Origin of the sequence: Enterobacter sp. NFIX59 (genome assembly GCF_900113755.1) — a bacterium.
Classification (GTDB): Bacteria; Pseudomonadota; Gammaproteobacteria; order Enterobacterales; family Enterobacteriaceae; genus Enterobacter; species Enterobacter pseudoroggenkampii.
Window position 1 is genome coordinate 173,015 of sequence record NZ_FOQN01000006.1, and the last position, 57,671, is coordinate 230,685.

General features: G+C 56.2%; 50 protein-coding genes (2 of these 50 running past the window's edge). 21 read left to right on the forward strand and 29 right to left on the reverse strand.

What is annotated here, in order from left to right:
* From mtlR to BM007_RS19165, 3 genes are all read right to left on the reverse strand, one after another.
* Window positions 1-198: the beginning of a mannitol operon repressor MtlR gene (gene mtlR / locus BM007_RS19155; protein ID WP_047347596.1), read on the reverse strand. It extends 393 nt beyond the left edge of the window; 198 of the gene's 591 nt are visible here — the first part of the coding sequence; it begins with the start codon at window positions 196-198; the stop codon falls past the left edge of the window.
* A complete protein-coding gene (gene mtlD, locus BM007_RS19160) occupies window positions 195-1,358 on the reverse strand; it encodes a mannitol-1-phosphate 5-dehydrogenase (protein ID WP_080690903.1) in 1,164 nt (387 codons plus the stop codon). The genes mtlR and mtlD overlap by 4 nt, the downstream gene beginning before the upstream one ends.
* An 86-nt stretch (window positions 1,359-1,444) precedes the next feature.
* Complete coding sequence (locus BM007_RS19165) at window positions 1,445-3,352, reverse strand: PTS mannitol transporter subunit IICBA (protein WP_032650759.1); 1,908 nt, start codon at window positions 3,350-3,352, stop codon at window positions 1,445-1,447.
* Window positions 3,353-4,009: 657 nt separating this feature from the next.
* On the opposite strand from BM007_RS19165, the gene BM007_RS19175 reads away from it, so the two are divergent.
* The 6 genes from BM007_RS19175 to aldB all read left to right on the forward strand — a co-directional run bounded on the left by BM007_RS19175 (window position 4,010) and on the right by aldB (window position 11,162).
* Window positions 4,010-4,366, forward strand: a complete 357-nt coding sequence (locus tag BM007_RS19175; RefSeq protein ID WP_024906600.1) for a DUF3302 domain-containing protein — start codon at window positions 4,010-4,012, stop codon at window positions 4,364-4,366.
* 2 nt (window positions 4,367-4,368) lie between these two features.
* Window positions 4,369-5,505: an HlyD family secretion protein gene (locus tag BM007_RS19180; protein ID WP_048992837.1), complete on the forward strand. Its 1,137-nt coding sequence runs from the start codon at window positions 4,369-4,371 to the stop codon at window positions 5,503-5,505.
* Window positions 5,506-5,595: 90 nt separating this feature from the next.
* Window positions 5,596-6,204: a glutathione S-transferase gene (locus BM007_RS19185; protein ID WP_024906598.1), complete on the forward strand. Its 609-nt coding sequence runs from the start codon at window positions 5,596-5,598 to the stop codon at window positions 6,202-6,204.
* A gap of 103 nt (window positions 6,205-6,307) precedes the next feature.
* Entirely contained in the window at window positions 6,308-7,693 is a 1,386-nt protein-coding gene (gene selA, locus BM007_RS19190; protein WP_090420396.1) for an L-seryl-tRNA(Sec) selenium transferase, read from the forward strand.
* Window positions 7,690-9,537: a selenocysteine-specific translation elongation factor gene (gene selB, locus BM007_RS19195; protein ID WP_090420399.1), complete on the forward strand. Its 1,848-nt coding sequence runs from the start codon at window positions 7,690-7,692 to the stop codon at window positions 9,535-9,537. The genes selA and selB overlap by 4 nt, the downstream gene beginning before the upstream one ends.
* Before the next feature lie 86 nt (window positions 9,538-9,623).
* Complete coding sequence (aldB, locus tag BM007_RS19200; RefSeq protein ID WP_024906595.1) at window positions 9,624-11,162, forward strand: aldehyde dehydrogenase AldB; 1,539 nt, start codon at window positions 9,624-9,626, stop codon at window positions 11,160-11,162.
* Here aldB and BM007_RS19205 read toward each other — a convergent pair.
* Window positions 11,159-12,124: a LysR family transcriptional regulator gene (locus BM007_RS19205; RefSeq protein WP_071994444.1), complete on the reverse strand. Its 966-nt coding sequence runs from the start codon at window positions 12,122-12,124 to the stop codon at window positions 11,159-11,161. The two genes, aldB and BM007_RS19205, sit on opposite strands and share 4 nt — an antisense overlap.
* A gap of 117 nt (window positions 12,125-12,241) precedes the next feature.
* On the opposite strand from BM007_RS19205, the gene BM007_RS19210 reads away from it, so the two are divergent.
* Window positions 12,242-12,982 (forward strand): MipA/OmpV family protein, encoded by a 741-nt coding sequence (locus BM007_RS19210; protein WP_024906593.1) that lies wholly within the window; start codon window positions 12,242-12,244, stop codon window positions 12,980-12,982.
* Window positions 12,983-13,051: 69 nt separating this feature from the next.
* On the opposite strand, the gene BM007_RS19215 is transcribed toward BM007_RS19210, so the two are convergent.
* The gene (locus BM007_RS19215; protein WP_090420402.1) at window positions 13,052-15,001 is read right to left on the reverse strand and encodes a glycoside hydrolase family 127 protein; all 1,950 of its coding nucleotides are present in this window, start codon (window positions 14,999-15,001) and stop codon (window positions 13,052-13,054) included.
* Window positions 15,002-15,011: 10 nt separating this feature from the next.
* Complete coding sequence (locus BM007_RS19220; protein ID WP_090420405.1) at window positions 15,012-16,412, reverse strand: MFS transporter; 1,401 nt, start codon at window positions 16,410-16,412, stop codon at window positions 15,012-15,014.
* 225 nt (window positions 16,413-16,637) lie between these two features.
* Here BM007_RS19220 and BM007_RS19225 point away from each other — a divergent pair, with 225 nt between their 5' ends.
* Window positions 16,638-17,447 carry an AraC family transcriptional regulator gene (locus BM007_RS19225; RefSeq protein ID WP_090420408.1) on the forward strand — a complete coding sequence of 270 codons (810 nt, stop codon included), beginning with the start codon at window positions 16,638-16,640 and terminating at the stop codon, window positions 17,445-17,447.
* Here BM007_RS19225 and araD read toward each other — a convergent pair whose 3' ends face one another.
* The 8 genes from araD to yiaK all read right to left on the reverse strand — a co-directional run bounded on the left by araD (window position 17,448) and on the right by yiaK (window position 25,044).
* Window positions 17,448-18,143: an L-ribulose-5-phosphate 4-epimerase gene (gene araD / locus BM007_RS19230; RefSeq protein WP_090420411.1), complete on the reverse strand. Its 696-nt coding sequence runs from the start codon at window positions 18,141-18,143 to the stop codon at window positions 17,448-17,450.
* Window positions 18,137-18,997 carry an L-ribulose-5-phosphate 3-epimerase gene (locus tag BM007_RS19235; RefSeq protein WP_090420414.1) on the reverse strand — a complete coding sequence of 287 codons (861 nt, stop codon included), beginning with the start codon at window positions 18,995-18,997 and terminating at the stop codon, window positions 18,137-18,139. Before BM007_RS19235 ends, araD begins: the two co-directional genes overlap by 7 nt.
* Before the next feature lie 2 nt (window positions 18,998-18,999).
* A complete protein-coding gene (gene ulaD, locus BM007_RS19240; RefSeq protein ID WP_090420417.1) occupies window positions 19,000-19,653 on the reverse strand; it encodes a 3-keto-L-gulonate-6-phosphate decarboxylase UlaD in 654 nt (217 codons plus the stop codon).
* A complete protein-coding gene (locus BM007_RS19245) occupies window positions 19,650-21,155 on the reverse strand; it encodes an FGGY-family carbohydrate kinase (RefSeq protein WP_090420476.1) in 1,506 nt (501 codons plus the stop codon). The genes ulaD and BM007_RS19245 overlap by 4 nt, the downstream gene beginning before the upstream one ends.
* A 95-nt stretch (window positions 21,156-21,250) precedes the next feature.
* Window positions 21,251-22,570 carry an MFS transporter gene (locus BM007_RS19250; RefSeq protein WP_090420420.1) on the reverse strand — a complete coding sequence of 440 codons (1,320 nt, stop codon included), beginning with the start codon at window positions 22,568-22,570 and terminating at the stop codon, window positions 21,251-21,253.
* A 44-nt stretch (window positions 22,571-22,614) separates the two neighbouring features.
* Window positions 22,615-23,541, reverse strand: coding sequence for a DUF4862 family protein (locus tag BM007_RS19255; protein ID WP_090420423.1), 927 nt, complete (start codon window positions 23,539-23,541; stop codon window positions 22,615-22,617).
* Window positions 23,542-23,567: 26 nt separating this feature from the next.
* Entirely contained in the window at window positions 23,568-24,035 is a 468-nt protein-coding gene (locus tag BM007_RS19260) for a YhcH/YjgK/YiaL family protein (protein ID WP_090420426.1), read from the reverse strand.
* Window positions 24,036-24,045: 10 nt separating this feature from the next.
* On the reverse strand, window positions 24,046-25,044 hold the full coding sequence (gene yiaK, locus BM007_RS19265) for a 3-dehydro-L-gulonate 2-dehydrogenase (RefSeq protein WP_090420430.1): 999 nt from the start codon (window positions 25,042-25,044) through the stop codon (window positions 24,046-24,048).
* Between the two features lie 224 nt (window positions 25,045-25,268).
* Between yiaK and yiaJ the strand changes: the two genes are divergently transcribed.
* Both yiaJ and BM007_RS19275 read left to right on the forward strand, forming a co-directional pair.
* Window positions 25,269-26,087, forward strand: coding sequence for an IclR family transcriptional regulator YiaJ (gene yiaJ / locus BM007_RS19270; RefSeq protein ID WP_021242452.1), 819 nt, complete (start codon window positions 25,269-25,271; stop codon window positions 26,085-26,087).
* 3 nt (window positions 26,088-26,090) lie between these two features.
* Complete coding sequence (locus tag BM007_RS19275) at window positions 26,091-26,546, forward strand: 4Fe-4S dicluster domain-containing protein (RefSeq protein ID WP_090420433.1); 456 nt, start codon at window positions 26,091-26,093, stop codon at window positions 26,544-26,546.
* Here BM007_RS19275 and BM007_RS19280 read toward each other — a convergent pair.
* The 4 genes from BM007_RS19280 to BM007_RS19300 all read right to left on the reverse strand — a co-directional run bounded on the left by BM007_RS19280 (window position 26,530) and on the right by BM007_RS19300 (window position 33,281).
* Window positions 26,530-28,248, reverse strand: a complete 1,719-nt coding sequence (locus BM007_RS19280) for a ShlB/FhaC/HecB family hemolysin secretion/activation protein (protein ID WP_090420436.1) — start codon at window positions 28,246-28,248, stop codon at window positions 26,530-26,532. The genes BM007_RS19275 and BM007_RS19280 overlap by 17 nt on opposite strands.
* A 108-nt stretch (window positions 28,249-28,356) precedes the next feature.
* Entirely contained in the window at window positions 28,357-29,493 is a 1,137-nt protein-coding gene (locus BM007_RS23460) for a collagen-like triple helix repeat-containing protein (protein WP_254780657.1), read from the reverse strand.
* A 304-nt stretch (window positions 29,494-29,797) separates the two neighbouring features.
* Window positions 29,798-31,054 carry a valine--pyruvate transaminase gene (avtA, locus tag BM007_RS19295; RefSeq protein WP_048992863.1) on the reverse strand — a complete coding sequence of 419 codons (1,257 nt, stop codon included), beginning with the start codon at window positions 31,052-31,054 and terminating at the stop codon, window positions 29,798-29,800.
* Between the two features lie 196 nt (window positions 31,055-31,250).
* A complete protein-coding gene (locus BM007_RS19300; protein ID WP_090420439.1) occupies window positions 31,251-33,281 on the reverse strand; it encodes an alpha-amylase in 2,031 nt (676 codons plus the stop codon).
* Window positions 33,282-33,595: 314 nt separating this feature from the next.
* Here BM007_RS19300 and BM007_RS19310 point away from each other — a divergent pair, with 314 nt between their 5' ends.
* The gene (locus BM007_RS19310) at window positions 33,596-34,420 is read left to right on the forward strand and encodes a protein bax (RefSeq protein ID WP_032645431.1); all 825 of its coding nucleotides are present in this window, start codon (window positions 33,596-33,598) and stop codon (window positions 34,418-34,420) included.
* 39 nt (window positions 34,421-34,459) lie between these two features.
* Here the strand turns inward: BM007_RS19310 and xylR are convergent, their stop codons facing one another.
* The 4 genes from xylR to xylF all read right to left on the reverse strand — a co-directional run bounded on the left by xylR (window position 34,460) and on the right by xylF (window position 39,437).
* Window positions 34,460-35,638, reverse strand: coding sequence for a D-xylose utilization transcriptional activator XylR (gene xylR / locus BM007_RS19315; RefSeq protein WP_021242460.1), 1,179 nt, complete (start codon window positions 35,636-35,638; stop codon window positions 34,460-34,462).
* Between the two features lie 33 nt (window positions 35,639-35,671).
* Window positions 35,672-36,853, reverse strand: a complete 1,182-nt coding sequence (gene xylH / locus BM007_RS19320; RefSeq protein WP_090420442.1) for a xylose ABC transporter permease XylH — start codon at window positions 36,851-36,853, stop codon at window positions 35,672-35,674.
* Window positions 36,831-38,372, reverse strand: coding sequence for a xylose ABC transporter ATP-binding protein (locus BM007_RS19325; RefSeq protein WP_090420445.1), 1,542 nt, complete (start codon window positions 38,370-38,372; stop codon window positions 36,831-36,833). The genes xylH and BM007_RS19325 overlap by 23 nt, the downstream gene beginning before the upstream one ends.
* Window positions 38,373-38,444: 72 nt before the next feature.
* The gene (gene xylF, locus BM007_RS19330) at window positions 38,445-39,437 is read right to left on the reverse strand and encodes a D-xylose ABC transporter substrate-binding protein (protein WP_032661828.1); all 993 of its coding nucleotides are present in this window, start codon (window positions 39,435-39,437) and stop codon (window positions 38,445-38,447) included.
* A gap of 371 nt (window positions 39,438-39,808) precedes the next feature.
* Here xylF and xylA point away from each other — a divergent pair, with 371 nt between their 5' ends.
* The 4 genes from xylA (at window position 39,809) to BM007_RS19355 (ending at window position 44,210) form a co-directional block, all read left to right on the forward strand.
* Window positions 39,809-41,131, forward strand: coding sequence for a xylose isomerase (xylA, locus tag BM007_RS19340; protein ID WP_090420479.1), 1,323 nt, complete (start codon window positions 39,809-39,811; stop codon window positions 41,129-41,131).
* A 61-nt stretch (window positions 41,132-41,192) separates the two neighbouring features.
* The gene (gene xylB / locus BM007_RS19345; RefSeq protein WP_090420448.1) at window positions 41,193-42,647 is read left to right on the forward strand and encodes a xylulokinase; all 1,455 of its coding nucleotides are present in this window, start codon (window positions 41,193-41,195) and stop codon (window positions 42,645-42,647) included.
* A 103-nt stretch (window positions 42,648-42,750) separates the two neighbouring features.
* Window positions 42,751-43,290 carry an isochorismatase family protein gene (locus tag BM007_RS19350; protein WP_061716183.1) on the forward strand — a complete coding sequence of 180 codons (540 nt, stop codon included), beginning with the start codon at window positions 42,751-42,753 and terminating at the stop codon, window positions 43,288-43,290.
* Window positions 43,290-44,210 (forward strand): GlxA family transcriptional regulator, encoded by a 921-nt coding sequence (locus BM007_RS19355; protein ID WP_024909069.1) that lies wholly within the window; start codon window positions 43,290-43,292, stop codon window positions 44,208-44,210. The genes BM007_RS19350 and BM007_RS19355 overlap by 1 nt, the downstream gene beginning before the upstream one ends.
* Here BM007_RS19355 and BM007_RS19360 read toward each other — a convergent pair.
* Window positions 44,203-45,198 (reverse strand): acyltransferase, encoded by a 996-nt coding sequence (locus BM007_RS19360; RefSeq protein WP_024909070.1) that lies wholly within the window; start codon window positions 45,196-45,198, stop codon window positions 44,203-44,205. The genes BM007_RS19355 and BM007_RS19360 overlap by 8 nt on opposite strands.
* Window positions 45,199-45,381: 183 nt before the next feature.
* Between BM007_RS19360 and BM007_RS19365 the strand changes: the two genes are divergently transcribed.
* From BM007_RS19365 to BM007_RS19380, 4 genes are all read left to right on the forward strand, one after another.
* Entirely contained in the window at window positions 45,382-45,687 is a 306-nt protein-coding gene (locus tag BM007_RS19365; protein ID WP_024909071.1) for a YsaB family lipoprotein, read from the forward strand.
* A gap of 160 nt (window positions 45,688-45,847) precedes the next feature.
* Window positions 45,848-46,759, forward strand: coding sequence for a glycine--tRNA ligase subunit alpha (gene glyQ, locus BM007_RS19370; RefSeq protein WP_003860141.1), 912 nt, complete (start codon window positions 45,848-45,850; stop codon window positions 46,757-46,759).
* Window positions 46,760-46,768: 9 nt separating this feature from the next.
* On the forward strand, window positions 46,769-48,838 hold the full coding sequence (gene glyS / locus BM007_RS19375) for a glycine--tRNA ligase subunit beta (RefSeq protein WP_090420452.1): 2,070 nt from the start codon (window positions 46,769-46,771) through the stop codon (window positions 48,836-48,838).
* A gap of 229 nt (window positions 48,839-49,067) precedes the next feature.
* On the forward strand, window positions 49,068-50,687 hold the full coding sequence (locus tag BM007_RS19380; protein WP_090420455.1) for an ABC-F family ATP-binding cassette domain-containing protein: 1,620 nt from the start codon (window positions 49,068-49,070) through the stop codon (window positions 50,685-50,687).
* 39 nt (window positions 50,688-50,726) lie between these two features.
* On the opposite strand, the gene BM007_RS19385 is transcribed toward BM007_RS19380, so the two are convergent.
* A complete protein-coding gene (locus tag BM007_RS19385) occupies window positions 50,727-51,014 on the reverse strand; it encodes an HTH-type transcriptional regulator (RefSeq protein ID WP_008502755.1) in 288 nt (95 codons plus the stop codon).
* Window positions 51,015-51,345: 331 nt separating this feature from the next.
* Between BM007_RS19385 and BM007_RS19390 the strand changes: the two genes are divergently transcribed.
* On the forward strand, window positions 51,346-52,056 hold the full coding sequence (locus tag BM007_RS19390) for a DUF3053 domain-containing protein (RefSeq protein ID WP_024909075.1): 711 nt from the start codon (window positions 51,346-51,348) through the stop codon (window positions 52,054-52,056).
* A 245-nt stretch (window positions 52,057-52,301) separates the two neighbouring features.
* Window positions 52,302-52,514, forward strand: coding sequence for a transcription antiterminator/RNA stability regulator CspE (gene cspA, locus BM007_RS19395; RefSeq protein WP_003860775.1), 213 nt, complete (start codon window positions 52,302-52,304; stop codon window positions 52,512-52,514).
* Between the two features lie 58 nt (window positions 52,515-52,572).
* Here cspA and ghrB read toward each other — a convergent pair whose 3' ends face one another.
* The 5 genes from ghrB to BM007_RS19420 form a co-directional block, all read right to left on the reverse strand.
* Entirely contained in the window at window positions 52,573-53,547 is a 975-nt protein-coding gene (ghrB, locus tag BM007_RS19400; protein ID WP_090420459.1) for a glyoxylate/hydroxypyruvate reductase GhrB, read from the reverse strand.
* Between the two features lie 26 nt (window positions 53,548-53,573).
* A complete protein-coding gene (locus tag BM007_RS19405) occupies window positions 53,574-54,854 on the reverse strand; it encodes an MFS transporter (RefSeq protein ID WP_061716177.1) in 1,281 nt (426 codons plus the stop codon).
* A gap of 129 nt (window positions 54,855-54,983) precedes the next feature.
* Window positions 54,984-55,922 carry a sugar kinase gene (locus BM007_RS19410; protein ID WP_024909078.1) on the reverse strand — a complete coding sequence of 313 codons (939 nt, stop codon included), beginning with the start codon at window positions 55,920-55,922 and terminating at the stop codon, window positions 54,984-54,986.
* 3 nt (window positions 55,923-55,925) lie between these two features.
* On the reverse strand, window positions 55,926-56,675 hold the full coding sequence (locus BM007_RS19415) for a sugar phosphate isomerase/epimerase family protein (protein ID WP_061716175.1): 750 nt from the start codon (window positions 56,673-56,675) through the stop codon (window positions 55,926-55,928).
* Window positions 56,676-56,778: 103 nt separating this feature from the next.
* Window positions 56,779-57,671: the 3' portion of a LacI family DNA-binding transcriptional regulator gene (locus tag BM007_RS19420; protein WP_008502761.1), read on the reverse strand. 124 nt of this gene lie beyond the right edge of the window; the window shows 893 of its 1,017 coding nt (coding positions 125-1,017); its start codon lies beyond the right edge, outside the window — the gene reads right to left on this strand; the stop codon is at window positions 56,779-56,781.

Below are 57,671 nucleotides of genomic sequence, written 5' to 3' on the forward strand. Positions count from 1 at the left end.
AAACACCTGAAGCACCAGGATATTCACCGCCTCGGTTAACAGCTCGACGGCGGCAATCAGGAAACTTCGTACGGTTTTGCCAGCATTCAGACGCTCAAGCACACGATTTTCAAAGGCCTGGGTTTGTTCCATTATTGCCTGCATATCTGACAATCTGTTATCTGGGCGCAGGCTAACCTGCGCCGCATTCTGCATCATTTGGTTGCGTTGTATGCGTTAACCGCCTCCACAACCACGTCGCTGTTGGCGTCCAGACCGGAAATCTGCGCCAGCGCAGCCTGTGCGCCTTTGGTATCAATCAGCTGAGCCAGTTCCTGTGCCTGCGGGTCCTGCTCGCTGCGGTAGTGCATTGCGGCGGCAATCCCTTTCACCAGGTTGGCGTGCGGCAGGCCGTATTCCAGCGTGCCCAGCAGCGGCTTAATCAGACGATCGCCCGCGCTCAGTTTGCGCAGAGGCTGACGGCCCACGCGCTCAACGTCATCTTTCAGATACGGGTTTTCAAAGCGACCGAGGATTTTCTGGATGTATGCTGCATGTTTCTCAGCATCAAAACCGTAGCGTTTGATCAGCACCGCGCCGCTCTCTTCCATTGCCCCTTTTACCACCGCGCGGATCTTCTCATCGAGGATCGCGTCACGAATGGTCTGATGACCGGCCAATTTTCCGAGGTACGCGGTTATAGCATGCCCGGTGTTCAGCGTGAAGAGTTTGCGTTCGACAAATGCCATCAGGTTATCGGTTAATTCCATTCCCGGAATGGTCGGCAGGGCGCCTTTAAACTGGGTTTTATCAACGATCCACTCGCTGAAGGTTTCCACGGTCACTTCCAGCGGATCGTGGGTGGCGGATTCGGACGGCGGAACGATGCGATCCACAGCGGAATCCACAAAGCCGACGTGCGCTTCAACCCAGGCTTTATCTTCGTCTGCTACAGCGTTAAGAACGTGGCCTTTCAGCTGCGTGGTGCCGCGCACCATGTTTTCACAGGCGATGATGTTCAGCGGGGTGTCGATGCCCTGCGCTTTACGTTTTGCCAGGCCTTTCGCGACCGCAGGAGCGATGCGCTCAAGGACGACCGGACCTACGGCAGTGGTGACCAGATCGACGCTGGCGATAAGGTCGATAACGTCTTCACCGATGCTGCTGACCGCGTTGACGCCCGATACCGTCTCGACCTGCTCGTTTTCACCGACCACATGGACCTGATAGCTATGACGCGCATTCAGGGCATCCAGGACGACCTGATTCACATCGGCGAATGTCAGCGTAATGCCCGCGTCTGCCAGCAGTTTACCGATAAAACCACGACCGATATTACCTGCGCCAAAATGTAATGCTTTCATAGTGTTAACCTTCATCAATGTTTTTACCCGAGAGGGCTGGGGTGAGGAACGTTTTTCCCCTCACCCTAGCCCTCTCCCCGGGGGGAGAGGGAGGAGTACCGTTATTTGTTAAGCAGAGCCAGAACTTCGTCAACGCTTTCAGTCTGTGCCAGACGCTCGATGACGGACTCATCATCCAGCGCGTTGGTCAGGCTGGTAATCACCTGAATGTGCTCGTTGTTGCGAGCGGCGATACCAATCACCAGACGGGCGATGTCGTCTTCTTCTTCACCGAAGCGCACGCCCTGCGGATACTGACAGAATACGACGCCGGTTTTCAGGACGCGATCTTTCGCTTCAACCGTACCGTGCGGCACCGCGATGGATTCGCCCAGGTAGGTTGGCGTCAGTTTTTCGCGTTCCAGCATCGCGTCAACATATTCAGGCTGAACGTAGCCGCCTTTCACCAGCTGCTCACCGGCAAAACGAATCGCGTCTTCTTTGGTTGCCGCGGTACGACCGAGGAAGATGTTTTCCGCACCCAGCTTAAACAGATGGGCATTGCTCTCGTCAAAGCTGTCCTGCAGGCTGGAGCGCACTTTCACTTCGTTATCTTCGTGACGCTGCGCGGCAACCAGACGTTCGGTCAGGCTGGTGTACAGGCCGCTGTCGAGGAAGTTGGTCAGCGAGATGTGCTGTGCCTGTGGCACCTGGCGCATGGCGCGTTCGGTCAGGTCGCGGTGCGTGATGACCAGGTCAACATCCGGCGGCAGGCTGTTAATAGCGCTGTTGGTCACGGAGATGTTGGTCAGGCCCGCATCCTGCACTTTCTTACGCAGCACGCCTGCACCCATTGCGCTGGAACCCATACCGGCATCACAAGCAACGATGATTTTACGCACGTGGCTCAGGTCGTTAGAGACATCACCTGCTGCCAGTGGCGTCGCGCCTTTGGATTCGGCTTTCATGTCGTGCATACGGCGGGTTGCCGCTTCAATGTCATCATCTTCTTTCACTTTGCTGGTTTTCAGCAGGATTGAAGAGACCACGAAGGAGACGGCCATTGCCGCAAAGATCGCCGCGATGTTTGCGAAGTAAGCCCCTTTTGGCGTCATCGCCAGTACCGCCAGGATAGACCCCGGAGAGGCCGGAGAAACCAGACCGCCGCCCAGCACGCTCAGGGTGAACACACCGGTCATACCGCCGAGGATAACGGCCAAGATCAGACGTGGGTTCATCAGCACGTACGGGAAGTAAATTTCGTGGATACCGCCCAGGAAGTGGATGATCGCCGCACCGCCAGCAGACTGTTTTGCGCTGCCGCGGCCAAAGAAGATGTACGCCAGCAGAACGCCCATACCTGGGCCTGGGTTGGCTTCAATCAGGAAGAAGATAGACTTGCCGAGATCGTGAGACTGCTGAATACCCAGCGGCGAGAAGATGCCGTGGTTGATGGCGTTGTTCAGGAACAGGATTTTCGCCGGTTCAACAAAGATAGACGCCAGCGGCAGCATGTCGTGCGCAACCATGAAGTTAACGCCTGCCGCCAGAATTTTAGACAGCACTTCAACCGCAGGGCCAATGCCGAGGAACGCCAGAATGGCGAGGATCATCCCGATGATGCCCGCAGAGAAGTTGTTCACCAGCATTTCGAAGCCGGATTTGATCTTACCATCAACCCAGACGTCGAATTTCTTAATCGCCCAGCCGCCCAGAGGACCGGCAATCATCGCCCCGAGGAACATCGGCATATCCGCACCGACGATAACACCCATGGTGGTGATAGCACCCACGACGCCACCACGGTCACCGCCCACCAGACGACCCCCGGTGAAACCGATGAGCAGCGGCAGGAGATAGGTAATCATTGGGCCAACAAGTTTCGCCAGCGTTTCGTTAGGCAACCACCCTGTCGGAATGAACAATGCGGTGATGATACCCCACGCGATAAACGCGCCGATATTTGGCATCACCATGTTGCTGAGGAAACGACCAAAGCTTTGAACTTTGATCTTGAAATCGGATGACATAAAACACCCCTTCTTCTGTTTACGCTTAGGCTTGCGGCCCGAGGTTTATTGTTAATGAGGCGGCAGAGGTAGCCGGACCCTGTTCTGATGCTGTGAAATCTGGCACTGAATCGTTCAACTGTCCAGACAGCGAAAATTTGTGTGACGCATGTCACGTAAATGTAGGGGGTGTGGACATCAATGAGGTGATCTTAATCACAAAACAGGTGTGCAAAAAAAATACGATGGCGAGAAATACGGCAAAAACCACCCATTTTCGTGATGTTTGTCACATTTTGATTTTATGTGTTTGTTTCTGGATTGTGACTGATTTCACAAAATATTTTTATGCGGATTTCTCCGGCTGTGATCGGCGGCAAACTCTGATTCGCGATTCAGCGCCAGGATGATATTGCACGACACGATAAGCTAAAAAACCACTTTTCATGTGTGGTATGGCGAAAAGTTAAAAGGTGGATTACGCTCATATTGTAAGGTTAAGTCTATTATTATTCAGGATATATTTTGACACGCTTATAAACTTGCATGGAGATATTATTAAAATACATACTTCCCGGCCCTGGGAATAATGAACACAACCCCGTGTTTATAAAAATTAATTAGGTTGCGTACCGTTTTATTAATTTAATGAGTTGACGTTGTTTAAGTGAGGAGAATATGTTTCTCAACTATTTTGCGCTGGGCGTATTGATTTTTGTATTTCTGGTTCTGTTTTACGGAATCATCGCCATTCATGACATCCCTTACAATATGGCCAAAAAGCGTAACCATCCGCATGCCGATGCAATTCACACGGCAGGGTGGATTAGCCTGTTTACGCTCCATGCCATCTGGCCGTTCCTGTGGATTTGGGCCACCCTGTACCGCGAAGATCGTGGCTGGGGTATGCAAAACCACATTACAAAGCCTGATGAGGTCCCGGGCATGGATGCGCTCGCCAAACGCGTGGCGGAACTCGAACAAAAGCTGGCCGCGGTAAAGCCTGCTGCTGATAAGAACACGCTGGAGCGCTAATCATGGATCTGTTGATTATTTTGACCTACGTGGCATTTGCCTGGGCCATCTTTAAAATATTCCGAATTCCGGTCAACCAGTGGACGCTTGCCACCGCAACATTAGGCGGCGTATTTATTGTTGCCGGACTTATTCTGTTAATGAACTATAACCACCCGTATACCTTTACGGCGCAAAAAGCGGTTATTTCTATTCCAATCACGCCGCAGGTGACCGGTGTGGTCAGCGAAGTGACCGATAAAAATAATCAGCTCATTAAAAAAGGCGAAGTGTTATTTAAACTGGATCCTGGCCGCTACCAGGCACGCGTCGACAGACTTCAGGCCGACCTGGTAACCGCGACGCACAATATCGATAATCTGAAAGCGCAGCTGGCGGAAGCCGTTGCCAATACCACGCGCGTCTCCGCTGAACGCGATCGCCTCTATAAAGATTATCAGCGCTACCTGAAAGGCAGCCAGGCGAAGGTGAATCCGTTCTCTGAAAGCGATATCGACAACGCGCGGCAGAACTATCTGGCGCAGGATGCGCTGGTGAAAGGCTCCGTGGCTGAACAGGTGCAGATCCAAAGCCAGTTAGACAGCATGGTGAACGGTGAACAGTCGCAGATTGCCTCCTTACGCGCCCAGCTTGCCGAAGCCAAATACAATCTGGATCAGACCGTGGTGCGTGCACCAAGCAATGGTTACATCACCCAGGTGCTGATCCGTCCGGGAACCTATGCCGCCGCGCTGCCTCTGCGCCCGGTGATGGTCTTTATTCCTGAACAGAAGCGTCAGATTGTGGCCCAGTTCCGTCAGAACTCGCTGCTGCGTCTGAAGCCGGGTGATGAAGCGGAAGTGGTGTTTAACGCGCTGCCGGGCCAGGTGTTCTCCGGGAAGCTCACCAGTATTCTGCCGGTGGTGCCGGGGGGGACCTATCAGGCGCAGGGCGCGCTGCAGTCGCTGACGGTCACTCCGGGTAGTGATGGTGTGCAGGCCATCATTGAGCTGAACCCTAACGCGGAGGTCGATGCGCTGCCAGACGGTATTTTTGCCCAGGTGGCGGTCTATTCGGACCACTTCGCCCACGTCTCGGTCATGCGTAAAGTGCTGCTCCGTATGACCAGCTGGATGCACTACCTCTACCTCGATCACTAATCCTTCCAGGGCAGGAATGCGACACGCAGACCTGCCCTTTTTTCATCGCTTGATCCATACTGACTTTTTTCCGGCATCAAGGATCAGGCAATGAAACTCATCGGTAGCTACACCAGTCCCTTCGTGCGAAAAATCTCGATTCTCCTGCTGGAGAAGGGGATTGAATTTGAATTCGTGAATGAACAGCCCTACAACGCGGAAAACGGCGTTGCGCAGTACAACCCGCTGGGAAAAGTGCCAGCGCTGGTGACGGACGAGGGCGAATACTGGTTCGATTCCCCGATAATTGCCGAGTATATCGAGCTGCTGGGCGTTGCCCCGGCCATGCTGCCGGCTGACCCAAAAGCGGCGCTGGCAGTGAAGCAAATCGAAGCCCTGGCCGATGGCATTATGGATGCGGCGTTAACCTCCGTACGTGAACAGGCCAGACCCGCCGCCCAGCAGTCGGAAACGGAACTGTTACGCCAGCGGGAAAAAATCAGCCGCAGCCTGGACAGGTGCGAGCAGCTTATCCGGGAGGGTAAGATTCACCCCGACAGCCTGAACCTGGGGACCATCGCCATCGCCTGCGCCATCGGTTATCTCAACTTCCGCCGCGTCTCCCCGGGCTGGTGCGTCGACCGTCCGCTGCTGGTGAAACTGGCAGACACGCTGTTTAGCCGCGAGAGCTTTGCCCGTACAGAACCGCCAAAGGCTTGACGCGGGTTATAACACTTCGGCGTCGGAGGCGGTACAATCCCTCCACATGTTAACTCCCTCTCCCGTCGGGAGGGGGGAAGATATTTACTCGCCAGGCGCTTTCATGACTACTCATCATTCGCTGTACAGCCAGATCCCCGCTATCGACCGTCTCCTTCGCGAGCCCCGCATTCATGCTGTTGTTGAGCGCTTCGGCCATACCGCGACGGTGGAGATGTTACGCCTGCTTCAGGACGAAGCCCGATGCGCTATTCAGTCAGAAAACGTCTTGCCCGACTGGTGCACGGCGTGGGAGCAGGAAGTTGAACGCCGGCTGGATGAGAAAGCGCAAAGCGCGTTACGCCCGGTGATTAACCTGACCGGTACCGTACTGCATACCAACCTGGGCCGCGCGCAGCAGGCAGAAGAGGCTGTCGAGGCGGTTGTACAGGCCATGCGAGCGCCCGTGACGCTGGAGTACGATCTGGACGGCGCCGGACGCGGGCACCGCGACCGGGCGCTGGCGGAGCTGCTGTGCCAGCTGACCGGCGCGGAAGATGCCTGCATTGTGAATAACAACGCCGCCGCGGTGCTGCTGATGCTGGCGGCCACCGCCAGCGGCAAAGAGGTGGTGGTTTCCCGCGGCGAGCTGGTGGAGATTGGCGGAGCGTTTCGTATCCCGGACGTGATGCGCCAGGCAGGCTGCACGCTACATGAAGTGGGCACCACCAATCGCACCCATGCGAAAGATTATCGCGCGGCGGTGAATGAAAATACCGCCCTGCTGATGAAGGTCCACACCAGTAATTACCATATTGAAGGCTTCACCAAAACGGTTGACGAGGCGGAGCTGGCGGAAATCGGGCGTGAGCTGGATATCCCGGTAATTGCCGATCTTGGCAGCGGCTCGCTGGTGGATCTGAGTCTTTACGGGCTGCCGAAAGAGCCGATGCCGCAGGAGATGATTGCGGCGGGCGTTAGCCTGGTCAGCTTTTCTGGTGACAAGCTGCTTGGCGGGCCGCAGGCCGGGATTATCGTCGGCAAGCGCGAGCTGATTGCGCAGCTGCAGCAGCATCCGCTCAAGCGCGCCCTGCGCGCCGATAAAATGACGCTTGCCGCGCTGGAGGCGACGCTGCGGCTCTATCTCCATCCGGAAAAACTGGCCGACCGCCTGCCCACGCTGCGCCTGTTAAGCCGCGATGCCGCCTCGATTCGCGCCCAGGCCGAACTGCTGCTGCCGCGCATTGCCCCGCACTACCCCGATTTTGACGTTCGCATTGAGCCCTGCCAGTCGCAGATTGGCAGCGGTTCGCTGCCGGTGGACAGGCTGCCGAGTGAAGCACTCACGTTCACCCCGCGTGACGGGCGCGGCAGCCATCTTGACGCCCTGTCGTCGCGCTGGCGTGGCCTGCCTGCGCCGGTTATCGGGCGGATTTACGACGGCCGAATGTGGCTGGATCTGCGCTGCCTTGAAGATGAAGAGCGATTTCTGGAGATGTTGTTGAAATGATTATTGCCACCGCCGGTCATGTCGACCACGGAAAAACCACGTTGCTGCAGGCGATTACTGGCATTAACGCCGACCGCCTGCCGGAAGAGAAAAAGCGCGGCATGACCATCGATCTTGGTTATGCCTACTGGCCCCAGCCTGATGGCCGCGTGCTGGGCTTTATAGATGTTCCGGGGCATGAAAAGTTTCTGTCCAACATGCTGGCGGGAGTGGGAGGCATCGATCATGCCCTGCTGGTGGTGGCCTGCGATGATGGCGTCATGGCGCAAACCCGTGAGCACCTGGCGATCCTGCAACTGACCGGCAACCCGCAGCTGACCGTGGCGCTGACCAAAGCCGATCGCGTGGATGACGCACGCGTCCGCGAGGTGCGCGAAACGGTCCAGGCGACCTTACGGGAGTATGGTTTTGCCGACGCGTCGCTTTTTGTCACCGTGGCGACAGAAGGGCGGGGTATCGAGGAACTTCGCCACCATTTGCAGCAGCTTTCGTCGCGCGATCATGCCAGCCATCACCGCTTCCGTCTGGCGATTGATCGGGCGTTTACCGTCAAAGGCGCGGGTCTGGTGGTTACCGGTACGGCGCTGAGTGGTGAAGTCAGCGTGGGAGATTCGCTCTGGCTGACGGGCGTGAACAAACCGATGCGCGTGCGCGGGCTGCACGCGCAAAACCAGCCCGCTGAACGTGCCCATGCCGGACAGCGTATCGCGCTGAACATTGCCGGGGATGCAGAAAAAGAGCAGCTTAACCGCGGCGACTGGCTGCTGGCCGATGCCCCACCGGAACCGTCTGAACGCGTCATTGTTTCCCTGCAGACACACATGCCGCTGACCCAATGGCAGCCGCTGCATATTCACCACGCGGCCAGCCATATCACCGGGCGCGTGTCGCTGCTGGAAAACGATCTTGCCGAGCTGGTATTCGATTCACCGCTCTGGCTTGCAGACAACGATCGTCTGGTACTGCGTGATATTTCCGCGCGGGAAACGCTGGCCGGGGCGCGGGTCGTCGCGCTGAATCCACCTCGACGCGGCAAGCGTAAACCTGAATATCTGCAGTGGCTGGCCGCGCTGGCGCAGGCCAGCGATGATAACGCCGCGCTGCGGGTGCATCTCGATCGCGGAGCGGTAAGTCTGCGTGATTTTGCATGGGCACGCCAGCTGAGCGAGGAAGGCCTAATCCAGCTGACCCGGCAGCCGGGCTTTATTCAGGCTGGAAACAGTCTGCTTAATGCCCCGGTTGCGGCACACTGGCAGCGTAAGATACTGAATACGCTGGCGACGTACCATGAACAGCATCAGGACGAGCCAGGCCCGGGCCGTGAGCGTCTGCGACGCATGGCGTTGCCGATGGAAGACGACGCGCTGGTGCTGCTGCTGATTGAAAACATGCGCGAAAGCGGGGTGATTAAAAGCCACCACGGCTGGCTGCATCTGCCGGATCACAAGGCCGGGTTCACCGCAGAGCAAGAGGCGATATGGCAAAAAGTCGCCACGCTGTTTGGCGATGAGCCGTGGTGGGTTCGCGATCTGGCTCGCGAAACCAACACCGATGAACAGGTGATGCGTCAGGTATTGCGCCATGCGGCGCAGCAGGGGCTGATAGTCGCGATCGTAAAAGATCGTTATTACCGTAACGATCGTATTGTGGCGTTTGCCAATCTGATCCGCGAGCTGGATCAGGAGCGGGGCTCCACCTGCGCGGCCGATTTCCGCGACCGGCTGAACGTGGGCCGCAAGCTGGCGATTCAGATCCTGGAGTATTTCAACCGCATCGGCTTTACCCGCCGTCGCGGTAACGATCATTTATTGCGAGATTCGTTGTTATTTCCTGAAACTCCGTGACCTCCGTCGTAAACACCGTTACCGGCTGGCGAGAAAATCGCCAGCCGGAACTACCCTTGTTGTACACCAACAGCAAGGAGACGGTCATGACAAACAATCCTCCCTCATCGCGTATCCAGCCCGGCGAGTATGGTTTTCCCCTCAAGCTGAAGCCCCGTTATGACAACTTTATTGGCGGCGACTGGGTCGCTCCCGTCGACGGCGAATACTATTCCAACCTGACCCCGGTTACCGGCCAGCCGCTGTGCGAGATTGCCAGCTCCGGTAAGCGTGATATCGACCTGGCGCTGGATGCGGCGCACAAAGCGAAAGAGAAATGGGCTCATACCTCCGTTCAGGACCGCGCGGCTATTTTGTTCAAAATCGCCGACCGGATGGAGCAAAATCTTGAGCTGCTGGCGACGGCGGAAACCTGGGATAACGGCAAGCCTATCCGGGAAACGATGGCGGCTGACGTGCCGCTGGCCATCGACCACTTCCGCTATTTTGCCTCCTGTATTCGCGCTCAGGAGGGTGGAATAAGCGAGGTAGACAGCGACACCGTGGCGTATCACTTCCACGAGCCGCTGGGCGTCGTCGGGCAAATTATTCCGTGGAACTTCCCGCTGCTGATGGCGAGCTGGAAAATGGCGCCCGCGCTGGCGGCCGGGAACTGTATTGTACTGAAACCGGCGCGTCTGACGCCGCTCTCGGTGCTGCTGCTGATGGAAATTGTTGGCGATCTTCTGCCGCCGGGCGTGATTAACGTGGTCAACGGTGCTGGCGGTGAGATAGGGGAATATCTGGCGACCTCGAAACGGATCGCTAAAGTGGCGTTTACCGGGTCGACGGAAGTGGGCCAGCAGATCATGCAGTATGCTACGCAAAACATCATTCCGGTGACCCTGGAGCTGGGCGGGAAATCCCCGAACATCTTCTTCGCGGACGTGATGGAGGAAGAGGATGCCTTCTTCGATAAAGCCCTGGAAGGGTTTGCGCTGTTTGCGTTTAACCAGGGCGAAGTCTGCACCTGCCCAAGTCGCGCGCTGGTGCAGGAGTCCATCTATGAGCGCTTTATGGAGCGGGCCATTCGCCGCGTGGAGTCTATCCGCAGCGGTAATCCGCTCGATAACGTCACGCAGATGGGCGCGCAGGTTTCACACGGACAGCTGGAGACTATCCTCAACTACATCGACATCGGCAAGAAAGAAGGGGCGGATATTCTGACCGGCGGACGCCGTAAAGTGCTGGGAGGAGATCTGCAGGAAGGGTATTACCTTGAGCCAACGATCTTGTTCGGTCAGAACAACATGCGCGTCTTCCAGGAGGAAATTTTCGGACCGGTGCTGGCCGTGACCACCTTTAAAACGATGGAGGAGGCGCTGGAGATTGCCAACGACACGCCATATGGCCTGGGGGCAGGCGTCTGGAGTCGCAACGGTAATCTGGCCTATAAAATGGGCCGCGGCATTCAGGCCGGGCGCGTCTGGACCAACTGCTACCACGCCTATCCGGCGCACGCGGCCTTTGGCGGTTATAAGCAGTCGGGCATCGGGCGTGAAACCCACAAGATGATGCTGGAGCATTACCAGCAGACGAAATGTTTGCTGGTCAGCTACTCCGATAAACCGCTGGGGCTGTTCTAATCGCCCAGCTCAGGCCGTCCATGGGCGGCCTGAGCAATTTGCTGGCGCAGGCAGTTCAGAACGCCGTCCAGGACGTATTGCACACGCCAGGGCTGGTATTCACGTTTGCGGAAGATGGCCGTCAGATCGAGCCACCACTCCTCCTGATGCGGGAAGCAGGGGACCAGCATCCCCCGCGTTAATTCTTTCTTCAGACTCTCTTTGGGTGCAAAAACAATCCCAAGATTATTTCTTGCCAGCTCCAGGGCCGTCTGCGTATTGTCGCAAATATAATTACCGGTCACCCGGTAGTCGTGCACGTTATCACTGCCATGCACGCGGAAACGCCAGATGTTCGCATCATCGACCAGCATGGAATCAATAAGAATGCAGGAGTGATTAATTAAATCTTCAGGTCCCGTTAAGGGATGTTTATTTAAATACTCTACGGTTGCGAATGCCGTAACGGAATATTTTGTCAACACGCTGGCGACCAGGCTTTCGTCTTTCGGTTGCGCATAGGTAATTAAAATATCGCAGTCATCAGGAAAGGAAACGCCTTCTGAAAATTCATTCCGGTCCAGATTGTAGGTTTTCAGGGAGATGCGAATGTCACCGATGTCTTCTATCTGATGGATCACGTGGCGCGCGAGATAGGTCACGATACCTGTGGGGGCATAGATTGTGACCTTTCCGCGCTTTTCATGCTTATAATCAGCAATGAAATTAACGAGTTGACTGTTCTTATCCAGCGTGGCATTAACGTAAGGGAGTAACGCTTCACCAAACTGGGTCAGGGCCAGCTGGCGCGTGGTGCGCTCAAACACCTTCAGTCCAACCCGAGTTTCAAAATCAGACAGATATTTACTGACGTTGGCCTGCGCCATGCCCAGCAGGGCCGCGGCATCACCAATGCTGTGGGTGGCTGCGATGACGGATATAATTTTTAATTCGCGTGGCTTTAGCTGTAATTTATTCATCATGCGCACCCATCTATATGATTTTATATATAATATTATATAAACCGCAGCGTTGCATTGGCAAATTTGTAACCATTATTATGCGCCTCGCTTGTTTGGCATTTTAATGGATTACATGTAATGACTATTAAATACAATTTACTCATCGCTGCCACGTTATTTGCAACATCCTCAGCAATGGCCGGTGACTTTTCACTTGGAGCGGGGGCTGTATTTAATGAGTCTCCTTACAAAGGCTATAACGAAAATACTACCGCAGTACCGTTAATTAGCTATGAAGGCGATCGTTTCTATGTTCGTCAGACCACTGGCGGATGGATCCTGTGGAAAGATGCAAAAAATGAATTCAGTCTGACCGCGTCGTGGATGCCGCTGCATTTCGATCCTGATGACAACGACGACCATCAGATGAAGCAGCTGGATGAGCGTAAAGCTTCTGCCTTCCTCGGTGGCGCGTACTACCGCCATGAGAGCTGGGGTTCGCTAAAAGTGGCGGTCTCTGGTGATGCCATGGATGAAAGCGGTGGCGTGATCGGCGAGGTATCTTACTTCCGTCCAATCAGGATGGAGCGCCTGACCCTGACGCCTTCTGTTGGTGTGTTCTACAGCGACGAAAGCTATAACGACTACTACTATGGCGTATCCGGCAGCGAGTCTCGCCGCTCAGGACTGGATCAATACACCGCTGGTGATAGCTGGACGCCATACGTTGGGCTGGCGGCTAAATATCAGTTAACCCAGAAGCTGTACCTTAACGCCAGCGCGGTCTACACCGTGTTGCCTGACGACGTGAAGAACAGCCCGATGATCGACCGCGACGACAGCTTCGCGCTGATGACCGGCCTGACCTGGCGTTTCTGATGCGGTAAAGCCTGTTTACTCCCTCTCCCTTGGGAGAGGGATGGGGTGAGGGCAACAGGCCGCAGAATTTCAACCTTCATCCACCCAGATCCGCATTTCTCCTTCTCCCCGGTTAGCCCAGCTAAACCAGGGAATAAAGGTCAGCGTGCGGGGCTGACGTTGTACCGGCGAGCGATCGTACTGCCACAGCGCATCCGTGTCCTCCACGTGACACCCAATCCCCTCTGCCTGTATTAGCATCTTGTGCGCGAAAATTCCTTTCCCTTCAAAGACCCTGAACTCGCTGTTTTCAGGCAGAGAAAGGTGATGCAGATTGGCGCCGTTATCGGCCTCTTCCAGGCAGTAGACTAGCGGGCCGCGCTGCAGGGCGACTTTCCCCGCCTGCTGGCGGACCTGTGGGTTGCCATACACACGGCGAACCGGCATAGGTAACTTTAGCGTAATGACGTCACCCTCCTGCCAGCTGCGGGTGAGATAAAGGTATCCACGGGAGATCTCGCCCGTTACCGCTTCTCCATTTAATAAAACGTCAAGCGCGGCACACCAGTCTGGCAGCCTCAGGGCTAGCGTATGCGTGACGGGAACAGGCGAGGTAATGTCGATTTTTACCTGTTCATGCCACGGATAGTTACCGCTAATTCGCAGCGCCAGGGTTTCGTCGCCAACCGGTATGGCGACATCGTTGCCCACGTAAAGGTTAATAAAAAGCGCATCCTGGCGGACGGTATAAATGTAGTGCCCCAGCGACGTCAGCACGCGGGCGATATTCGGCGGGCAGCAGGCGCAGCCAAACCAGCGCTGGCGGACGGGCTTCACGTGATCGTAGATATGGTTGAACGCCAGGGTTTTCGGATGGACTTCCAGCGGGTTCACATAGAAGAAATGCTTACCATCCAGCGCCATTCCGCCCAGTACCGTGTTGTATAGCGCCCGCTCCATCACGTCGGCGTAGTGGCCGTCGGCCTCCATCTCCAGCATCCGGCGGGCAAACATCATCAGGCCGATGGAGGCGCAGCTTTCGGCATAGACCGTATCGTTGGGCAGATCGTAATCGCTGCTGAACGCCTCGCCGCTGCTTTGTGAGCCGATTCCACCGGTAATGTACAGCTGGCGCTGCGCCATATTTTTCCACAGCCGCAGGCAGTCCCGCCGTTTATCCTCGTCATGGCTCAGGCGTGCCAGATGCGCCATGCCCGCCATCAGATAGACAAAACGCACCGCATGGCCGACGGCCGTTTGTTGTTCCGAAAGCGGCTGATGAGCCTGGCTGTAGGCTTTGTCTTTGACCATCCACGCCGGGCCATAGGTGTTCCAGTATGATGTTCTGCCGCGCTTCTCGTATTCGATATCGTAGAAGTGAGGCTGAACGCCGCGTTGCTCGATGAAATATTTCACCAGAGTGAGATAGCGGGGCTCCTGCGTGATGTCGTAAAGCCGCATCAGCGCCAGCTCGATTTCCGGATGGCCCGGATAACCGTGTAGCTGGTTCTCGACGGGGCCAAACACGCTGTCGATATGGTCTGCCAGCCTGCACACCACCTCCAGCAGACGGCGTTTTCCGGTGCCCTGAAAATACGCTACGCCCGCTTCTATCATATGTCCGGCACAGTACAGCTCGTGACACTCGGCCAGATTCGTCCAGCGTTCGCCCGGCGCCTTTACCGTGAAGTACGTATTGAGATAACCGTCTTCACACTGCGCCGCCGCGACCAGCTCAATCACCTCGTCGGCGGTTTTCTCCAGTTCAACATCAGGCTTCTGGCACAGCGACCACGCCACGGCTTCCAGCCATTTCGCCACGTCGCTGTCCTGAAATACCATGCCGTAGAATTCACCCTGCTCCAGACCCGCCGCAATGCGGAAGTTGGTGATGGCGTGGCTGGGTTCGGCTTCCGTCACGCGGTCGTTTAGCGCATCCCACTGGTAGGGGATCACCACCTCACGTACCAGACGTTGATACTGCCCGAGAAACGGGTCGTTAATTTTCAGTTTATGCAGATCGGCTTCCATTATGGACATCGTGTTCTCCTCAGGAGGGTACGTGACGCTGGCGCAGGTTGGTAGCAATGCGCGACATCATAGGGTTGTTGAGTCTGCACCAGCGGATAGAGACGGCCAGCAGCAGATGGAAAAGGGCGGGGAGCAGCGTCTCCATGGCGGTGATGCCCTGCAGCGAAGCAGGCGTCTGGTTGCCCGCACCGGGCTGGTAGGCCACGGCGATAAACACCAGGCTGATGATCCCGGCGCTGGACGCCCACGCGAGCTTGATGAAAAACAGGTTGAAGGCGAAGTTCATCCCTGAAGAGCGCACGCCGGTTTTCCACTCGCCATAGTCGTCGGCAAACGCCATCAGCGAGAAGTGCAGCGGCAGGGTAAACCCGAGAATGACGCCGTTGCTCAAAATGACGATCAGCCACAGCGTCTGGTGCGCCGGGCCGCCAGGCAGGAACCACATTCCCACCGCGAGCGCGGCGAGCACCAGGTTGGTGTAGTAATAGAGTTTGACGGTATCAATACGGCGCGACAGCGGGCTGACGATGACCGCCCCCAGAATGGCGGCAAAAGTCACCATGGTGAAAAACAGCGAGGTATAGGCGGTACTGCCCTGCAGCACGTATGTGATGAAGTACATATACCCGCCGCCGCGAATGTTGAAGACGTTAATCAGCAGAAATGACATCACCAGCATCAGCAGCAGCTGATCGTTTTTACGCAGACCGGCCAGATGCTCGCGCAGGGTAAATTTCCCCATCAGCGCCAGCGGAACACGTTCGCGTACCCAGCAGAAGCAGCACAGGAACATCACCACGGCGATGGCACACAGGACGCCGACGCCAAGCTGATAACCTTTCGCGGCATCTCCCTGGCCCAACTCCGCGACCAGCCACGGCAGGCCCACGGAGACCAAAAAGCCCGCCACGCCGCACAGCACGAAGCGCCAGGACTGGCAGGAGATCACCTCGTTGTGGCGAGTGGTCATGGTGTTAATCAGCGCACAGTAGGGAACGTTGATGGCGGTATAGCCGACGGACAACAGCAGATAGGTCCCGAATGCCCAGGCGATTTTCACGCCCATGCTGGCTTCCGGAACGGTGAAGGTCAGCACACCGATAATGCCGATCGGGAAGGCGACCCACAGCTGCCACGGGCGAAAGCGACCCCATCGGCTTTGCGTGCGGTCGGCAATAATGCCCATTACCGGATCGGAAATGGCGTCAAATACACGTAGGGCAATAAACAGCGTGCCAACAAGCGCAGGGGTCAGGCCAAAGACATCAGTATAGAAAAAGGTCAGAAAATTCATGATCAGGCAGGTAATCACCGTCCCGCCCGCGTCGCCCAGGCCGTAGCCAATTTTTTCGCGCACGGACAAGCGGCCCTCTGTTGCCCCTTGCGTCACGTCTGATTCTGTAATCGGTGTGGAAGTCATGAAGTAACTCCTCGGTAATCGAATTTATTATCGTATTTGTGCAAGGTACGCATTTATTCTGCACCGAACGGAAAGGCCAACAAGGGAAGGGAAAAGTATAAAAAGATGACGATTCCGACCTGATGATAAAAATGTGATTCCGATCGGACAGTTATTCGAATATTGATTAATAATCAAAGCGTAAATTGAATATCAACGGCAATAAAAGCGGAATGGTGAATATCCATGCTTGAATTATCCATAGCGCTTCCGATTAAGGTCCAAAATGGCGGGTTATTTATCTCCCGGGGCGTGGGCCGCCACCCTGCGCGAAAATTAACGTCGTGGGAGATTATTTTTGTCGAAAAAGGGACATTAACGATCCAGGAAGAAAGCACGTTATTTGAGGTAAAAGCAGGAGAGAGTTTGCTGCTTTGGCCAGACCGACGCCATGTGGGCGTGGGCGACTTTCCGGCCGATCTTAAATTTTACTGGCTGCATTTTGAGGTTGAGCATCATTCGCACCGGTTGCCCAATCTGGCAATCGAACAACACTGCCGCGTGAGGGATGCACAGTATGTAATTTCTCTTTTTCGCCAGTTCCTGAGCGAGCAGGAGAAATTACAGCGAAGCGTGGCGCTGGAAATCATTTTATTACTGATTTTGCAGCAAATTTCTATTTCATCAGGCTATGAAGATAACGCAGATGAAGCCGGTGCGGCAATGGCGTGGAAGGCGAAACAGCTTATTCGCACGCAGTTTCATTTACCGCTTTCTACCTCGCAGCTGGCAAAAGCGTTGCACTGCAATGCCGATTATCTCGGGCGCGTATTTCGCCGGACGTTCCATTTAACCCTGACAGAGGCGATACATCGCCAGCGCGTCAGGGCGGCGGAAAAGCTGTTGCTGGATGGTTCTGCCTCGCTTACCGAAGTGGCAACGCGGTGTGGTTTTAATGACGTGGGCTATTTTCGGCAGATCTTTTCGAAGCATACCGGGCTAACACCCGCCGTCTGGAAACGGCGGTACTGTAAAGAGCATATCAATTCCGGCTGATCACTGGCCGTAATAGGCATTCACCCCGTGCTTGCGCAGATAATGCTTGTCGAGCAACTCCTGCTGCATAACCGGAAGCTGTGGCGCGAGCTGGCGAGAGAACAGGCCCATATAGGCGCACTCTTCCAGCACGACGGCATTGTGGACCGCATCGGCAGCGTCTTTACCCCAGGCGAACGGGCCGTGGGAGTGGACCAGCACCGCCGGGACCTGCATCGGGCTGAGATCGCGCTCCTCGAAGGTTTTAATGATCACTTCACCCGTCTGGTATTCGTATTCTCCGGCAATCTCTGCCGCGGTCATCAGGCGCGTGCAGGGGATCGCCCCGTAGAAATAGTCCGCGTGCGTTGTGCCCCAGGCGGGTAAATCCTGTCCTGCCTGGGACCAGATAGTGGCATGTCGCGAATGGGTATGCACGATGCCGCCAATCTCCGGATAACGACGGTACAGCGCAAGATGGGTGGGCGTGTCTGAAGAGGGTTTTTTATTTCCCTCGACCACTTCGCCGGTAGCGATATTCACCACCACCATATCCTCCGCCGTCATCACGTCGTACTCCACTCCGGAGGGCTTAATCACCATCATGCCGCTTTCACGGTCAACCGCGCTGACGTTGCCCCAGGTGAACGTCACCAGCTGGTGGGCGGGCAGCGCCAGGTTTGCTGCCAGTACCTCGGCTTTGAGTTCGTCTAGCATGTCATGCCTCCTTCCTGCATACGGGCTTCAATCCAGCGGCGCGCCTGGATAATCTCCAGCACCGGCTCTTTTGCTTTTTCAGTCCACATCTCAATCAGAAACGCGCCGCGATAGTTCAGCTGATTCAGCGTGTTAAACACGCCGACAAAATCGACGCAGCCCTCGCCAAACGGCACGTCGCGGAACTGTCCGGGGCTTTGCGCGGTGACGGGCTGGGTGTCTTTCAGGTGAATAGCCGCAATGCGGTCAATGCCCAGCGTCAGCTCGGCGGTGACGTCGTTGCCCCACGCGCTCAGGTTGCCAACGTCCGGATAAACGCTGAACCACGGCGAGGCGATCATGTCGTCCCACTTTTTCCATTTGCTGATGGAGTTCATAAACGCGGTATCCATGATTTCCACCGCCAGCATCACCTGCGCGGCGGCGGCCTGCTCTACCGCCCACGCCAGCCCGTCGGCAAAGCGCTGCTGCGTGCCTTCGTCGTGCTCTTCGTAGTACACGTCATAACCCGCAAGCTGGATGGTGCGAATGCCTAAGTCACGCGCCAGCCTGATGGCTTTGGTCATGATTTCGCGGGCGCGTAGGCGCACGGTTTCATCGCGGCTGCCAAACGGGAAGCGACGGTGGGCAGACAGGCACATGGACGGGATAGACACCCCGGTTTCCAGCATCGCTTCAACCAGAGAGGCGCGCTGCGCGGTGCGCCAGTCGAGGCGCGATAATCGCTCGTCGGTTTCATCGACCGACATCTCGACAAAATCGAACCCGCAGCTTTTCGCCAGTACCAGCCGCTCGGGCCAGGAGAGATCTTTTGGCAGCGCTTTTTCGTAAATCCCTAACGGATGCTGACGCATGGTTACGCTCCCCAGATGTCGCGAATATTCGAATGGAATGCCTGCGCCACCTGCGGCGGATTGACGGCGCCAGCCAGTGCGCGCCCGGCAATAAAGGCTTTAACGTTGATCTGCTTAAACAGCGGCAGGTCGGCGGGGGTGATGCCGCCGGTAATCGAAAGCTGTAAACCGATGTCGGAGAGCGCTTTCATTTTCGCGAGATCCGCTTCGCCCCACTGCTGACCGCTCGCCTGTGCGTCGCGCCCGCGGTGGTAGATTGCCTGTTTCACGCCGACGCGATGCCATGCGCGCGCGTCGTCCAGCGTCCAGTTACCAAAGAGCTCCATCTGGATTTCACCTCCGCAGCGCAGGGCCACCTCGTGGCCTCGTTCAACGGTTGCCAGCGGGGCGGCACAGATGATGGTCATCCAGTTCGCGCCCGCGCCAAACGCCTGTTCTGCCAGCGTTTCTCCGGCGTCGGCCACTTTCCAGTCCGCAACGATGATTTTATCCGGACACTGCTCGCGCAGGGCGCGCACGGCGTTTAGCCCTTCGGTCAGGCACAAAATGGTGCCCGCTTCGACGATATCAACGTGATCGGCAAGCATCGCGACGTCACGCTGCGCGGCCTGAAGAGAGGTATGGTCGAGCGCCAGCTGCAGTAATGGTCGGCTCATAGGTTGTTCTCCTTAACTCGGGCGTGATAGCCCTGTAGTGCTGAAATCAGTAGCTGATAGCGGTGATATTTGCGCTGATAGGCCGCATGGGCGCGCATGTCGGGCTCGATGACCCGGATGCCATGTTTGAGCGCGCGCTGCGCTGAGTGGAAGTCGGTGAACACACCGGTGCCCACCATCGCCGCCAGCGCCGCGCCGGAGCAGCCTGTCTCTTCCACCTGCGGCAGCTCAATCGCCAGCCCGCTGACGTCCGCGAGCATTTGCATCCACACGTCCGAATGGGTCGGGCCACCCGTCACGCGCAGCGCCTGCACCTGAGAAAAGCGCTCAAGCATGCGGTTGAGGTGGGTCATGTGGCAGAACACCACGCCCTCATAAACCGCCTGTAGCAGGTGCGCGCGGGTGTGTAGCGCCTGCATCCCGTAGAAGCCGCTGGTCATCTCCAGCCCGGCGTTGCTGCCGTAGAGGAACGGCAGGAAGTACACATCGCTTTCGGCTTTCGGCAGGCTGGCGACGGCGTGGTTGATCTCGCTGAACGACATGTCACCCCACTGTGCGGTGAGCCACTCAAGGTTGCCGGACGAGGTGGGGCTGGCTTCGTGAACGATATACTGCTGCGGATGCACGTAGCGGCCATAGACGTACGGGAAGGGTTCGCTGTCGCGAAGCGTACTGGCGATACCGCTGGTGACGGCCCAGGTGCCCATCACGGCGTTCAGCGTGTGCTCGTCCTGCAGTCCGGCGCAGAGCGCGGTGGAAACCACATCAAACAGTCCACCCACGACGGGCGTGCCCGCCGCGAGACCGGTAAGGGTGGCTGCCTGAGCGGTGATTTCCCCGCAGATTTCTGCTGAACCGACAATCGGCGGCAGGGCGCCGTCAATCTCGCTGATGCCGAGCCAGCGCGTAAGCTGTGGGTCGTATTTCCCGGTATTCATGTTGTAGAGATTGGACTCGGAGATGTTGCTCTCTTCGCAGCCCTTCACGCCGGTCAGGCACCAGCGCAGATAGTCGTGCGCCATCATTACGCTACCAATCTGCTGATTGCGCTGCGGCTCATTCTCTTTGACCCAGCGCAGAAGCGAGGCCGGGTGCCCGGTCCACAGCGTCTGGCGCGTATGCGGGTAGAGTTTTTCGGGAATGCCATCCTGCTGCCAGCGCTGCACAATCTCCAGCGCACGGCGGTCAGAGGAGAGTATGGCGTTACCCAGCGGTTGGTCCTGTTTATCGAGCAGAAACAGTCCCTTGCCTTGAGCAGAAATGCCGACGCCTTTAATCCGGTTGCCGTTTACGCCTGAATGTTTGAGCAGCGTGGCGACGGTAGCGTGGCAGTGCTGCCACAACTCATGCATATCCCGCTCGGCGTAGCCCGCTCGCGGGCTGAGCGTGGCAACGGAGCGACGTTCGATACAGACTTCCTTGCCCTGGCTGTTGTATAAACCGGCTTTCAGATAAGTACCGCCACAATCGATACCCAGCCAGAAGGGCTCTTTTTCACTCATCTTCATCTCACTTATTCGCCGGGTGGCGCTTCGCTTACCCGACCTACGGTTCGGTTTTCTCCCTCTCCCCGTGGGAGAGGGCTGGGGTGAGGGCATCAGGCCGCACGTTTATGCGGAGTCACCGTGGGATTGGGCTCTGCGCCGGCATCGCATTTCGCCGGTAACAGCAGAGCCAACAGCGACGCCAGGGCGAGTGAAACGGCCAGGCAGTAAACGCCGGCATCTTTGCTGTACAGGGTGATAAGCACCCCAACCGCATACGGGCCACAGAAGCCACCGAGGTTGCCCAGGGCGTTGATCACGCCTCGCGCGCCGCCCGCCATCTCTGCGCTGAACAGTCGCGCCGGAATGGTCCAGAACACGCCCGCGGCGGATTGCAGGAAGAACCCGCAGCCCACCAGTGCGGCATAGGCCAGCCAGGTACTCTCTTTCAGCGCTACGGAGAGGAACATGCAGAGCGCGAAGCCAATCAACGGCAGGGAGACAAACAGCTTGCGCTTGCCGGTGCGGTCAGAGAGCGTGGAGAACAGGAACATGCCCGCAATGGCCCCGATGTAAGGCAGGATGGCGAGCATGCCCACCTGACCGATGCTGGTGTGCGTCAGCTCTTTCAGGATGGTCGGCAGCCAGAGCGTGTAGCCGTAAATCCCGGTCTGATAGAAGAAGTTCAGGGCGATCAGTTGCCACATGGTTTTGTCGGACAGCACTGCGCCGAGCGACGCGTTTTTCACCTCTTTGCCAGCGATGGCCTGCTGTTCAGCCGCCAGCGTTTGCACCAGATAGTTTTTCTCCGCCTCTGAAATCCAGCGCGCTTCCTGCGGCCGGTCGTACATGGTGAACGCCCACAGCACCAGCACAACGACGGACATTAAACCTTCAATAATGAACAGCCAGCGCCAGTCGAGCGCGGTGATGATCCAGCCCGACAGCGGGGCGGTGATGATCCCGGCGATGGGCACGAACATGATCACAATCGCGTTGGCGCGACCGCGCTCGGCGTCCGGGAACCAGTTGCTGATCATGGTGAGCACAACGGGCAGCATCCCGCCTTCCGCCACGCCGAGTAAGAAGCGCAGCACCAGCAGCTGATACTGATTCGTCACGAGACCCGTAAGCACAGAGATCACCGCCCAGGCAACCAGCGACCAGCCGATAAACTTCTTGCCGCTGCCGTGCACGGCAATCTTGCCGCCGGGAACCTGCAGGAACAGATAGCCGATAAAGAAGATCCCGCCCGCCAGGCCTGCCATTGTTGCGGTAATACCTAATTCTTCATCCATACCACCCGGCATCGCAAATGCGATATTCACGCGGTCCATATATGAAATAATGCAGGCGATAAGAATGGGAGGAATGATTCTTAGCCAGCGCTGGCGCGGAATGTCCGCATGTAGAGCATGAGTAGAAATATTCATAGTTAATCTCTCAGTAAGGTAACCGGAATAAAATTTTCTTATTGTTATTGCGTTGCTTTATTCATTGCGCTGATACCGTCGCGTAAAATGGCGATGCGATGGCTGACATCAGCATTAGCATTTATTTCCAGTAATTTAATACCGGAGAATTTCAACGTTGCGGCGCTCGCCGCAGTAAAGAGTGATTTTGCGTGTTCAGTTGTCATCAAACTGTCGGCACAGAATGAGGAAAACGGCGCGTGCAGATCCTGCCATTCTCCGTACTCCCCGTGGGTGGTCGTGCCCGAAAACATCAATGCACCCAGTTTCCCGGCATTGAGTGCGGCCTGAACATGGTCAAGCGGAAGGGTGGTGTTACGGCCTTCGATGGCCGACCGCGCCCAGTTGATGCAGACGCTGATATCCGTCTCTTTTACCACCTCCAGCACCTGCTCTAAAGGCAGGAAACCCTTGCGCGGTGCTGGGCCGTTCATGGCATCGCAGTGTTCCAGCACCAGATCGCAGCCCCAGTCCCAGCCTGTAATTTCACGGATGGAGCGGGAAAACGCCTCGGTGGCCTGTTCGACGGAAACATTGCCCGCCTGCGGGGCTGCCTGCATTTCCAGGGCTATCACTTTGCCCGGATAACGGGCGTTCACGGCGTTAACTTTCTGGTGCAGATGCCGGTAAAAGTCTATACATGCTTTACGCTGCGTTTCGTCAGCTGACGCCAGGCCAAATGCGCTGTTGATACCGCGGCGGCGCATGGTTTCCATCACTGCCGTGACCACAATTTGCCATTCACCCGGCGTATGGCGGAACAGCCATTCGTCGCCAAGAGGATGAAGATTTTCAAGGCACGGCTGTTCCAGCCCGCGAATATTCGGCGTGTCGGAAAGTTCCCGCCAGAAGGTTTGTTCTTCTTGTTCCCCTTTCTGGTGAAACGAGGGTGCGCAGGGGTACGCACCAATAATAAAACCGGTGTTGGTCATTTCGCATTCCTGTATTTATCAGAAAATTAATCTAATTCGCTGATTGCCACTTTCACCACAATTTTACGAATTGCGGATTCCTTGTTTTTAATACAGGCAGGACGGTGTACATCCTGCGGGAAAAATAGGGCATAGCTGCCGGGTATCATTTCGATAAACGATTCATTTTCACTGTCGTGATAAAAAATAATATCGCGCTGTTCCAGCAATGATTCGCTTATTTCGTTATTGCCGGTATCAATAGCGATACCGATTTTCTCTTCACCCCACGCCAAAAACTGAATATCCAGATAGCGGCGGTGCACTTCCGGGCGGTTCACGTGCGGTTCCTTTGTCGTCAGGTCGAGAACCTGAGCAAAAATGTTGCGACCTTCAATTTCTACTACGCCTGGCGCCAGGGTGGTGAAATCCGTCGTGCGCAGAAAATTAAGCGCTTTTTCAATCCCCTGCGGCAGGCGACACGGATTTGGCTGGGAAATATGTCCAAATATCATGGCCCACTCCTTACAGAGACTGGATTTTCGCCCACACGCTGTCGTCGATGGTGATGCCGTCGCGGCGGTTCTCTTCCAGCAGGCGCGTGAATTCATGCCCCGGAAGGCGGACGGCAACGTTTTCATCTGACCGCTGCGCGGTGGTAACGAAGTCCATAATGCGCTGCAGTTTGGCATCGCGGGTTGGACCGTCGATCAGGCGATCCACCTCGATGGCGATAAAGATCTGCGACACGCCATACTCGTCGCTGTTGTCCTGGGTCACTTCCGCGACGGAAGATCCGTTGGAGAGCAGGGTGGCGATCATGTCGAGCACGATGGATAAGCCGGACCCTTTCCAATAGCCCATGGGCAGAATGCGGCGGTTTTTCTCGATCACGCCTGGCTCTCGGGTGAGATTGCCCTCGTCGTCAAAGCCGCCATCGACCGGCAGCTCGCGCCCGGCCAGGCGATTCACCTCCAGCATGCCGTAGGAGAACATTGACATCGACATGTCGACCATGGTGATCGGGTTAGAGGGAATAGCCACGATCAGCGGATTGGTGCCGATGCAGCACTCTTTTGATCCCCATGCGGGCATCACGGCAATTGAGTTGGTCCAGCAAATACCGATGTAGCCCTTCTCCGCCGCCTGCCAGCCGTAGCTGCCGCCGCGCATCCAGTGGTTCGCGTTACGCAGTGCCACCAGACCAATGCCGTGATCGGACGCCAGCTCGGTGGCGCGATCCATCATCTTTTTCGCCGTCAGGTTGCCAATGGAGCGCTGGGCATCCCACTGTTCGATGGCGCCTAATGTCATCACCCGTTTGGGCTGAGCGTCGGGAATGATATCGCCTGCATCAAGCTGCTGAATAAAGCGCGGGAAGCGGTTCACACCATGCGAATAGACGCCGGACTCCGTGGTGCGAGCGAACATGTTGGCGCAAGCGTCTGCGGTTTCCGCTTTCACGCCGCGATCGAGCAGAACCCGATTAAACGCCGCTTTCAACTCTTCGAAGGTCACTTTCATCCCTGTTCTCCTGTTCTTTTAAGGGCAAGTGCGAGTGCTTTTTTATCGCTAAATTTCACTATGCGAAATCTGATTTCAAATATAGCGATCAAATTTTGTCAGATCAACGACATTCATGTTTTTCAAAATCGATTAAAATCAACTGGTTGTGTTTTTTCTGTTGAGATCGTGAACTGACCCACACTTTGCGCTACCATCAGGACGCGCTAAACAGGAGCCATGTAATGAGCATGAAAGAGAGCGAAATGACGCAAGAGAAAGAGAGGCCAGCAGGCAGCCAGAGCTTGTTTCGCGGCCTGATGCTGATTGAGATCCTCAGCAACTATCCGAACGGGTGTCCACTTGCGCATTTATCGGAACTGGCGGGGCTGAATAAGAGCACCGTGCACCGCTTGCTGCAGGGGCTACAGTCGTGCGGGTACGTGACCCCGGCACCCGCAGCGGGCAGCTATCGTCTGACCACCAAATTTATCGCCGTCGGGCAAAAGGCCCTGTCGTCGCTGAATATCATTCACGTGGCCGCTCCGCACCTTGAGGCGCTGAACATTGCCACCGGCGAGACGGTGAATTTCTCCAGCCGGGAAGACGACCACGCGATCCTGATTTACAAGCTCGAACCGACAACCGGTATGCTGCGCACGCGCGCCTATATCGGCCAGCATATGCCGCTCTACTGCTCCGCAATGGGCAAGATCTACATGGCGTTTGGTCATCAGGATTACGTGGCGAGCTACTGGGAGAGCCATCAGGAACAGATCCAACCTTTGACGCGCAACACCATCACTGAGTTGAGTGCGATGTATGATGAGCTGGCGGAAATTCGCGATCGCAGCATGGCGATGGACAAAGAAGAGAACGAGCTGGGCGTTTCCTGTATTGCCGTGCCGGTGTTTGATATCCACGGCCGCGTCCCGTATGCGATCTCTATCTCGCTGTCGACGTCGCGCATGAAGCAGGTGGGTGAGAAGAACTTGCTCAAGCCGCTGCGCGAAACGGCAGAGGCTATCTCAAAAGAGCTGGGTTTTAACGTGCGCGAGGCGTAACTGATGAACCGATTTATCATGGCGGATGCGGGAAAATGCATCGGGTGCCGCACCTGCGAAGTGGCCTGCGCGGTTGCGCATCAGGACGACTTCACCGCACAGACTTTCACCTCCCGCCTTCGGGTGGTGAAGGGGGACGCCTACACTACGGCGGTGGGTTGCCATCAGTGCGAGGACGCGCCCTGTGCTAACGTCTGCCCAACCCATGCCATCAGCCGTACGGCGGGCACCTGGCTCGTTGAGCAGACGCGCTGCATTGGGTGCAAAAGCTGTGTGGTGGCCTGTCCGTTTGGGGCGATGCAGGTTCGTCTGGAGGGAAATAGAGCGCAGGCGCTGAAATGTGATTTGTGCAGTCATCGCGAAGGCGGACCGGCCTGCGTGGAGGCCTGTCCAACCCACGCGCTGCGCTGCGTTGATCCTGCCAGTATTCGGGCTGAAAAGCTTACTGCATTTTATTGAAATTCCACGTGAACGTCAGACTGTAGCGCCAGTCTCTGTTGCGACTGTCTGTCGGAACATCCCCGACGGGTCTTGCCGCCTCCACCGTGACGCTATAGTGACGCGTATCGCCTATCATCACCCCGGTTGCCACTGACCCGAGCCGTTGATGAGGCAAACCGGAGGTGTTAAACCAGGTTTGCGCGGTATCGGCCAGGATGTAGGGCTGGATTGTGGCAAGCCAGGTGCTCTCTTTTCGCATCTGGATATAGCGCAGTTCTACCTGCCCGCCATAGCCGTAATCACCGCTTGTTTCACTGTCCTGGTATCCACGGCCAAAGCGCTGGGCACCGAAGCTAACGCGTTCGGGCTCCGGCAACGTGTTATTTGACCAGTCTCCCTCCCAGGACGTTGATAGCCGCCATTTGTCGGCAAACAGCCAGGCTGCGTCCAGATAGCTTTTCGTGAGCGTAAAATTCATATCGGGTTTAGGGGCTGAGACGATATCCGCACCCATCGCATCAATACCCTGACGGACGTTGAGCCTGCCGCTGATGCTGGCGGTTGTGAATTGATGTGCTCCATTAATGCCCACTTCCAGCGCGGGATAACGCGCGTGTTGGTTGACGGAGTTCAGACTATAGGTTTTGCCCTGTAGTCTGGCCTGCAGGGCATAATCATCCTGGCGGTCGGTGTAATCAAAACCGCCGGTCAGATTAATTTGTGATTTTTGCGTCAGCAGCAGGGGATAGCCAAACGTCACGCCCCCGTTGTATTGCGTTGTTTTTTGCTTCGAATCGACGTTGATATTGTTTGGCAAAGAGAGCAGGGGAGAAAAATCTCGCGGATCTTCACGGTAATAGCTGCCTTTTAGCTGCATGGTCAGCCCTTCATCGTTTAAAAACTGCTGCCAGTTGAGACCGACATAGTTTTTTCGCGTGTTGCTATCTAACGGTACAAGCGTGGCCACACCAAGCTGATCGCCATAGCTTGTCATGTTGCTGAGCGTGCCGTTCAGCATCATTAAATCTTGCCCTTTACGGGTGTCGATCGTGGAGGCGATATTCCAGCTCCGCTCCTGATTACCGGTTATCTGCATTGCCGCCGCGCCATAAATATTGGTTGGCAGCTGCGCGTTGGCCGTGACCGGAACGTTAGGGGTACGGGTCATCAGCTGGCTATAGCGATCGAACGTATCCTGTGACAGCGGTTTTTCCGCCATGATTTTTTCTGACAATCGTTTAAGACGCTCGGCGATATGAGGGTTATTACTGGTGATGTCGCTGTGAGCGACATACCCTTCAACCAGAACAATTTTAATATTGCCCTGCTGGAAATTATCATCCGGCAGCCAGGCATAGGAGAGCGGAAAACCGTCGGCCTTATAGCGCGCCGTAATATCATTTACCAGCCCCGTGAGCGTTTCTAGCGGCACGGTTTTTCCGGCGTACGGCCTGAAGGGCTGAAGCAATTCCTGCAAGGGATAACGCGTTCCGCCAATAAACTGAATGTGATGAATGGTAATGGGCGTTTCAGGCGTCAGCGTTGACTGCGGTTTTTCTATTTTGACTTTCGGCTGGGGGACAGCCTCAGTTTGTTCTGGGGCAACGTTACGCGAAACTTGCGCCGGGTTATCAGGGTTAATAATAGAGGGCAGTGTATCGGCGCGGGCCATGCTCAGCACAACCAGCCCCGTCAGCGAAAAAAGGAAGTGGTGTTTCATCGCGCTATCCCTGTTCATCATTCCCGGTTAGGGGGAGTATCGCCGTATAAAGCGCCCCTGAACCAGGGGCGCAGAATGACAATAAGCAGATTACTGTTTGACCGGTGGCTAATGTGTTGTTGCGGTGGCCGTAACGCCCGACGTCAGGGTACTGAGGGTCGTATTGACCGTTGCACCCAAACTGTTGTTCGTGGCCGCCACGTTTGCATTGGCTGTGAGAGATCCTGAACCTCCTCCCGTTGTCGAAGAGGCGGGTTTAACCAGCGTGCCGCTATCCGTCACCGTCTGGCCGACGTTCTGGACGACCTGACCCGCGCCGTTAAGCCCGCTATTACTGTTGCTGACGTTGGTCCCCACGCCGCTCACGGTGTTACCCACCTGAGTCAGCAGACCGTTGACCGGTGTGCCGAGACCCGTCGTGGTGCCCACGCTTTGCGTCACGCCCTGTACTCCGCCCAGCGTCTTATTAGCCACGGTCGTGGTATCTGTTGTTACCTGAGTGACCGCAGGGCTGCTTACCGTGTTGGTGAGACCCGTGCCGGTGTTACTGACCAGTTGCCCGGTACTGTTGACCACGCTGCCCGTCAGGCCGGTTACACCGCTGACCGGTGTTCCGGAAGTGGAGCTCGCCAGGCCCGTGCCTACCGTTGAAACGGTATTGCCCAGGGAGGTGACCGACGTGGTCACGCCTTTAACGGTTGTGCCCACACCGTTCGTGTTGTTTGGATCGCCAACGCCAGTCGTGACGCCTGTCCCCACGGTGGACACGGCACTGCCAACACCGCTGACGGTGGTTGAAACGGTTGACGTGACGGGATTATTTGTCGGCAGCTGGCTTCCAAGACCATCCACCGTAGAGCCGACGCTGGTTACTGTTTTACCGGCATCACCCAGTATGGTATTTGCGCCTGCGGTAGTGGTTCCGCCACCGCCCGTGTTGCCTGTTCCGGTTCCTCCGCTGCCATTGCCTCCTGAGCCCGATCCTGAACCAGAACCCGTTCCGCCGCCAGCGCCTGTCCCGGTACCTGAACCCGTCCCGGTACCCGAACCGTTGCTGCCCGAACCGCCATTGCTCGCGGTCGAGCCACTTCCATCACCTGAGCCGCTGCTGCTTCCCGTCGCAGGGTTATTTTTGGCCGTTGAGTGATGAGAGCCGCCACCGCTTCCACTACAGGCAGAAAGAGAGAACGCGAGCAGTACCGCAACAGCAATAGCGCTGATGCGACTAACATTATTAGGTAGCATATGAATACTCCACGCAAAAGAACGCCGAGCGGCGTATTAGTGAGTATATGCAGTATTTTTAAATATGCATGAAAGTGACTTGATAAGGTATTTTGCGGTGTTGCAGGGGTTATTTCAAAATAACAATAAGTTAAGATCTTTAATTGATGCTTAATTATTGGCGGGGAAGTTAGTGGGCGTAAATTAAAGGAATATTCCTAAGGAAACTCAAGAGAGATGATAAATTAAACGCTACAGGATATATCCTTAATATAAGATTCAGATCACGGAAAAATAAGGCTCTTCATTTGAAGAGCCTTATTATTTAACAATTGCCTTCGCGCCAGGCTTTTTCGATCTCTTCGGCGAGAATTTTAACACCCGCTTCGATTTTTTCCGGATCGGGGACGTAGTTCATGCGCATGCACTGATGGGTATGCGGCCACGGCTTATCCAGACCCGGGAAGAAATAATCGCCCGGCACCATCAGTACGCCGCGCTTTTTCAGGCGCTGGTAAAGCAGTTCGGTGGTGATAGGTAAATCCTTAAACCACAGCCAGAGGAAAATCGCCCCTTCCGGTTTGTGGATTAGGCAGCGTTCTTCCGGCAAGTAGCGGCGAATTGTCGCAATCGTCTCCTGAACGCGCTGGTAATAGAAAGGCTTGATCACGTCATTCGACAGACGCAGCAGGTCCTTGCGTTTGATCATTTCGCACATCATTGCCGGGCCAATGCCGCCCGGTGAAAGGCTGATAATGCCGTTCATATTGGTGATGGCGGTGATGATTTTCTCATTGGCAATGATGATGCCGCAGCGGCTGCCCGGCAGACCCAGCTTAGAAAGGCTCATGCACAGGACGATGTTCGGGTTCCACAGCGGGCGTGCTTCGCTGAAGATAATGCCCGGGAACGGTACGCCGTAGGCGTTATCGATCACCAGCGGGATGCCGTGCTGATTTGCCAGTACATCCAGCTTCATCAGTTCGTCGTCGGTGATCACGTTGCCCGTTGGGTTAGTCGGACGCGATACGCAGATCATGCCCGTCTCTTCGCCAATATGCAGGTGTTCAAAATCGACGTGATATTTGAACTGGCCTTCCGGCAGTAGCTCAATATTCGGGCGCGCGGAGACGAACAGATCCTCTTCCAAGCCGGAATCAGCGTAGCCGATATACTCCGGTGCCAGCGGGAAGAGCACTTTTTTGGTGGTGCCGTCGGCGCGACGCCCTGCGAACAGGTTAAACAAGTAGAAAAACGCGCTCTGGCTGCCGTTTGTCAGTGCAATATTCTGTGGTTCGATATCCCAACCCAGCTCGTCACGCAGCATTTCGGCGAGGAGTGCCAGCAGCTCGGTTTTACCCTGCGGGCCGTCGTAATTGCAAAGCGCATCGGTTGCTTTGCCGCTTTCCAGCATCTGAGCGAGCAGCGTCTGGAAATAGGTCGTCATCTCCGGGATTTGAGCCGGGTTTCCGCCGCCGAGCATGATTGCGCCCGGTGTGCGCAGCCCGTCGTTGAGGTCCTCCATCAGGCGAGTAATGCCTGAATGGCGGGTAAATTTGTCGCCGAAAAGTGAAAACGTCATAGCAGGTGATCTGTCGAGCTTATTTTGAAAGTGGGTAACCATAACGCTAGCACCGTGCTGGTGCAAATCGGGTGATGTGGTCGGATTTGTTGTTTTATAGGGCAGAGTTGGATTTGTGTAGTGAATAGTTCTGGTGGGATTTCCCCTCACCCCGGCCCTCCCCCCTGCGGGGAGAGGGTTAGGGTGAGGGGGAAAATTACTGATTACCTGCCCATACCACCATCACCTTATCGCCCTTGTGCTCGCGTACGAAGCCGTACCCCTCTTTCAGCGACAGCGTGGTTTGTTTGCCTTCACCGATCGCCGGATGGCGGGCGCGGAACTGCCCCAGCGTTTGCCAGTGGGCGACGGTTAGGGCCTGCTTGCCCGTGACGTCCTGCCAGTTCATATCTGACCGGGTACCCTGCAGCGGGTCGGAGCCTGTCGGCCCGAACGGACGCTCGGATTCATCCCCGTAATAGATTTGTACGCTGCCCGGCGCCAGCAGAAGCAATTCCGCTGCGCGCTGGCCCCCTTCGCGGAACAGGCGCGTATCGTGGGATGAGAGATAGCTCAGCACGTTGAAGCTTTGCAGCTTCTCCGCCATCTGCTGCCAGGTGAGATCCATATCGGCCAGGCAATCCACCGCTTTTGCCGCCTGCTCCTGATAATCAAAGTTGATCATCGCATCAAAACCGTGGCGGTAATAATCGCTTTGCATCACCCCGTGGCCCCAGGATTCCCCGGTCATCCAGAACGGTGCGTTGTCGAGCTTTTTGTCCGGGTTCGCCCCTTTCCAGGCGGCCAGCGCCTGGCTTGCCTGGTCTTTCAGCTGTTGCCAGGCCGCAAGCTCAACGTGTTTCGCCGTATCCACCCGGAAACCGTCGATGCCGTAGTCACGGACCCACTGGCTGAGCCAGTGGGTAAGGTAGTCGCGCGGGGTATATCCCTTGATGGCCTTCGCGTGGGTATCGGGTTTGTGTTGATAAAAGTTTGGCAATCCAGAAGGCGTCGTGGATTCCGTTTTCAGATCCGGCAGAAATGCCAGCGACATGGTTAAATCATCGAAGCCGGGGTTATCGTAATCACCGATGTCGGTGCGGATCCACTTTTTACCCCACCATTTTTCCCATGCGGCTTTGTCACTAAAGTTGATGTAGTCGTTAAAGCTGTGCCAGGTCTGGCCTGCGCCCGGCTTCCAGTCCGTCCAGCGTTCTCCCAGCATCTTTTTCAGCTCATCACCCTGCAGGTACAGAGCACCAAACTGATATTCCTGCATGTCTGCCAGCGTGGCATAACCAACGTGGTTCATGACGATATCGAAAAGAACGCGGATCCCGCGTTTGTGCGCTTCGTCGACAAGCTGGCGTAAATCATCTTCAGTTCCCATATTGGCGTCGAGCGTTGTCCAGTCCAGGGTGTAGTAGCCGTGATAGGCGTAATGCGGGAAATCACCTTTGGTGCCACCGCCTACCCAGCCGTGGATCTGCTCAAGCGGGGAGCTTATCCAGAGCGCATTTACCCCCAACTGCTGTAAATAATCGAGCTTGCCGGCGAGCCCCTTGAGATCGCCGCCGTGGAAGGTGCCAATCTCCTGCATGCCGTCTTTATGGCGGCCATAGCTGTTGTCGTTGCCCGGGTCGCCATTCACATAGCGATCGGTCAGTACAAAATAGACGGTGGCGTTTTGCCAGCTAAACGGCGCAGGCTTGTCGGTTTCGGCGCGCTCAAGCAGCAGCAGGCCGTTACTGTTGGCGGCTGGCTGCAGGGTGATTTTCCCATCTTGTACGGTCGCCGTCTGTTTACTGTAGTAGTCGCGCACCACGGTGCCTTCCGGGAAGGTGTTGCTGACGTCCAGCGTCAGCGGCTTACCGTCCCACTTTGGACACTGGCGGATGACGTTTGCAACCGGCTGTTCTGCGGCACTCTGAATCGTCAGCAGCAGGGTGGGCGTGCCGGAGCGAGTATCAATCCGCATCTGGTAGTCGCCGTCGCGGAAAAGTCGCCACTGCGGCGGTGTGCCGTCACAGGGCTTGAGCGACAGCATCTCATTGAGTTTTATCGCGCCTGTGGGCTGCCAGCACGTCTTGTCAAAACTCAGCGTAAGAGGACGCGTACCCTTCGCAAGCTTTGCCTGGCTGGTGAAGACTCCGGTGCCTTCGGCGCTAAATGCGCTAAACCCCGGCGATGACCAGTCGGCATGTGCCAGTGCGGGTAACATCAGAAAGGCTAATGCGGTGCGTTTCATTCCTTTTTCCTGTCGCGGCATTTTTGACCAGTGTGCCAGCAGGCAGAGGGGAAAAGCTCATCCCCTGTCGCTTTCTGCCGGGAGGATGCGTGAGGATGAGTGATCTTGCGCAAAATTAGGCAGTTATCTGCGAGAACGCACACATATTTTCGGAAATGATGTTTTTATGAGCAAGTTTCAGGTGACATAGTTTCGGAATTGGACTATTTCTATACGTGCTCTTGAAGTCTATTTTTGATATGATTTGAGATTCCGCTCTCAAATTTGTGAAAAAAATAAGGTGTTGGGATGATTACATCCGACCAGGAGACCTAATGATATCGACTCCCATTCGACGATATGGGGCTGCGATACTCATGTTACTCACCACGGCATTTTCGGGTGAGGTGCTTGCGAAGACGCACACGGATACAACGAGTAAGAAAGCCCACGTAATAAAGACGACAAGTAGTAAGGTTAGCAGTAAACAAGAGTATTCTCGCAATAGTGCAAAGAGTAGTTCACTTCCTGATTTGCGAAAATACCCTTCCGGAACACCAAGGAAAAAAGCGTTTCTCCGGACGGTAATGCCTTACATCACGAGTCAAAATGCCGCGATTACTGCGGATCGTAACTGGCTGATCTCCAAACAGTACGATAGCCGCTGGTCGCCGTCAGAGCGCGCGCGTCTGAAAGATATCACGCAGCGCTATAAGCTGAGCTGGAACGGTAACACCCGTCGTGTGCCGTGGAATGCTCTCCTTGAGCGTGTGGATATCATCCCGGGCAGCATGGTTGCGACCATGGCTGCTGCCGAAAGCGGCTGGGGGACTTCTAAGCTTGCGCGTAGCAACAACAACCTTTTCGGCATGAAGTGCGTGAAAGGTCGTTGTAACAATGCCCCTGGCAAGGTGAAAGGCTATTCGCAGTTTGAATCTGTGAAGGATTCCGTCAGCGCCTACGTGGTGAATCTGAATACGCACCCGGCCTACTCATCGTTCCGTAAATCACGCGCTCAGCTGCGTAAAGCGGACCAGGAAGTGACGGCCAGTACGATGATCCACAAGCTGAAAGGTTATTCGACGAAGGGACAGAGCTATAACAACTATCTGTTCGCCATGTACCAGGATAACCAGCGCTTAATCGCCGCCCATATGTAATCTCAAAAAAACGCCTTCCACTGGAAGGCGTTTTCTTTTCTATATCAGCACCTCGCTGTGGCGATCCCGATACTCCTTCGGCGTGGTGTCATACTCTTTGCGGAACACCGAATAGAAATATTGCAGGGACGGGTAACCGCACATCTGCGAGATTTCGTTGATCGACAGTGACGTGGAGATGAGCAGGCTGCGTGCTTTCTCCAGCTTTTCAGCATGGATAACGGCATGAATGGTTTCGCCCACCTCTTCTTTGAACCGCTTCTCCAGATTCGAACGCGAAATGCCCACCGAATCCAGCACCTGATCGACTTTAATCCCTTTGCAGGCGTGGTTGCGAATATAGTGCATGGCCTGAATGACGGCCGGGTCGCTTAAGGAGCGATAATCGGTTGAGCGACGTTCTACGACGCGAACAGGAGGCACCAGCAGGCGCTGAAGCGGCAGAGATTCTTTATCCAGCAGGCGATGCAGCAGCTTCGCCGCCTGATAGCCCATCTGACGCGTGCCCTGGGCAACGGAGGAGAGCGCCACGCGGGAAAGGTAGCGGGTCAGTTCTTCATTATCAATGCCAATCACGCACAGCTTTTCGGGCACCGGAATGTGTAAATGTTCGCAGACCTGCAGCACGTGGCGCGCGCGGGCGTCCGTTACGGCAATAATACCGGTTTGCGGCGGCAGCGTTTGCAGCCAGTCCGCCAGGCGGTTTTGCGCGTGCTGCCAGTTTTCCGGCGCGGTCTCCAGGCCCTGATACACCACGCCGCGATACTTTTCCTGCGCGACCAGCTGGCAAAACGCGTGTTCGCGCTCAACGGCCCAGCGCTTGCCGCTGGTGGCGGGTAAACCATAAAACGCGAAGCGATGGACGCCTTTCTCTTTTAAATGGAGAAAGGCGGCCTCGACCAGCGCATGGTTATCGGTGGCAATATAGTGGACCGGCGGATAGTGTTCGGGCGAATGGTAGGAGCCGCCGACGCCCACTATCGGGACGTCGACGTCGGTCAGCAGCTGCTCGATGACGGGATCGTCATAGTCCGCGATGACGCCATCGCCCAGCCAGTCTTTGATGTTCTCCAGACGGGTGCGAAAATCTTCTTCAATAAAAATATCCCATTCGGATTGCGACGCCTGCAAATATTCACCCACGCCTTCCACCACCTGACGGTCGTAGGCTTTGTTGGCATTGAATAACAACGTAATGCGGTGACGCTTTTCAAACATGGCTCACTTCCCAATTAAGTCACAATACGGTTATCAGGCCCGTCGCTTGGTGGCCGAGTCCATCCAGACTGCCAGTAAAAGAATGGCCCCCTTGACGATATACTGCCAAAACGTCGGGACGTCCATCATACTCATCCCGTTATCCAACGACGCCATGATAAATGCCCCCATGACCGCACCTGCCACGCTACCGATACCCCCTGCGAGGCTGGTGCCGCCAATAACGCAGGCGGCGATAGCATCCAGCTCGGCGATGTTACCGGCGGAGGGAGAGCCGGCCCCGAGACGCGAGCTGAGGATCAATCCGGCGATAGCGACCATCAGGCCGTTAATGGCGAAGACCGCCAGCTTGGTGCGTTCGACATTGATACCCGAGAGGCGGGCCGCTTCAAGGTTGCCGCCAATGGCATAAATACGGCGGCCAAACGCGGTGCGCGTGGCCATAAACATGCCGCCCAGCAGTAAAAGTGCCAGCAGCAGGACAGGGGTCGGGACACCGCGATAGTCGTTTAAAAGCCAGATGGCGCCCAGCACAATGACCGCCATGAGCGCCTGACGTCCCACTACCGACGTGGATGCTGGCGACGCCAGCCCCAGCGCCTGACGGCGCATACGTCCACGCCACTGCCACGCGACAAAGGCCAGTAACCCAATCACACCGAGGGTAAAGCCCACGCTATCTGAGAGATAACTCTGGCCAATCTGCGACATGGCTGCACTGGTCGGGGAGACGGTAGTGCCGTTAGTGATGCCGATTAAGATCCCGCGGAAGGCCAGCATCCCTGCCAGGGTGACGATGAACGACGGCACTTTACGGTAGGCTACCCACCAGCCATTCCAGGCTCCCAGTACCAGCCCCAATACCAGCGTGACCGCCACGGTCAGCGGCAGCGGCCAGCCGAACCAGACGTCAAAAATCGCCGCCACGCCGCCGAGGAGCCCCATCATTGAACCGACCGACAGGTCGATTTCCGCGGAGATAATCACGAACACCATGCCGACGGCGAGAATGCCGGTGATGGCGGTCTGGCGGAGCAGGTTGGAGACGTTACGCGCGCTTAAGTACGAGCCATCGGTCATCCAGGTAAAGAACAGCATGATGACGATAATCGCCGCGATCATCACGAAAACCTGCAGGTTAAGCGCTTTTAGCCCCGCGAACGCACCGGGCGTCGGAACGGCGACTTTGATATCAGACGGATTGCTTTTCGACATGACGTTCGCTCCTTAAAGCGGCTTCCATCACCTGCTCCTGCGTCAGGTTCTGGTTAATCAGGTTGGCTTTCAGTTTTCCCTCGTGCATGACCAGCACGCGGTCGCTCAGGCCGAGCACTTCGGGTAACTCAGACGAAATGACAATGACGGCAATCCCTTGCTGTACAAGCTGATTAATCAGTTTGTAGATTTCATATTTGGCACCGATATCAATCCCGCGCGTGGGCTCATCAAGGATTAGAATGCGTGGATTGAGAAGCAGGCAGCGCGCCAGAATCGCCTTCTGCTGGTTGCCGCCGCTCAGACGGCCAATGGCCAGTTCTGGTGAGGAGGTTTTGACCTTCAGCCGGGCAAGTGACTGGAGAATGCACTGCTGCTCGGCGGCATCGTCCAGGCTGCTCAACGCGCCGGAGAACCGATCGAGCGCCGCAAGCGTAATATTTTTCCCCACCGCCATAACCGGCACGATACCGTCTTTTTTGCGGTCTTCCGGCACCATGGCAATGCCGCGGGCAATCGCCTGCTGGCAGTTGTCGATTTTCACCGGCTGGCCGTCGATATAAATCGTGCCCTCCCAGCGTCCCGGCCACACGCCAAACAGACACTGTACGGCCTCCGTGCGCCCGGCGCCGACTAACCCGGCAATACCGAGAATTTCGCCGCTGTGCAGAGAAAACGAGACGTTATTCACACGCTTGATGTGGCGGTTAACGGGATGCCACGCGGTCAGATTTTCCACGCGCAGCACTTCATCACCTGTTGCGTGGGGCTCATTCGGGTAGAGTGCCGTCAGCTCGCGGCCCACCATCATGGTGATGATGTCATCTTCGCTCATCCCGGCGGCTTCACGCGTGCCGATGTGTTGCCCGTCTCGGATCACGCAGATGGTGTCCGAAATGGCTTTAACCTCGTTCAGCTTGTGCGAAATATAGATGCAGGCGATGCCGTGATTTTGCAGATCGCGAATGATATCGAGCAGAACCGCAGTTTCCTGTTCGGTGAGCGAGGCCGTTGGCTCATCAAGGATCAGCAGCCTGACCTGTTTATTGAGCGCTTTCGCGATTTCGACCAGCTGCTGTTGCCCTAGGCCCAGATCCCCCACGCGGGTATCCGGTGAAATGTTGAGGCTCACCTGCGCCAGCAGCTTTTCGCAGCGGAGCGTCATGGTGTCGTAATCCAGCACGCCGTGGCGGGAAATTTCGGCCCCGAGGAAAATGTTCTCCAGCACGGTGAGATGCTTCACCAGCGCCAGCTCCTGGTGGATGATGGCGATGCCTTTGCGTTCGGTATCGCGGATGTGTGTCGCCTGGATCACTTCACCGGCAAAGACGATTTCGCCTTCGTAGCTGCCGTGTGGGTAGATCCCGCACAACACTTTCATCAGCGTCGACTTGCCCGAACCGTTCTCACCGCACAGCGAAACCACTTCGCCGGGGTTCAACCGGAGGCTGACGTTGTCGACGGCTTTCACCGTGCCGAAGCGTTTGGTGATGCTTTTCATTTCAAGTAAATAAGGCATAACTGCTCCACATAACCCGAGGGAAGAACAGTACAACGTGATGCGCCCCCGCAGAGCAGGGGCCGCGCCGGATTACAGTTCGCTCTTCTTGTGGAAACCGTCTTTAACCACGGTGGCGTCAATGTTCTCTTTGTTGACTTCAATCGGTGTGAGCAGGCGAGCCGGAACGTCTTTCAGCCCGTTATTCAGCGTTGCGTCTGCTTTAGGCTGTTTGCCATTGCCCAGCTCTACGGCGATTTCCGCCGCCGTATTGGCCAACTGGGTAATCGGTTTGTAGACCGTCATGGTTTGGGTGCCTGCGATAATGCGTTTTACGCCAGCCAGATCGGCATCCTGTCCTGAAATGGCGACTTTACCGGCCAGCCCCTGGGCGCTCAGGGCCTGAATCGCACCGCCTGCGGTGGCATCGTTGGAGGCCACAACCGCATCAATTTTGTTGTTGTTGGCCGTCAGCGCGTTTTCCATAATCTTCAGCGCGTTTTCTGGCAGCCAGCCGTCGGCCCACTGATCGCCGACCACTTTAATTTTCCCGTTGTCGATATACGGCTTAAGGACTTTCATTTGTCCTTCACGGAACAGTTTGGCGTTGTTATCCACCGGAGAGCCGCCCATCAGGAAATAATTGCCCTGAGGCACTTTGTCGATCAGGCTTTGCGCCTGTAATTCCCCGACTTTTTCATTGTCGAACGAAATATAATAATCAATGTCCGCATTATTAATCATGCGGTCATAGGCCAGCACTTTTATGCCTTCCTGTTTGGCTTCTTTCACCACGTTACTTAATACCTGGCCGTTATAGGGGATAATGACCAGCACATCGACGCCACGGTTAATCATATTCTCGATCTGCGACATTTGTGTTTCTTCGTTGCCGTTAGCCGACTGAACAAACACGCTGGCGCCGAGGGATTCTGCTTTTTTAACAAAAATATCGCGATCTTTTTGCCAGCGCTCCAGACGCAGGTCGTCAATCGCCATGCCAATTTTGACCTCTTTGGCATGTCCTGCAAAGCTTGTAAGGAGGAGCGTAGTGCAGAGCGTTAGAGTCAGGTTCTTTATCTTCATAATTATTAGGCCTTTTTGTAGGGGTATGTGTTGCTGAGATAAAAGAAACATTCACTGCTGAGACGCAGCAAATTTTTAACGCGGAAAGGCGGGCTGGCAATTACAGATTTTTATCTTCCCATTATGATATTTGGTTTATTTCTGAATTTATGACCGCGATCGGATTTTAAAATACGTAACGCCTTAATTACATTTGATTCTGGAATACGCGCCGAGAAATAGTTTGTCTGCGCATTATTTTGCGAGCCAGCGCACAGTTGTGCATTCTCTCAATAGCAGTGTGAAATAACGTAATTGAGCAACCCAAAATGTCTATTCACTATTACTCCTGTATCAACGACTCGCCGCATACCCTGATTATGGAGCTCAATATGCAAGCTTATTTCGACCAACTCGATCGTGTTCGTTACGAAGGCCCAAAAACGACCAATCCTTTAGCATTTCGTCACTACAACCCGGATGAGCTGGTGCTGGGTAAGCGCATGGAAGATCATCTGCGCTTTGCCGCCTGTTACTGGCATACCTTCTGCTGGAACGGCGCCGATATGTTCGGCGTGGGTTCCTTTGACCGCCCGTGGCAGCAGCCGGGTGAGGCCCTTGAACTGGCGAAACGCAAAGCCGATGTCGCGTTTGAGTTCTTCCACAAGCTGAACGTGCCGTACTACTGCTTCCATGACGTGGACGTGTCACCGGAAGGCGCATCGCTGAAAGAGTATCTGAACAACTTTGCGCAGATGGTGGATGTACTGGCGGCGAAACAGCAGCAAAGTGGCGTGAAGCTGCTGTGGGGCACGGCAAACTGCTTTACCAACCCTCGCTACGGCGCGGGCGCGGCAACCAACCCGGATCCAGAAGTGTTTAGCTGGGCGGCCACGCAGGTGGTGACGGCAATGAACGCCACGCATCAGTTGGGTGGTGAAAACTATGTCCTGTGGGGCGGACGTGAAGGCTATGAAACCCTGCTCAACACCGATCTGCGTCAGGAGCGCGAGCAGATTGGCCGCTTTATGCAGATGGTTGTCGACCATAAGCACAAAATCGGCTTCCGCGGCACGCTGCTGATTGAGCCGAAGCCGCAGGAACCGACGAAGCACCAGTATGACTACGACGTGGCGACGGTGTATGGCTTCCTGAAGCAGTTCGGTCTGGAAAAAGAGATCAAAGTGAACATTGAAGCCAACCACGCCACGCTGGCGGGCCACTCTTTCCACCACGAGATCGCGTCTGCGATTGCGCTGGGCATCTTCGGCTCGGTCGATGCTAACCGCGGCGACGCGCAGCTGGGCTGGGACACCGACCAGTTCCCGAACAGCGTGGAAGAGAATGCGCTGGTGATGTACGAAATCATCAAAGCGGGCGGTTTCACTACCGGCGGCCTGAACTTTGACGCCAAAGTGCGTCGCCAGAGCACCGACAAATACGATCTGTTCTACGGCCACATTGGCGCGATGGACACCATGGCGCTGGCGCTGAAAGTGGCGGCACGTATGATTGAAGACGGCGAGCTCGATAAACGCGTGGCGAAGCGTTACAGCGGCTGGAACAGTGAGCTGGGCCAGCAAATTTTGAAAGGTCAATTATCACTTGCGGAGATCGCGAAGTACGCTGAACAACATCAGCTGGCGCCGCAGCACCAGAGCGGGCATCAGGAACTGCTGGAAAATCTGGTCAATCACTACCTGTTCGATAAATAACAGCACGTAGGCCCGGTAAGCGTTAGCGCCACCGGGCATTTCTGTTAAAGGAGTCACCGTAATGTATATCGGGATCGATCTTGGCACATCGGGTGTGAAAGCCATCCTGTTAAGCGAGCAGGGCGACGTGTTAGCAACGCAGACGGAAACGCTGCAGGTTTCACGTCCGCATCCGCTGTGGTCGGAACAGGATCCGGAGCAGTGGTGGCAGGCGACGGATCGCGCAATCAAAGCCTTAGGCGAGCAGCACAGCCTGCGCGACGTGAAAGCGCTGGGGATTGCCGGACAAATGCACGGCGCGACGCTGCTCGATAGCCAGCATCGCGTGTTGCGACCCGCCATTCTCTGGAACGATGGCCGCTGTGCGGAAGAGTGCGCGCTTCTTGAGGCGCGTGTACCCACGTCTCGTGAGATTACCGGCAACCTGATGATGCCCGGCTTTACCGCGCCCAAGCTGCTGTGGGTGCAGCGCCACGAGCCGGAGGTTTTCCGTCAGGTGGCGAAAGTCCTGCTGCCGAAAGACTATCTGCGTTTTCGCATGACGGGCGATTTCGCCAGCGACATGTCCGATGCCGCCGGCACCATGTGGCTCGACGTGGCGAAGCGCGACTGGAGCGAGGCGATGCTGGATGCCTGCCATCTGACCCGTGAACACATGCCCGCGCTGTTCGAAGGCTGTGAGGTGACGGGCGCACTGCTGCCAGACGTTGCAGAACGCTGGAATATGCCTGCCGTACCGGTGGTGGCTGGAGGTGGCGACAATGCCGCGGGTGCTGTCGGTGTCGGCATGGTTGAGGCGGGCCAGGCGATGCTGTCGCTGGGAACGTCTGGCGTCTATTTTGCCGTCAGCGACGGATATCGCAGTAATCCCGAAAGCGCTGTGCACAGTTTCTGTCATGCCCTTCCGGGTAAATGGCATTTGATGTCGGTGATGCTCAGCGCGGCGTCCTGCCTGGACTGGGCGGCAAAACTCACCGGCATGGCCGACGTGCCGGCGCTCATTTCTGCGGCGCAGCAGGCGGATGACGCTGCGGGTACCGTCTGGTTTTTACCGTATCTTTCCGGCGAACGTACGCCGCACAACAATCCGGAAGCGAAAGGGGTGTTCTTTGGCTTAACCCATCAGCATGGCCCGGCAGAACTGGCGCGTGCGGTTCTGGAAGGCGTGGGCTATGCCCTGGCCGACGGGATGGACGTGGTGCACGACTGCGGCCTGAAACCGACGAGCGTCACCCTGATTGGCGGCGGTGCGCGAAGCCCTTACTGGCGACAGATGCTCTCGGATATCAGCGGTTTGCAGCTGGATTTCCGCACAGGAGGGGATGTTGGCCCCGCGCTCGGCGCCGCGCGTCTGGCGCAAATAGCCATTCATCCGGAACAACCGCTTTCGCAACTGCTGCCGCAGCTTACCCTTGAACAGGCGCATGTACCTGATACGGTGCGCCATGCGCGGTACGCGGAAAGGCGCGACGTGTTCCGCAAAATCTACCAGCAGCTGCTGCCGCTGATGTCATAAATACGCTTGTCCGGGAGAGGCACGAGGATGTCCTTTTTTGGTCTGTGCGTGCCTTTATTTCCTTGCCAGTATGGTGTTACACCCACTGGCAAGGAGATCCATCATGTCACGCATTTCACTCATCAATATTGATACTCAGCAGTCGTTCCATCATCGCAATTACTGGCAGGAGGACGATATTCCTGCCTTTCAGCAGGCGATGCTGGGGCTGATTGAAGGCTGCCAGGCGCGCAATATTCCGGTCGTTGATATTTTTCATGTGGATGAAGACGGTCCCTTTACCCTGGAGAGCGGCTTTGTCAAACCGATGGCCTTTTTACGTCATCAGCCGGATGTAGTTTTCCAGAAACACGTCCATAATGCCTTCACGGATACCGGGCTCGATCGCTGGCTGCGCGAGCGTGATATCAACCAGCTGATTATCTGCGGCATTCGCACTGAGCAATGCTGCGAAACCACCGCCCGGGTGGCATCCGATCTGGGTTATGCTGTGACCTTTGTCAGTGAGGCAACGCTGACGTTTCCGATGACGTACAGGGGCATTACCCTGAGCGCAGCGGAAATTCGCCACCGTACCGAGACGGTACTTTCGGGGCGTTTTGCCGAGATTAAAACGGTAGCGGAGACGCTGGAGTCCCTGTAATGAGCATCGACGTTTGGTTCGTGATGTTGCCCGGTGTGCTGTCATTAGACATGACCGGCCCGGCAGAGACCTTTGTGCTGGCTGGCGACGCGTTTCGTCTGCATTACATCGGCCCACAAGCGGAGGTTCCGACGTCGATAGGCCTGACGATGAGCGGCATCCAGCCGTTACCGGAAAGGCTTCCTGAGGGGAGCCTGCTGGTATTGCCCGGCGTGAGCGACTCCCGCAGTCAGTTTTCGACACCACAGGCGTTACAGATACAGCACTGGCTGATGCGCCTGCAGCCGGTCATTCAGCGCCGGGATATCACGGTGATGTGCGTCTGTTCCGGAGCCTTACTGGCGGCGAAGTCGGGCCTGCTGAACAATCGGCAGTGCACCACCCACCATGACGTTATCAGCCGTTTACGCACCGCAGCTCCCACGGCGACGATTAAAGAAAACCGCATCTTTGTGCAGGATGAGAACATCTGGACCAGCGCGGGGATCACGTCTGGCATCGATCTGGCGCTGCATATGATTAACCGCCTGTGCGGTCCCGAAAAGGCGCTGGCCGTGGCGCGCGAGATGGTGGTCTGGTTCCGCCGTTCCGGTGACGATCCCCAGCTCTCCCCGTGGCTACGCTACCGCAATCATCTTCATCCGGCGATTCATCGGGCGCAGGATGCGCTCACGGCCGAGCCACAAAAAACGTGGAGCTTGCCTGATATCGCCGCGCTGGCGCACGTCAGCCCGCGCCATCTCACCCGGCTTTTTCAGTCACATTTAGGGATTAGCGTTCGCGATTATCTGGAGCAACTGCGTCTGGCGGTAGCGGAGCAGTGGCTATTGCAGGGGCGCGGCGTGGAGCAGGCTTCACTGGCGGCAGGGTTTTCCTCCCCGCGCCAGTATCATCGCGCCCGGCAGCGAAGCATTAGCTGACGAAGCGGCGAGCGTCGATTTTTTGCAGCAGCATCGACAGCAGCAGGCTGATCGCCAGCGTGGCGGCAAAAATCCAGACGATATCCAGCGCCGGCCAGCTTTTTAGCTCAATGCCTCTCGTGCGCAGCGCGTGGATCACCAGCGCGTGAAAACCGTAAATCCCGAGAGAGTGCTGCGAGATAAGACTCAGCACGGGCAGGGGACGCGCGTTCAGGGTGTTTTTGGCGAGCGTGAGCAGCGAGACGGCACAGATAAAGACCATCGGCCCGCAATACAGATACCAGGTATCGGCAAAATTGCCGCGCCACTGCAGCTCGTGCAGCGTCCCGCGTGAAATCACCGCCACCCCAGCGATAAACAGCGCCCCGCAGAGCCAGTTCAGACCGCGTTTTTGCGTATCCATCATCCCGATGGCACGCCCCAGCATGCCGTAAAGCACGTAGTAAAAAGTATCGCCGTTGATATAGAGATTGACCGGCAGCCACTCAAATCCGTCGATTTTCTGTGAGAGCGTATTCGGGTTGGCAATAATGCCAGCCACCACCATCAGGGCCAGCAGCATTTTACCGCTGACGTTTTTTACCTGGATGAGCGGGGAGACCAGATAGATAACGATAATGGCGAAGAAGAACCACAGGTGGTAGAACACCGGTTTTTGCAGCACGTATTTCAGCGATAGTCCGGCGTTTATTGAGGTGAACAGAGTGATATAGAGCAAGGCAACGGCACTGTAGAACCCCAGGCAGGCCGCGATGCGGATGAAGTGCCTCGGCTGCGCGCTGCGCTCGCCAAAAAAGAGAAAGCCGGAAATCATAAAGAACAGCGGCACGCTGACGCGCGACGCAGAGTTGAGAATATTGGCGATATCCCAGTTAACGGGGCTGATGCTGTGCGCATTCGTGACATACCAGGTCGTCGTGTGGATCATGACCACCATCAGACAGGCTATTCCTCGCAGGTTATCAATCCAGTTAATTTTTGACTGCATCAGTTCCTCGTATTCCCTGTAAATTGAGTGTGACTCCCATTGTCCAAATGTCTTCGTTTGGAAAATTCTGAGTTTTATTCCGCAGGCTTGTCGGGAGGCCACGAGATTCGCAGAATGCCGGACCATAATCTATAAAAGCGTTGATACTAAAAATAACAGCCACTGACCAGGGCGGTAATAAAAATGATGATGAAGCGTGTGGCGTCACTCTTTCTGCTGTTGATCCTGGCGGGATGCAGTGCGCCACAGGAAGCCCCTGTGCAAAAAGCGCAGCAGGGTAAAATGAGCCCGGAACGTTCACTGAATATGGAAGCGCTCTGTAAAGATCGGGCTGCTCGCCGCTATAACTCGGACGTGCAGAAAATTGACGTTACCGGCTTCGAACGTTTTCAGGGCAGCTATGAGCTGCGGGGCCATACGTCGCGCAAAGAGGGCTTTGTCTGCTCGTTTGATGCGGACGGTCAGTTTTTACACCTCTCCATGCGTTAGTCTGCTCGTATAATCAACAGCCAGACGCCGTCAGCGTTCTGGCTGGAAGGCTTATTTCCCAATTTTCCCTAAACAACCCCGTTTCGTACTGTATATCTTGCAGCCAGCGGGTATACTGGTCCCTTCCATTTAAAACCACACGTATCCAGCACGAAATACTATGCAAAAGTTTGATACCAAGACCTTCCAGGGCCTGATCCTGACCTTACAGGATTACTGGGCTCGTCAGGGCTGTACCATTGTTCAACCTTTGGACATGGAAGTCGGCGCCGGCACTTCACACCCGATGACCAGCTTACGCGCGTTGGGTCCAGAGCCAATGGCGACTGCTTATGTGCAGCCTTCCCGTCGTCCGACCGATGGTCGTTACGGTGAGAACCCGAACCGTCTGCAGCATTACTATCAGTTCCAGGTGGTGATTAAGCCATCACCCGACAACATTCAGGAACTGTACCTCGGGTCGCTGAAAGAGCTGGGTATGGATCCAACCATCCACGACATCCGTTTCGTGGAAGATAACTGGGAAAACCCAACGCTGGGTGCCTGGGGTCTGGGTTGGGAAGTGTGGCTGAACGGCATGGAAGTGACCCAGTTCACTTACTTCCAGCAGGTGGGTGGTCTGGAATGTAAGCCGATCACCGGTGAAATCACCTACGGTCTGGAACGTCTGGCGATGTACATTCAGGGCGTAGACAGCGTTTACGACCTGGTCTGGAGCGACGGCCCGCTGGGTAAAACCACCTACGGCGACGTGTTCCATCAGAACGAAGTGGAGCAATCCACCTATAACTTCGAATACGCGGACGTGGACTTCCTGTTCACCTGCTTCGAGCAGTACGAGAAAGAAGCGCAGCAACTGCTGGCGCTGGAGACTCCGCTGCCGCTGCCTGCCTACGAGCGTATTCTGAAGGCCGCCCACAGCTTCAACCTGCTGGACGCCCGCAAAGCCATCTCCGTGACTGAACGTCAGCGCTACATCCTGCGTATTCGTACCCTGACCAAAGCCGTTGCAGAAGCTTACTACGCGTCCCGTGAAGCCCTTGGCTTCCCGATGTGCAACCGAAACAAATAAGAGGCGGCCATGTCTGAGAAAACTTTCCTGGTGGAAATCGGCACCGAAGAGCTGCCACCAAAAGCCCTGCGCAGCCTGGCTGAATCTTTCGCTGCGAACGTGACTGCCGAGCTGGATAACGCTGGCCTGGCACACGGTAACATTGAGTGGTTTGCTGCACCGCGCCGTCTGGCGCTGAAAGTGGCAAATCTGGCGGCGTCTCAGCCGGATCGCGAAGTCGAAAAACGTGGCCCGGCGATTGCCCAGGCGTTTGACGCGGAAGGCAAACCGAGCAAAGCGGCTGAAGGCTGGGCGCGCGGCTGCGGCATCACCGTCGATCAGGCCGAGCGTCTGACCACGGATAAAGGCGAGTGGCTGCTGTACCGTGCGCACGTGAAGGGCGAAAGCGCGGAAGCGCTGCTGCCGGACATGATTGCCACGTCTCTGGCGAAGCTGCCGATTCCTAAGCTGATGCGCTGGGGCGCGTCTGACGTGCACTTCGTGCGTCCGGTTCACACCGTGACCTTGCTGCTGGGTGACACCGTTATTCCGGCCACCATTCTGGGCGTGGCGTCCGATCGCGTGATCCGCGGCCACCGCTTTATGGGCGAGCCTGAGTTCACTATCGACAATGCCGACCAGTATCCGCAAATCCTGCTGGAGCGCGGTAAAGTTATTGCCGACTACGAACAGCGTAAAGCCAAAATCAAAGCGGACGCCGAAGAAGCGGCGCGCCAGATTGGCGGTAACGCCGACCTGAGCGAAAGCCTGCTGGAAGAAGTGACCTCTCTGGTTGAATGGCCGGTTGTGCTGACCGCGAAGTTTGAAGAGAAATTCCTGGCCGTACCGGCTGAAGCGCTGGTGTACACCATGAAGGGTGACCAGAAGTACTTCCCGGTCTATGCCAACGACGGCAAGCTGCTGCCAAACTTCATCTTTGTGGCGAACATCGAATCGAAAGATCCGATCCAGATTATCTCCGGTAACGAGAAAGTGGTGCGTCCACGTCTGGCGGATGCCGAGTTCTTCTTCAATACCGACCGTAAAAAACGTCTGGAAGATAACCTGCCGCGCCTGCAGACCGTGCTGTTCCAGCAGCAGCTGGGTACTCTGCGCGACAAGACCGACCGTATCGCGGAGCTGTCCGGCTGGATTGCCCGTGAAATTGGTGCGGACGTTAACCACGCGACGCGTGCGGGTCTGCTGTCCAAGTGCGACCTGATGACCAACATGGTGTTCGAATTTACCGACACCCAGGGCGTGATGGGCATGCACTACGCGCGTCACGATGGCGAAGCGGAAGACGTGGCTGTGGCCCTGAACGAGCAGTATCAGCCGCGCTTTGCGGGTGACGAACTGCCGTCCAACCCGGTTGCCTGTGCCGTAGCGATTGCCGATAAGATGGACACCCTGGCGGGTATCTTTGGTATCGGTCAGCATCCGAAAGGCGACAAAGACCCGTTTGCGCTGCGTCGTGCTGCGCTCGGCGTGCTGCGTATCATCGTTGAGAAGAACCTGAACCTGGATCTGCAGACCCTGACCGAAGAAGCGGTGCGTCTGTACGGCGACAAGCTGACCAACGCGAACGTGGTGGATGACGTGATCGACTTCATGCTCGGTCGTTTCCGTGCGTGGTATCAGGACGAAGGTTACACCGTTGACACCATTCAGGCGGTGCTGGCGCGTCGTCCGACCCGTCCGGCTGATTTCGATGCGCGTATGAAGGCGGTTTCCCACTTCCGTACGCTGGAAGCAGCATCTGCCCTGGCCGCGGCCAACAAGCGTGTATCCAACATTCTGGCGAAATCCGACGAGACGCTGAACGAGCGCGTAAACGCCGCGACGCTGAAAGAGCCGGAAGAGATCGCCCTGGCGATGCAGGTTGTGGTGCTGCGCGACAAGCTCGAGCCGTACTTCGCGGAAGGTCGCTACCAGGAAGCGCTGGTGGAGCTGGCCGAGCTGCGTGACGTTATCGACGCCTACTTCGAGAAAGTGATGGTAAACGTAGAAGATAAAGAGCTGCGTATTAACCGTCTCTCTATGCTCGAGAAACTGCGTGAGCTGTTCCTGCGCGTGGCGGATATTTCGCTGCTGCAGTAATGTGCCCGTTGTGACAAATGCTAAAAACCCGCTTCGGCGGGTTTTTTTATGGTGTGTTGCTGAAAATTTAACCTTGAAATGGTCAACCCATTACCGCTATCCTTATCCCCGTTAACTTTCTCGCGCTGGAGCACCCCCCAAAAATGAACAAACACGACTGATGAATTTCGATCCTTGCTAAACGCCATCGCGTCGGCAGGGGATGTTTTGATTTCATTCAGGAGTGCTTATGGCTCATTTTGCGCAGTCCCCTTCTTTTATTTTGCATCAGGTCACCTGTCAGTTTCCGACGGGCGATATTCTTTTTGGTCCGCTGAATCTCACGCTGGAACCCTCCCTGTGCGCGCTGGTTGGCCGCAACGGTAGCGGGAAAACGCGTCTGCTGCGTCTGCTGGCGGGGATGGAAGAACCGGCTACCGGTCATATTGAACGCTTTGGCTCGCATGCCTGGGTGGCGCAGCAGCACGTTATTTCGCCGCAGACGACGCTGGCTGAACTGCTCGGGTATGACGCGATTTTTAAGGCGCGTAAGCGCATCGACAGCGGCGATTACCAGCCTGACGATCTGGCGTTGCTCGATGGCCACTGGGATGTCGCCGAGCGCCTGAGCGAGGCGTTTATGAATGCGCAGCTCCCACCGTTTGATCCGGATAAGCCCGCCATTGAACTCAGCGGCGGTGAGCGCATTCGCGCCCTGCTGTGTGGGGCGTTTACGGCGAAAGCGGATTTCCTGCTGCTGGACGAACCCACTAACCATCTGGATCGACAAGGCCGGGCGTGGTTCTGCGACCAGTTGAGTCGTTTTCAGGGCGGCGTGCTGGTAGCCTCCCATGACCGCGAACTTCTGGAGCAGGTGCCGCGTATCCTTGAACTGAGCGCCTCGGGTCTGCGCAGCTACGGCGGGAATTATGCGGATTATCAAACCCAGCGCGATGCCGAACAGCAGGCGGCCCGCGCGGCGCTGGAGCATGCTGCAACCGAGCGAAAACGCACTCGGGTACGCATGCAAAAAGAGCATGACGACAGCCAGCGGCGTTCGGCAAAGACATTGCGCACCGTCGATACCCTGAATATCGCGTCGTTCGAGCGGGTCAAATATAAAGGCGCGGCAAAGGAGCGGATCGGCTCCTGGAAAAAACAGCACAGCGAGCAAAATGAAGCGCTGAACGCCGCGGTTAACAAGGCGCGTGAACGCGTTGAAGACGATAACCCGGTCATGTTCACCCTGCCGGGGAGTCAGATCCCGGAGGGGAAGCAGGTATTGGTGCTGGAGGATCTGGTGCTGCCGCATGTGCCTGTTCCTCCGCTCAACTGGCGGATGGATGGACCGATGCGCGTGGCGTTAAAGGGGCCGAACGGCTGCGGCAAATCGACGCTGTTAAAAACCCTCCTCGGCGAGATTGCTCCCCGTTCGGGTACCTGTAAGGTATCCGTCAGCTGCGCTTATCTCGACCAACATCTGTCCCGGCTCGATCTTTCGCAGTCGGTCATGACGCATCTCAACCTGAATCATACGCCTCTGGAAGAGGGGGTATTGCGAACCCGTCTGGCGCAGCTTCAACTGGGAGCTGACAAAGTGATGCTCCCGCTGGCGGAGCTCAGCGGCGGCGAGCGTCTTAAGGCCGCCCTGGCCTGCGTGCTGTGGCGCGCGGAGTCCACGCAGCTTCTGCTGCTGGATGAACCGACCAACCATCTGGATCTGGCCTCGGTCCAGGCCATTGAAGCCGCGCTGGCCGGTTTCCCCGGGGCTCTGCTGGTGGTATCACACGATGAGGCTTTTCTAAGAGGATTAACATTAACGCATGAGCTGGTGTGGGAAGAGGCGGGCTGGCGTTGTGATAGCCTTTAAAACACAAGCCCCCGCAAAGGCGGGGGCATTCAATCTTCACTACGCTATCTGTTTGCTGAGTGCAGGGTTGGCCTGAATCAGGCGCATCAGCCTTAACTCGGTTGGGGTGGGTTTCTCTCGTTTTGACTCCCACTCCTGCACCATAGCCACGCTGACACCCATCGCTCTGGCGAATTCTTCCGTTTTCAGTCCTGTCCCTTTGCGCAATTGCTCATATTCTGTAAAGGGATTGGATTTTTGTTGCAGGGTAATCGTCTGCGGTACATCTTTAAAAATGATCTGTTCCAGACTGCTCAGCAGTTCAAACTCAGGATCTTTATATTCCATTGAGGACTCCTCTTAAATCTCACATCGTGATCAAGAACATCAGAGAGCCAATTAAGAATAGTCCCTAATACCAACCCAGGATCGTCACGGGTGTGATTAATCGTGCGGTAACGATCGCTGTATCCGATTCAGCAATATGGATAGTTATGCTAATTCCCTGATTAGTCATATGTCGGCTTCGCCAGGTATTTTTTTGTAAATGGTAAGAAATAAATCGGCAATAGCCGTTTTGCATGAAAAGAGTATCTTGCAAGGCTGACCTGGACTATCCTTGTCAGCGTCGGGCACGCGTGTGCCGGTGTGCGCTTTTTTGGGTGAAAGGAGTAATAAAATGGCGACAGGAAAGTCCTGCTCTCGCTGGTTTGCGCCTATTGCGGCGTTGTTGATGGTTGTTAGCCTGAGTGGGTGTTTTGATAAAGAAGGCGATCAGCGCAAAGCGTTTATCGATTTTCTGCAGAATACAGTGATGCGCAGCGGCGAACGGTTGCCGACGCTGACTGCGGATCAGAAAAAACAGTTTGGCCCCTTCGTGTCCGATTACGCCATTCTATATGGTTATTCACAGCAGGTGAGCCAGGCGATGGATTCCGGTATCCGTCCCGTGGTGGATAGCGTGAACGCCATTCGCGTTCCGCAGGATTATATGACGCAGCGTGAACCGCTTCGCCAGTCCAACGGTGCGCTTGGCGTGCTGAGCCAGCAGTTGCAGAATGCGAAAATGCAGGCTGACGCGTCACGTTCTGCGCTGAAGCAGGGCGACGATCTCAAACCGGTCTTCGACAAAGTGTATGAGAAAGTGGTGACCAAGCCGTCTGAAGCGCTGCAACCGCTGATCCCGGCCGCGCAAATCTTCACGCAGCAGCTGGTCCAGGTGGGTGACTTTATCGCCCAGCAGAATACGCAGGTGAGCTTTGTTGCCAACGGTATTCAGTTCCCGACCTCGCAGCAGGCAAGCCAGTACAATACGCTGATTGGGCCGCTGGCCTCCCAGCATCAGGCCTTTAGCCAGGCCTGGAGTGCCGCAGTCACTGCCACAGAATAAACCGAAAAACCCCGCTTCTGGCGGGGTTTTTTATGCATAGCGAAAATAACGCTTGTCATTCCTCTACCACATCGGTATAACTATCCCCGTCGGTTTGTTACACAGACCTAAAGCAGTTTAGTAAAGCAGTCCAGATTGTTATCCATAGATACCCTTCGTTGTGACCCTTCCTTCATCGCTTAAAAATCTGTAACGCAATCCATCAAGCCGGAAGGCACAATATATTTGTTAATAAGGTAATTTCTATGTCTGCTAAAATGACTGGTCTGGTTAAATGGTTCAACGCTGATAAAGGTTTCGGCTTCATCACTCCTGACGATGGCTCTAAAGACGTGTTCGTACACTTCTCTGCTATCCAGAACGATGGCTACAAATCTCTGGACGAAGGTCAGAAAGTGTCCTTCACCATCGAAAGCGGCGCTAAAGGCCCAGCAGCTGGTAACGTTGTAAGCCTGTAAGCTTCCAACCCAGTAGCACAAAATTCAAAAACCCGCCTTCTGGCGGGTTTTTTCGTTTCTATCGTTGCACCTGCGGGTTCACGCAGTTTATCTCCACCTTTCCGCTAAGGGCGGCGATGAGATTATCGACCGCAGTGGCCGCCATGTTGTAGCGCGTCTCATGGGTGGCTGAGCCGATGTGCGGCAACGCAACCACGTTAGGCAGCGAAAGCAGTGGCGAATCCACCGGCAGCGGCTCCTGCTCAAAGACGTCCAGACCTGCTGCATGGATCTCACCGTTCTGCAGGGCCTCAATCAGCGCCTTCTCATCTACCACCGGGCCACGACCCGCGTTGATGAAAATGGCTGACTGCTTCATTTTCTTAAACGCTTCTTTGCCAATCAGATGACGGGTTTCGTCCGTCAGCGGCAGGACAAGGCAGACAAAATCGGCCTCCTGCAGCAGGGTATCCAGCTCGCAGTAACGGGCGTTGAAGCGTTCTTCGGCTTCACTATGGTGGCGACGCGCGTTATACAGAATCGGCATGTTAAAACCAAAATGCGCGCGCTGCGCCAGTGCCAGCCCGATACGCCCCATACCGACAATGCCCAGCGTTTTACCGTGAACGTCCACGCCGAACCAGTCCGGACCAATGCTTTTTGTCCACTCGCCCGCTTTGACGCGCTCGGCGACTTCCACTACGCGACGGGCCGTGGTGAGCATCAGCGCCATCAGCGTGTCGGCCACGGTTTCCGTCAGGGCATGCGGCGTATGCATCAGCAGGATCTTGCGGACGTTAAGGGCGTCCACATCAAAGTTGTCGTAACCCACGGAAACAGTAGAGGTAGCACGAAGCTTCGGCATTTTCTCCAGCAGGGCGACATCCACTTTCTCGCTTGAACCCAGCAGGCCTTCGGCGCTGGCGAACGCGTCGGCGTGCTGTGCCACGGTTTCCGGGCGCAGGTTCTTCACCTGGGTGACGGTGAAGTGTTCTTCAAGACGTTTCTGCAGATCTTCCGGCAGTGCTTTATACAAAATGACGGACGGCTTCATGCTAATCTCCGTTGATTTTTAAGGATTCAGGCGTGTCGAGCGCCGACAGGGTGTTGTTGATTATTAGCAGGCTTAACAACCAGAGTAAGCCACACCGAGGCGAAAAGCGCCACCCCCATAAAGACGTACGATGCGGACGGACTGCCGGTAGCACCGTTCAGGTAACCGACGAACCAGGAGCCGCAGAACGAGCCCAGTGCACCCATGCTGTTAATCAATGCCATTGCACCACCCGCAACGTTACGCGGCAGCATCTCCGGGATGATGGCAAAGAACGGTCCGTAAGGGGCGTACATGGCCGCACCGGCAATCACCAGCAGGGTATAAGAGGCCCAGAAATGGTTTGCGCCCACGGCCCAGGAGCCAATAAAGGCGAAGGCAGCAATCAGCAGCAGCGGCCAGACAAACAGCTTGCGGTTCTGCAGCTTGTCCGACGCCCAGGAGACGATAATCATCGCGATGGTTGCCGCCAGATACGGTACGGATGACAGCCAGCCTACTTCGACCATGCCGAGGTTTTCACCGCCGCTGCGGATAATGGACGGCAGCCACAGCACAAAACCGTACACGCCAATGCTCCAGGTAAAGTACTGCGCGCAGAGCAGGATTACGTTACGCGAGCGGAAGGCTTCACCATAGTTACGTACCGCCTTCAGACCTTGCTGTTCTTTGTCCAGCTGCGCCTGCAGCGCCGCTTTTTCATCTTCGGAAAGCCATTTCGCCTGGGCAGGTTTATCTTTCACCAGCACCCACCAGCAGAAGGCCCAGATAATCGCCGGCACCCCTTCGATGATAAACATTTCGCGCCAGCCGAAGGACTGGATCAGGTAGCCGGACACCACCGACATCCACAGTACCGTGACCGGGTTACCGAGGATCAGGAAGGTATTCGCGCGCGAGCGTTCAGATTTGGTAAACCAGTTGCTGATGTAGATCAGCATCGCGGGCATAACCGCCGCCTCAACGACGCCGAGGATAAAGCGAATGGCGGCCAGGGCAGGAATATTGTTCACCATGCCGGTCAGTGACGCGCAGGCGCCCCACAGGATCAGACAGATGAAGATCAGCTTACGCACGCTGCGGCGTTCCGCATAAATCGCGCCGGGGATCTGGAAGAAGAAGTAGCCCAGGAAGAAAAGGGCACCCAGCAGGGAGGAGATTCCTTTGGTGATGCCAAGGTCCTCTGTGATCCCGGCCGCGGACGCGAAGCTGAAGTTGGCACGGTCAAGGTACGCCAGGCTGTACGTGATAAACACGATTGGCATGATGTACCACCAGCGTTTTACTGCATTGGTCGAACTGTTCATAGGCTTGCCTCTGTTGTTGAGGTTGTTACCGCCGTTGTCTGTAGGGTACACGGTGGTTTGTTTTGTTGAGTGCGATTTATGCCCCCTCACCCTAACCCTCTCCCCAGAGGGGCGGGGTGAGGGGAATGTTTATTCGTTAAGCTCTGCTCGGGTGGGTAATCCTTCGCTGTCGCCCTGCACCTGAATGGCCAGCGAGCCAATCTTGTTGCCCCGCGCGACGGCCTGCTGCAGCGTTTTGCCTTCCAGCAGGGCGCTAATTACGCCAACGGCAAAACCGTCGCCCGCACCGACCGTGTCGACAACGTTCTCAACCTTCACCGCCGCGACCGCGCCCTGTTCGCCGTTGGCCGTCTTGAACCATGCGCCATCGGCACCGGTCTTCAGCACTACCGCTTTTACCCCTTTATTCAGATAGAAATCAGCAATGCCTTCCGGCGTATTTTCACCCGTCAGGATCATCCCTTCTTTCAGCCCCGGCAGAACCCAGTCCGCTCTGAACGCCAGACGGTTCAGTTTCTCGACCATTTCCGCTTCGCTTTTCCACAGCACCGGACGCAGGTTAGGATCGAACGAGATCGTTTTTCCCTGGGCTTTCAGAGTGGCTGCCGCATGATCCAGCAGTTCATACGAGCTGGCAGAGAGCGCTGCCGCCACGCCGCTCAGGTGCAGGTGGCGCGCGGAGGCGAAATAGTCGGCGTGGTAATCCGCAACAGAGAGGTGGCTTGCTGCCGATCCTTTGCGGAAATACTCCACGATGGGATCGGTTCCATTTTCGACCTTAGATTTAAGCTGAAACCCGGTAGGGAAGCGTCCGTCGAGGGTGACGCCTGCAGCATCGATACCCTCTTTTTTCAGCGAATCGAGAACGAAATGGCCAAAGCTGTCATCCCCCACGCGGCTGACCCAGCCCACGTTCAGGCCGAGACGCGCCAGGCCGGTCGCGACGTTGAGCTCTGCGCCTGCGACGCGCTTGATAAAGTGCTCTACCGCGCTCAGTTCGCCCGTTTCAGTGGCGACAAACATCGCCATGGCTTCGCCGATCGTGATGACATCCAGCGTCTTGTGCATGATTTACTCCTCGCGCAGCAGGTTGACGTAATGGCGGGTAACGGCGGTTAAATCCGTCCCTTCCAGCGGGAACTCGATCCCGCGTGGGGCATCGGCAGGCAGCTGGCCGAGCAGATCCAGCCAGCGCGCATCGGCGCGGTCCGGTGCCACGGCGCGGAAGTTATCTTTATGCGGCACGGCGGCTTTAACGTGGATATAGCTCACCGCAGGGGCCAGATGACGTGCGGCTTCTTCAGGCGAATCGCCAACCCACAGCCAGTTGCCCATGTCGAAGGTCAGCGTGACGGGGAGCGCCATTTCCCGGCAGGCGGCCTGGAAGCGCTGCATGGGGGCGAGCTGTCCGCAGTCGGTCTGATCGTTCTCCACGACCAGCGCCATGCCGCTTGCGTTCAACAGGCTACGCAGAGCGTCGAGAGGCTGCGCGTCGCGGAAATGGCCCAGGGAAACCTTTAGCCACAGGGCGTTCAGGGTGCTGGCCTCAGAGAGATAGCGGGTCAGGTCCGGGTTGAGGGTGCCGTCGGGCATAAACAGGGCGGCGGGGGCGGAGTAGCACGCCAGCAGGCCGAGCAGCTCAATGGATTCTCCCAGCGCCGGCAGCGCCAGCAGTTCGTCGCTGCTGAACAGTTCCCGGCGGATCTCCACGCCGTCTGCCCCTGCGCCTGCAATAACGGGCAGCATCGCCCGCTGACCGCCCGCCTGTCGCACCTGTTCTGCACCGTACGCGGCGGTGACCACCATAATTTTCCTGCCCATCTTCGGACTCCATCGCAACATATCAATACTATTACGCTAGATGGAACCGGTTCCAAAGAAAAGGTCAGGATGTTGAATTTATGATCGCTATCACAAGGGAAATTTAACGTGCGGTGGAGCCGCGAACGATCAGCTCGCCGGAGAAGACCTGCTCGCGAACGGCATCGCTGGTGCCTTCAATACGACGAACCACTTGTTCAACAGCAGCATAGCCAATCTGCCAGGTGGGTTGTTTGAGTGTCGTAATGCCGACGCCGGCCAGCTCGGCCCACTCCAACTCATCAAACCCCAGCAAACCGATATCGCTGCCCCAGTGCAGGCCAATACGCTTGAGCGAGCGGGCGACCTGGAGCGTCAGCGCCCCGTTGGCGGAGATAACGGCTTTGCGCATCCCGCGATGGCGCGTGTGGAACTGACGCAGGGTGTTGTCGAGCTGCCCCGCTTCGTGAAGCGGCGTTTCGGCATTTTCGGCTATCACGCCGGGATATCGCTCCAGCGTGGCGCGAAATGCGCTCAGGCGCTCGCGACGGGTGTTGACCATCCCCAGCGGTTCACTCAGAAACAGAATGGCCTCGAAGCCCTGCTCAATCAGATGTTCGGTGGCGGTCGTGGCGGCCTGGGTGTTATCCAGCCCGACCACATCGCAGGCAAATTCCGGGATTTTACGGTCGATAAGGACCATCGGCAGGGAGGATTGCTGCAGGCGGTTTAACCCCTCTTCGCGCATGCCCACCGCGTTAACCACGATCCCTTCCACCTGATAGCTGCGCAGCAGGTCGAGGTAATGCAGCTCCTGATCGACTTCGTTGTTGGTATTACAGACCAGCGGCGTGAAACCCTTCTCACGACAGGCGGCTTCAATACCGCTAAGCACGTTCACGGAATAGGGGTTGGTGATATCGGCGATGATAAGCCCGATAAGGCGGGTGCGACCGCGTTTAAGCCCGCGCGCCATGAGGCTGGGACGATAGTCGAGATCGGCAATGGCTTGTTCAA

Coding starts and splice junctions, on each gene's coding strand:
- araD (WP_090420411.1), bottom strand. CDS start 18,143: ATGCTAGACGAACTCAAAGCCGAGGTACTGGCAGCAAACCTGGCGCTG.
- BM007_RS19210 (WP_024906593.1), top strand. CDS start 12,242: ATGACTATTAAATACAATTTACTCATCGCTGCCACGTTATTTGCAACA.
- BM007_RS19235 (WP_090420414.1), bottom strand. CDS start 18,997: ATGCGTCAGCATCCGTTAGGGATTTACGAAAAAGCGCTGCCAAAAGAT.
- selA (WP_090420396.1), top strand. CDS start 6,308: ATGACTACTCATCATTCGCTGTACAGCCAGATCCCCGCTATCGACCGT.
- glyS (WP_090420452.1), top strand. CDS start 46,769: ATGTCTGAGAAAACTTTCCTGGTGGAAATCGGCACCGAAGAGCTGCCA.
- BM007_RS23460 (WP_254780657.1), bottom strand. CDS start 29,493: ATGCTACCTAATAATGTTAGTCGCATCAGCGCTATTGCTGTTGCGGTA.
- glyQ (WP_003860141.1), top strand. CDS start 45,848: ATGCAAAAGTTTGATACCAAGACCTTCCAGGGCCTGATCCTGACCTTA.
- BM007_RS19385 (WP_008502755.1), bottom strand. CDS start 51,014: ATGGAATATAAAGATCCTGAGTTTGAACTGCTGAGCAGTCTGGAACAG.
- BM007_RS19255 (WP_090420423.1), bottom strand. CDS start 23,541: ATGACCAACACCGGTTTTATTATTGGTGCGTACCCCTGCGCACCCTCG.
- xylR (WP_021242460.1), bottom strand. CDS start 35,638: ATGTTTGAAAAGCGTCACCGCATTACGTTGTTATTCAATGCCAACAAA.
- BM007_RS19410 (WP_024909078.1), bottom strand. CDS start 55,922: ATGCACAAGACGCTGGATGTCATCACGATCGGCGAAGCCATGGCGATG.
- BM007_RS19310 (WP_032645431.1), top strand. CDS start 33,596: ATGATATCGACTCCCATTCGACGATATGGGGCTGCGATACTCATGTTA.
- xylA (WP_090420479.1), top strand. CDS start 39,809: ATGCAAGCTTATTTCGACCAACTCGATCGTGTTCGTTACGAAGGCCCA.
- BM007_RS19175 (WP_024906600.1), top strand. CDS start 4,010: ATGTTTCTCAACTATTTTGCGCTGGGCGTATTGATTTTTGTATTTCTG.
- BM007_RS19220 (WP_090420405.1), bottom strand. CDS start 16,412: ATGACTTCCACACCGATTACAGAATCAGACGTGACGCAAGGGGCAACA.
- mtlD (WP_080690903.1), bottom strand. CDS start 1,358: ATGAAGGTTAACACTATGAAAGCATTACATTTTGGCGCAGGTAATATC.
- BM007_RS19215 (WP_090420402.1), bottom strand. CDS start 15,001: ATGTCCATAATGGAAGCCGATCTGCATAAACTGAAAATTAACGACCCG.
- aldB (WP_024906595.1), top strand. CDS start 9,624: ATGACAAACAATCCTCCCTCATCGCGTATCCAGCCCGGCGAGTATGGT.
- BM007_RS19280 (WP_090420436.1), bottom strand. CDS start 28,248: ATGAAACACCACTTCCTTTTTTCGCTGACGGGGCTGGTTGTGCTGAGC.
- xylB (WP_090420448.1), top strand. CDS start 41,193: ATGTATATCGGGATCGATCTTGGCACATCGGGTGTGAAAGCCATCCTG.
- BM007_RS19180 (WP_048992837.1), top strand. CDS start 4,369: ATGGATCTGTTGATTATTTTGACCTACGTGGCATTTGCCTGGGCCATC.
- xylF (WP_032661828.1), bottom strand. CDS start 39,437: ATGAAGATAAAGAACCTGACTCTAACGCTCTGCACTACGCTCCTCCTT.
- BM007_RS19365 (WP_024909071.1), top strand. CDS start 45,382: ATGATGATGAAGCGTGTGGCGTCACTCTTTCTGCTGTTGATCCTGGCG.
- BM007_RS19260 (WP_090420426.1), bottom strand. CDS start 24,035: ATGATATTTGGACATATTTCCCAGCCAAATCCGTGTCGCCTGCCGCAG.
- xylH (WP_090420442.1), bottom strand. CDS start 36,853: ATGTCGAAAAGCAATCCGTCTGATATCAAAGTCGCCGTTCCGACGCCC.
- BM007_RS19415 (WP_061716175.1), bottom strand. CDS start 56,675: ATGGGCAGGAAAATTATGGTGGTCACCGCCGCGTACGGTGCAGAACAG.
- ulaD (WP_090420417.1), bottom strand. CDS start 19,653: ATGAGCCGACCATTACTGCAGCTGGCGCTCGACCATACCTCTCTTCAG.
- yiaJ (WP_021242452.1), top strand. CDS start 25,269: ATGAGCATGAAAGAGAGCGAAATGACGCAAGAGAAAGAGAGGCCAGCA.
- BM007_RS19250 (WP_090420420.1), bottom strand. CDS start 22,570: ATGAATATTTCTACTCATGCTCTACATGCGGACATTCCGCGCCAGCGC.
- BM007_RS19405 (WP_061716177.1), bottom strand. CDS start 54,854: ATGAACAGTTCGACCAATGCAGTAAAACGCTGGTGGTACATCATGCCA.
- BM007_RS19360 (WP_024909070.1), bottom strand. CDS start 45,198: ATGCAGTCAAAAATTAACTGGATTGATAACCTGCGAGGAATAGCCTGT.
- cspA (WP_003860775.1), top strand. CDS start 52,302: ATGTCTGCTAAAATGACTGGTCTGGTTAAATGGTTCAACGCTGATAAA.
- BM007_RS19165 (WP_032650759.1), bottom strand. CDS start 3,352: ATGTCATCCGATTTCAAGATCAAAGTTCAAAGCTTTGGTCGTTTCCTC.
- BM007_RS19185 (WP_024906598.1), top strand. CDS start 5,596: ATGAAACTCATCGGTAGCTACACCAGTCCCTTCGTGCGAAAAATCTCG.
- BM007_RS19245 (WP_090420476.1), bottom strand. CDS start 21,155: ATGAGTGAAAAAGAGCCCTTCTGGCTGGGTATCGATTGTGGCGGTACT.
- BM007_RS19275 (WP_090420433.1), top strand. CDS start 26,091: ATGAACCGATTTATCATGGCGGATGCGGGAAAATGCATCGGGTGCCGC.
- selB (WP_090420399.1), top strand. CDS start 7,690: ATGATTATTGCCACCGCCGGTCATGTCGACCACGGAAAAACCACGTTG.
- ghrB (WP_090420459.1), bottom strand. CDS start 53,547: ATGAAGCCGTCCGTCATTTTGTATAAAGCACTGCCGGAAGATCTGCAG.
- BM007_RS19380 (WP_090420455.1), top strand. CDS start 49,068: ATGGCTCATTTTGCGCAGTCCCCTTCTTTTATTTTGCATCAGGTCACC.
- BM007_RS19325 (WP_090420445.1), bottom strand. CDS start 38,372: ATGCCTTATTTACTTGAAATGAAAAGCATCACCAAACGCTTCGGCACG.
- BM007_RS19355 (WP_024909069.1), top strand. CDS start 43,290: ATGAGCATCGACGTTTGGTTCGTGATGTTGCCCGGTGTGCTGTCATTA.
- BM007_RS19205 (WP_071994444.1), bottom strand. CDS start 12,124: ATGATGAATAAATTACAGCTAAAGCCACGCGAATTAAAAATTATATCC.
- BM007_RS19390 (WP_024909075.1), top strand. CDS start 51,346: ATGGCGACAGGAAAGTCCTGCTCTCGCTGGTTTGCGCCTATTGCGGCG.
- yiaK (WP_090420430.1), bottom strand. CDS start 25,044: ATGAAAGTGACCTTCGAAGAGTTGAAAGCGGCGTTTAATCGGGTTCTG.
- BM007_RS19300 (WP_090420439.1), bottom strand. CDS start 33,281: ATGAAACGCACCGCATTAGCCTTTCTGATGTTACCCGCACTGGCACAT.
- avtA (WP_048992863.1), bottom strand. CDS start 31,054: ATGACGTTTTCACTTTTCGGCGACAAATTTACCCGCCATTCAGGCATT.
- BM007_RS19350 (WP_061716183.1), top strand. CDS start 42,751: ATGTCACGCATTTCACTCATCAATATTGATACTCAGCAGTCGTTCCAT.
- BM007_RS19225 (WP_090420408.1), top strand. CDS start 16,638: ATGCTTGAATTATCCATAGCGCTTCCGATTAAGGTCCAAAATGGCGGG.